The following is a 55,643-nucleotide window of genomic DNA, read 5'->3' as shown; positions in this document are numbered from 1 at the left end:
TCGCGTCGAAGGACGGCTCGATCGCGGCGCTACTGGGCGCGTCGCCGGGTGCTTCGACCGCGCCGTCGATCATGCTCAACCTGATCAAGAAGGTCTTCCCCGATCGCCTTGCGACCCCGGCCTGGCAGGCCAAGATCCGTGAGATCGTGCCCAGCTATGGCACCGCGCTGAACGAGGATCGTGATCTGCTGGCGCATGAATGGGCCGCGACCGCCGAGACGCTGCAACTCGCACTCGCCCCGCCGCCGGTCAGCGCACCCTCGACCACGGAAGCACCGCGCCCCGAAGCCACGCGGGTCAGCCCGAACCGCCATCCCGATCTGGCGCTCTGATCGGTCCTCTCCCCTCCCCTCGAAGGGGAGGGGAGAGGAGCTGTCTCACCCTGAATCGAAAGTGATCGCGCGGGGATGACGCGGAGGTCGGACCGTCCTACATCCCGCACCATGTACCAGTTCGACATCGCCGCCGGATCGAAGGCGGAGCTTTACCGGGACCTCCACGCCGCGCTCGACGCGTTGACCGCCGGGGAGGGGGATGCGGTCGCCAACATGGCCAATGCCGCTTCGCTCATCTGGCAATATCTGCCCGATCTCAACTGGGCCGGGTTCTACCGCATGGTCGGTGGCGAACTGGTGCTCGGGCCGTTTCAGGGCAAGGCGGCGTGCATCCGCATTCCGGTCGGCAAGGGCGTGTGCGGCACGGCCGTCGCGGAAGCGCGGACGCAGCGCGTGGCCGATGTCCATGCTTTCCCCGGCCATATCGCCTGTGACGCCGCCAGCCGGTCCGAGCTGGTCGTGCCGGTCCTGCTCGACGGCACGGTGATCGGCGTGCTCGACCTGGACAGCCCCGAGCCCGGCCGGTTCGACGAAGAGGATCAGGCAGGGTGCGAGGCGCTGATGGCGCTGCTCGCCCCGCGTCTCGCGGCGATGGCGGACTGACCCGTTTCGGGACTTTCGGCGCCGCTATCGATGGGGGCAGGGCGCTGATATCAAACCTTGTTTCGATTTCGGCGTTGAGGGGGGCGTCGCCGTATTGAACAGGGGAATATATTTGCCATGCGAAGCTCGTCGCGCCTGATCCTCCTGACCCTTTCCATGGTCGCCAGCGTGCCCGCCTTGGCGCAGGCGGGGGCAAGCTACCCGCGTCCCGGTTTCGCCCCCGAGCGGCCGCCCGCGCCGATGCGTGAGCCAGCGCCGGTCATTCGGACCGACTCGGTGGGCGTACCGCCCGCGCGGGGAAATCGCTGGGGCAGCCGGGTCGGCGGACGCTGGTGGGGCGGGGCCAACGCGCCCGGCGGCTGGCCCGCCTATCGCCGTCCGGTGCGTGGCATGACCGTGCCCTCCTATTGGACCGATCGACGTTTCGGGGTGGAGGATTGGGCGGTCTATACCCTGCCGCAGCCGCCGGTCGGCTATCGCTGGTCGCGCTATTATGACGATGCGGTCCTGATCGACCAGCGCGGGTCGGTCTATGACAGCGTGTATGGCGTGAACTGGGACGGGATGCCGGACTATGCGGGCGGACCCTATGCGCCCCCGCCGCCGCCCGTTCGGCGCGATAACGGGCTGGGTGGCGCCGCGATCGGTGCGGCCGCGGGCGGCGTGGCGGGCAATCTGATTGCCGGGCGCGGAAATCGCCTGGGCGGCACGCTGATCGGTGCGGGCGTCGGCGCGGCGGCGGGCTATGCCATCGACCGGGCCGAGGATCATGGGCGGCGCATGGAGCCGGGCTATGACGATTACAGCTATCAGGACCCGTATGCGCCGCCCCCGCCGCCGCCTGCCATGGGACGGCGCGTGGTGACGCAGGACGGCACGACCGTCACCACCACGACCACGGTGGGCACGACGGGTGCGCTGCCCTCTCCGCAAGCGGGTTATTATGCGGACGGTTATTATTATCCGGCTCCCACGGCTACCACAATTGTGGTACAGGGCGCTCCTGTCATTACCACGACGACCACCACCACGACCGAAGTGGTGCGTTCTGCCCCGCGACGCGCGCGCGTTCGCAGTACGCTGGTTCGTCGCTGACGCCTTCCCCCAGGGGGGATTTCAGCCCGAGAGACGCCGGGCTGGAAACCGGGATGCCGCTCCGACTCTCCCGCGGGGCGGCATCCTTTTCATATTTCGACCGATCGCCGTTCAGCGGCCGCCAAAGGTGACGAGGCTTTCCGCACCGTCCGCCGCGATCGCCGACACGCCGACGAAATGGTCGTCGACCGGCACTTGGGTCAGCACCGTCTTCGTCTCGGTCACGTCGCGCGACTCGCTCCACTGGGCGGTATCGTTGCGCCGCCAGTGGACGCGGTAACGCACCGCGCCGGGCACCGCCGCCCATTCGACCTGCGTATCGCGGGATAGCGCGCCGCTGATCGTCACCTTGTCCGGCGCGGCCGGGGCGGCGGCCAGACGACCCAGCGTGGCGATGTTGATGGCCGTCACCTTCGCCAGATAGGGGAAGTCCATCTTGTCGATGGTGTCGCCGAACGCGACCGCCCCTTCCTTGCGCAGGTCCTGGTGCTGCGCGTCCCAATCCTCGTTGGCGACCGAGAAGCGGACGGCGGGATAGCCGAGCTTCAGGAACGGTTCGTGATCGCCGCCGCGCCCGAAACGGTCGGGCCGCCGGTCGAGGAACACGTCGAGGCCTCCCAGCTTGTCGGCCACCCCGTCGATCGCCTTGGCCAGCGCGCGGCTGGGGCCGTCATCCTCACCGCCATTGCCGCGCCGCTGGATCTGCTGCGGCAGGTCTTCGGAGGCGCGGATACCCTCGGAAAAGACGCGGACCCAGCGCGCCTCGCGCACGCCGCCCTGGCCGAGCGTGTTGCCGACGATATCGTTGTTGAGCATCGCCGAGATGCGCCAATTCCGCGCCTTGGCCGTGTCGGCGAGCAGCGTTGCGCCCCACAGCCCCTGTTCCTCGCCCGAGAAGACGGCATAGACGATGGTCGCGTCGAACTGCTGTTTCGACAGATGGCGTGCCGCCTCCAGCACCAGCGCCACGCCCGAGGCATCGTCATTGGCACCCGGCGCGTCCGAGGTCGCGTCCATCACATCGGTCACGCGGCTGTCGATATGCGCGCCGACGATGACCACGCGGTTCGGGTCGCGCCCGCGCTGGATGCCCAGCACATCCTCGACCATCACGCCGTTCGGCGCGCGCGGGCCGGTAAAGCGGCGATTGATCCGCTCCACGGTGATGCAGCCGTTACAGCCCTGGCCGATCGTCTCGAACTGCCTGGCCGCCCAGTCGCGCGCCGCGCCGATGCCACGCTTGGGATCGGTGGTGGTGGAGGCGGTGTGGCGCGTGCCGAAGCCGACCAGGGCTTCGACATCGGCCTTCAGCCGGGCGGGGGAGGGAGCGGCGGCGGGCGTCGCGGCGGCGGCGAGCAGAAGCGGGAGGATCATCGCGCCAGACTGGCCGAGTGGCAATGCGCAGGCAAGTGCCGGATTTCGCGGGCAAAGCGGTTCCGCCTTGCTGTATCGGTTCCGGCAACTGATTGATCTGGATGGATTTATGGACCGCCACTGGCGTGTTCACGTTGGCCTTTGACGCATGACAGCGATGAAGGAACCATCATGAACGCCAAATCCGTCAGCCTAGGCCTTGGCCTGTTCTCGCTCGCCCTGGGAGCCGCCGAACTGCTTGCCTCCCGCCGCATCGCCGAGCGTTTGTCGGTGCCGGGAGGGGCGGGGGCCGTCAAAGCCTATGGCGTGCGCGAGATCGTCGCCGGGGTCGGGCTGGTCCAGGCGCCTGCCCATTCTGCGCGAGTGTGGAATCGGGTGATGGGCGATCTGCTCGATCTGGGGACGCTGGCGGTGTCCGCGCGTCGTTCGCCGCGCGAGAAGGCGGTCTGGGGTGCGATCGGGTTCGTGGCCTTTGCCACCGCGCTCGACGTGCTGACCGCACGGGCGCTGGATCGCACGACAGGCAAGACGATACCGGTCGGGGCCTGACGCGAAAACCGCCCCGGACCGAACGGTTCGGGGCGGTCCTTTATTCCTCCCCTGCAAGGGGGAGGAATGTACTGGCCTACGCGACCGGCCGCTCGCCGATCTGTTCGGCCTGGGCGCCGCTGTCGGGACGGGCGGGGCCGAGCACCGGCTCTTCGCCCATCGGTTCGTTGCGGAACACGGTGAACTCGCCCCTGCCGTCGACGCTCGGTCCCTGGGTCCAGCGGCCCTCGGGATAGGTGCCGTCGACCGAGGTGACGAAGAAGTCGTAATTGTGATCCTGGCTTTCCTTCGCTTGCGGGAAGGAGTTGGGGATGGGTAGCGACGCCTGTTCGCCCAGTTCCTCGATCACGGCCAGCCATTGCTCCTGGTGCATGGTGTCGCGCGCGATCATGAAGTGGAGCATGTCCTTCATGCCCTGATCATGCGCGGCATTGTAGAGGCGGGTCGCCAGCACGCGGCCGGTGCTTTCGGCGGCGACGTTGCAATACATGTCGGCGGCAATGTTCCCGCTGGCATAGATGTGGCTCATGTTGAACGGCACGCCGTCCGAGTCCGATGGATGCGCCGCCAGTCCGGTCGACAGGATATGCTTGTGCAGCGTTCCCTCGATCGCGTGGCGGGCATTGCCGCCGCCCATGACCGCGCCGACGATGCCGTCCGCCGCGCCCTCTTCCTGAAGCGAGGCGGGCGCCTTGTCGAGATTGAGCGCGACGGCGGTCGCCAGCATCTCGATATGCCCGATCTCCTCGGTGGCGGTATGGAGCAGCATGTCGCGGTACTTTGGCGTCGGGGCACGGTTGCCCCAGGCCTGGAAGAAATACTGCATGCAGACGCGGATCTCGCCCTCCACGCCGCCGATCGCCTGTTGCAGCATACGCGCGAACAAGGGGTCGGGGCTTTCACAGCGGACGGGATATTGCAGGCGTTTGTCGTGATAATACATGATCGGCCTCGCTTTGTCGGAGATGGGGCTGGGTCGGTGATGGGGGGAAATCAGTGGCTGGCGGTTTCACCCGCCGCGCGCCGTTCGAGATAGCGGCGGGTCAGCGCGGCGTTGTTCTCGTCGACCCAGGCCGCCATCGACAGTTCTTCGTTCAGCGACTGGGTGAGCAGCGGCGTGGCGCTGCCGAAGCCGCCGACATCGGCGATGGTGATGAGCGACTTGTAACTGGCCGCCTCGAAATTCTCGAAGGCGAAGTTGGCAAAGCTGTTCTTCAGAATTTCGTCGGGTGCGAATGTGTGGCCCAGCGCCGCCATATTGCCCGAGAAGCTGAGCGCCGCGTCCTTCAGCATCGAGCGGCTTTCGTTGAAGCCGTCGAGAATATCCTCCAGCCTGACGATCTGCTGTTCGGTTTCGCCCCGATGCATCCGCAGGTGATCGGCGACATCCGGATAGTTGGACAGGTGATCGAGTTGCCGGTCGATCAGCGCCAGCGCCTGATGCTCGACGGCATGGGCGTTCTTCAGCCCGGCGACAAACACTGCCGCGACGACGTCATTGGGTAGGGTAGCCATGGATCATCGCTCCTTGGGTTGAGGATCAGAGGAAGGGGGTGCCGCCGGTGACGGGGATGGTCGCGCCGCTGATGTAGCTGGCCTCGCCGCTCGCCAGCAGGACGTAAGGGGGCGCGAGTTCGGCGGGTTGCGCGGCGCGGCCCATCGGCGTCTGCTCGCCGAAGCTCTTCACCGCCTCGGGCGGCATGGTGGAGGGGATCAGCGGGGTCCAGACCGGGCCTGGCGCCACCGCATTGACCCGGATGTTGCGCTCGGCGAGCATCTGCGCCAGCCCGGCGGTAAAATTGTGGATCGCGCCCTTGGTCGTCGCATAGGCAAGCAACTGCTGGTTGGGCTTGTCGGCGTTGATCGAGGTCGTGTTGATGATCGACGCGCCTTCGCCCATGTGCGGCAGCGCGGACTTCACCAGATAGAACATCGCATGGATGTTGGTGGCGAAGGTGATTTCCCACTCCTCGTCGCTGATGTCCTCGACCGCCTGAAAGCTCGCCTGGTGCGCGGCATTGTTCACCAGGATGTCGACGCGGCCGAACGTCTGGACGGCACGCTCGACGATGGTGCGGCAATGCGCCGGATCGCTGACATCGCCGGGGATCAGCAGCGCCTTGCGGCCCGCCTGTTCGACCAGCCGCTGGGTCTCGGCGGCGTCTTCGTCTTCGGAAAGGTACGAGATCACGACGTCCGCGCCCTCGCGGGCAAAGGCGATGGCGACCGCGCGGCCGATGCCGCTGTCCGCACCGGTGATAATCGCCTTCTTGTCGGTCAGCTTGCCATGGCCGACATAGCTATGTTCGCCATGGTCGGGACGAGGATCCATCGCCTCGGTCTGGCCGGGCATGTCCTGCTGTTGTTCGGGCTGGGGTGGGGTAGGGCGTTCGTTCATGGACCGTCTCTCCTTGCCCCATCCAATGGGCGGGGCAGGGAGGCGTTCCGGAAAAAATCCTGATCTTAAAACGCGTTAATCTGTATTTTCGAGTTCCGTGTCCCCGTCGTGCAAAGGCGTCGCTCCGTCCGATCCGGCCCGTGCCAGATGGGCGAGGATCACCTTTTCCAGCGCGTCCATCGCATCGGCATAGCTGTGCGAGTCCGTTGCCAGCGTCTCGATGGCAAAGCCGTGCCCGCGTGCGGCGGCGCGGAAAGCGACCCCAGTCGCATCGCCCTGCGCCACGATGATCGCCGCATCCTCGGCCCAGCCATGGATCGCGCGGATCAGCGGCGCGGCCGTTGCGTCGAGGGGCGACGGGGCGGCGGCGATCTTGGTCAGCCCCTGGCGCAGCTTGCCCAGATCGACCGCGCCGCGCGCCAGCCGCAGCCATTCGGCGGGGTTGACCAGCTTCTTCGCATAATGGCGGCGGATCGCGGCGGCGGGGGGCAGCGCGTCGGGTTCCTCCGACAACCACGGGTTGGAGAGCAGGACCTTGGCGAACCCGGCCTCCGCGCCGAACATCGCCAGCGCGGCGGCGGCATCGCAATTGCCGAAGCCGACGATCCGGCTCAGGTTCGCGGCATCGGCAAAGGCGTCGACGGCGGCGGCGATATCGGGGCCGCTCGATGTCCAGCCGCCATTGGCACCCTCGCTGTCGCCGACACCGCGCCGGTCGAAGCGGAATACCGGATAGCCATGGGCCGCGATCCGTGCCGCCAGCATCGCCTGGCCCCGGTGTGCGCCCATGCGCGGCTCGTTGCCGCCGGAGACGATCATCAGGCCGGTGTCTCGGTCCGCTTCATCCAGCGTGCCGATCAGCGTCGCGCCCTCGCAGGGGAAGGATATCAGCCTTCGCATGACGCGATCCACTGCGCGATATCCTCGGCCAGCAGGGCGGCGAGTGCGGGATCTTCCTGCGGCTCGGCCCGACGCCAGGGCGGCACCGCATCGATCACGCGGTCCGCAGGGGCACGGTCATGGCCCAGCCGCACGACGCGGCGCGGCACGCCCGGCTGGTCGTGGAGTTCGGCCCCCGCCAGCCCGGCGAGGAAATGCGGGGAAACCCGGTTGCCCGCGACCCGGACCGGCGACTCCGCGCCGAACACGCCATGTTCGTCGCCACGCAGCCCCGCCGCCGCGCGTACCCGGATCACGTCGCGCAGCACCGCTTCGCCCGTCATCGGCGTCAGGTGCCAACGTCCGCCCAGCAGCGCGAACCCGTCGACCAGCGCGCCGCCCCGGATCGACACGGCGTAACAGGGCCGGTCGCCCAGCGATTCCGCCGCGGCCTGATGCGCGTCGCGCCATTGCAGGATGCTGGCATTCTCGGTGGGGATCAGGCTCTCGCCCGTGCCCGGCCAGTCGGGCAGCGCGCCGCCGATGCCGTGATCGGCCAGCCGCCGCAGCATCGCGACCGCCACGCTACGCGTCCGGTTCGCTTCCTCCCAGAAGGGCAATGCAACCAGCACAACCGGTCCCTGCGCCGGGCCGAAGCGCACCATCGCCTCACGCCCGCCGGGCCAGTCATAATAGTCGATCAAGCGCCCGCCTTGGATTGCGCAAAGGCGATGAGCTGGCCGAACGTCTCCAGCATCTCGCCGTCGACCTCGTCATCCTCGATCAGGATGCCCAGGCGATCCTCCAACTCGGTCAGCACGCCCGCGACCGCCATCGAGTCCAGCTCGGGCAACGCACCGAACAGCGGCGTGTCCGCGTCGAAACCGTCCACGCGCTCGGCCGACAGACCCAGCACATCGGCCAGCACGCCGCGCACTGCCACTTCCACTTGCCCGTTTGTCTGGAGTTCCAAACCCTGTCGCCCTGCTCTTTGTAATGTTTGCGACAGCGTTAGTGCGGTGGGGGGCGTTGGGCAACGGGTGTTGGCGTGACGTTTGGTGTCCGAGCAAGCGTCGGACGCCCAAGCCCTCCCCCGACCCCTCCCGCCTGCGGGAGGGGAGAGGTGGGGAGCAAGCGCACGGCCAGGCAAAGCCCCTCCCGCAGGCGGGAGGGGGTTGGGGGAGGGCTGGCGCTCGGTTTCCTTGTCCTGACGCTGGTAGGTTGCGGCCGGTTCGGGTGTGGGATTTGGGGAAAGAGCATGAGACCCATGCCCTCCCCCGGCCCCTCCCSCCTGCGGGAGGGGAGAGGTGGGGGCCAAGCGCACGGCCAGGCGAAGCCCCCTCCCGCAGGSGGGAGGGGGTTGGGGGGAGGGCTGGCGCTCGGTTTCCGCTCTCGACTCTGATTGCATCTTCTACTGCGGGGCGCCCGCTCGACTTTGCCTTGTCCGCACTGATAGATGGCGCGATGACCATCGATCCGTCCGCGTATCCGATCGACCATGCCTTGCGCGGGGCGGGCGATGCCCCGGCGTTGCTCGGCCGTGAGGGCGGACTGAGCTTTGCCGAGGCGGAGGAGGCGGTCGCGCGTCTGGCCGGATGGCTGGCGGCACAGGGCTTCGCCCCCGGCGCACGGGTGGCGACGTGGCTGCCCAAGACGTGGCAATCCGCGCTGATGCCGCTGGCCGCACCGCGCGCTGGGCTGGTGCATGTGCCGATCAACCCGCTGCTGAAACGCGCACAGGTTGCGCATATCCTGTCCGATAGCGGGGCGGCGATGCTGCTGACCCATGCGCCCCGCGCCGCGACGCTGGAGGATGGCGACGTGCCCGGCGGCGTGGCGGTGATGACCGAGGCCGGACAGGGCGATGCGCTGCCCCGTTCGACGGCGGAGACGGATTCGCTGGCGGCGATCCTCTATACCTCCGGCTCGACCGGGCGGCCCAAGGGGGTGATGCTGAGCCATGCCAATCTCTGGTATGGCGCGATATCGGTCGCGCAGTATCTGAAGCTGACGCCCGACGATCGGGTGCTCGGTGTCCTGCCCTTCAGCTTCGACTATGGCCAGAACCAGCTTTTCTCGACCTGGGTCGCGGGAGGCGCTGTTGCGCCGCTCGACTATCTGACCCCGCGTGACGTGGTGAAGGCGGTCGTGCGTTACGGCGCGACGACGTTGGCGGGGGTGCCGCCGCTCTGGTCGCAGTTGCTGGGCATCGACTGGCCCGAACAGGCGGTCGCCTCGATCCGGCGGCTGACCAATTCGGGCGGGGCACTGACGCCGCGACTGGTGCGGGGGCTGCGGGCCTTGTTCCCGGCGGCGGACCTTTATGCGATGTACGGCCTGACCGAGGCGTTTCGCTCGACCTATCTCGATCCCGCATTGATCGATGCGCACCCCGATGCGATCGGCCGCGCCATTCCCTTTGCAGAGGTGATGGTGCTGCGCCCCGATGGCCGCCGGGCCGAACCGGGCGAGCCGGGGGAATTGGTCCATGCCGGGCCGCTGGTCGCACAGGGCTATTGGCGTGATGCCGAGCGGACGGCGCAGCGTTTCCGCCCGACGCCGGATCGTGCGCGCGCGGTCTGGTCGGGCGATACGGTGGTCGAGGGCGCGGACGGCCTGCTCCGCTTCGTCGGGCGCGATGACGAGATGATCAAGGTTTCCGGCAATCGGATCAGCCCGCAGGAGGTGGAGGAAGCCGCGCTGGCCGGTGGCGAGGCGCGCGAGGCGGTGGCGTTCGGCATTGCCGACGAAGCGCAGGGGCAGGCGATCGTCCTGATCCTCGCCGGTGATCCGGCGCACGAGCCAAGCTTGCGCGCGCGACTGAAGCGCGACCTTCCCAATTTCATGCAGCCGTCGCACATCGCCTGGGCCGACGCGCTGCCCCGCAACGCCAATGGCAAGCTCGACCGCGCCGCGCTGCGCCGGGACTGGGCCGAGAAGGATAGAGCGTCATGAAGCCGATGGGGCCGATCCCCCCCGAATTCGCCGCCCAGACCGGCGCGCTGACCATCGTCGGGCGGAGCGCCGAGACGTGGATGGAGGGCAGGGAAGGGCCGGTCTTCGTCTATGACCCGGCTATCGTCGCCAGCCGCGTCGCGCGGTTTCGCGCGGCTTTCCCGTCGATCGACCTTCACTACGCGATCAAGGCCAATCCCTTCGTGCCGTTGCTGGCGGCGATGGCGGCGATGGTCGACGGCTTCGACGTCGCTTCGGCGGGCGAGCTGGCCAAGGTCGCGCCGCTCGGTAAGCCGGTCAGTTTTGCAGGCCCCGGCAAGCGTGATGCCGAACTGACCGCCGCGATCCGCGCGGGCGTGACGATCAACCTGGAGTCGGAGGGCGAGGCGCGGCGTGCGCTTGCCATCTCGGAGGGGCTGGGCGTGCGTCCGCGTCTGGCGGTCCGGGTCAACCCGGATGTCGAACTGCGTGGCTCGGGCATGAAGATGGGCGGGCGACCGTCGCCCTTCGGTATCGATGCCGAGCGGGTGCCGCCGCTGGTCCGCGACCTGATCGTGGCGGGGGCCGACTGGCGCGGTTTCCACATCTATGCGGGCAGCCAGGCGCTCGATCCGCAGGCGATCATCGACACGCAAGGGGCGACCATCGCGCTCGCCGCGCGGCTGGCGGATGCAGCGGGGGCGACGCCGCCACTGGTCAACCTGGGCGGCGGGTTCGGCGTGCCCTATTTCGCAGGGGACAAGCCGCTGCCGGTGGAGACGGTAGGGTCGGCGCTGGAGCAGGCGCTGGCGGAACGGCCCGCCATTCTGGGCGACAGCCGTTTCGCGATCGAACTCGGCCGCTGGCTGGTCGCCGAGTCCGGCGTCTATCTGGCGCGGGTGATCGATCGCAAGGACAGCGGGGGAGAGACCTTCCTGATCCTCGACGGCGGGCTGCACCACCAGCTGGCGGCCAGCGGCAATTTCGGCACCGTGGTCCGGCGCAACTATCCGCTGGCGGTCGCCCATGCGATGGGGGCCGAGCCGGTGGAGACGGTGTCCGTCGTGGGGCCGCTCTGCACCCCGCTCGACCGGTTGGGCGACCGGGTCGCGCTGCCGGTGGCGCAGGTCGGCGATATCGTCGCGGTGTTTCTGGCCGGGGCCTATGGAGCCACCGCCAGCCCTTCGGCGTTTCTGGGCCATCCCCCCGCTGCTGAGACGCTCGGCGCACCGGCATAACGCTCTGTTCACCTCTTGGGTGGCATAGCGACATTGCGCAATTTGCCTTTCGTCTCCGTATCCTGGGAGAGGAGGGGTTCAGGAGTACCATTCGCATGGCATCGTTCGCCCGCCCCCTCTTGATCGCAGGCCTTTGCGCCTCGACGCTGACCGCCTGTTCGACGGCCGGGACCAAGACCGAGCTGCCCTCGGCCGGTTATGTCGCGCGCAAGGAACAGCCGGGCGAGGAATATGTCATCGGCCCGCTCGATACCCTGAACATCTTCGTGTGGCGCAACCCGGACCTGTCAACCAAGGTGCAGGTACGCCCCGACGGCCGCATCACCACGCCGCTGGTCAACGACATGCCCGCCGTCGGCAAGACGCCCGCCATGTTGCAGGACGACCTGAAAAAGGCGCTGTCCGAATATGTCTCCAACCCGATCGTGTCGGTGATCGTCGAGAATTTCTCGGGCACCTACAGCCAGCAGGTGCGGATCGTCGGCGCGACCGAGCGGCCCGCCTCCATCCCCTACCGCGCCAATATGACGCTGCTCGATGCGATGATCGCGGTGGGCGGGCTGAACCAGTTCGCGGCGGGCAACAAGGCCAAGCTGGTGCGCACAGACCGCGAGACCGGCAAGCAGCGCGAATATGCGCTTCAGATCAACGATCTGCTCCGCAAGGGGGATTCGACGGCGAATGTCCGGCTGGAGCCGGGCGACGTCATCATCATCCCCGAATCGATGTTCTGAGGCAGCGCGCGCGTGTCGAGTATTCAGGATGAGATCCGGATCGCCCTCCATGCGATATGGATACGCCGCTGGCTGGCGCTGGCGGTGGCATGGGCGGTGTGCATATTGGGGTGGCTGTTCGTCGCCCAGATTCCCAGCAAATATGAATCCCGCGCGCGCATCGCGGTCCAGAATTCGCAGATCCTGCCCGACGGCATGTCGACCGGGCCGAACAGCCAGATGGATTCGGTCGACCGGGTTCGCCAGACGCTGATCTCGGCGATCAACCTGCAAAAGGTCGTGCGCGGCACCGATCTGGCCAGCACGGTGTCGAGCGACGCCGATGTCGCCGCGCGGGTCGCCCAGCTAGCACAGTCGATCAAGATCGAGAACCAGCAGGACACCATTTTCCAGCTGACCGTCACCCAGTCCAGCCCCAAGCTGGCCCAGCAGGTCGCACAGAAGCTGATCGACATCTTCGTCGAATCGAACCTGCTCGGCGATCGCAACACCACCAATCAGAGCCTGACCTTCCTCGACAAGCAGTTGAGCGAACGCCAGAAACAGCTTCAGATCGCCGAGGCCAAGCGCGCCCAGTATCTGAACCAGTTCGCGGGCGGCCTGCCGGGCAGCGGATCGGTCGCCGATCGGATCGGCCTGGCCCGTTCGCAAATGGCGCAGGTCGACAGCGATCTGGCGGCGGCGCAGTCCAGCTTCGCGGCGGTACAGGGCCAGCTGGCCGGCACCCCGCGCACGGTCAGCGAAGGCGGCGGCGCGGCGGTCGGCCCGGCGCGGGCGCGGCTGGCGACGCTCCAGGGCCAGCTCGCCGATGCCCGCGCGCGCGGCTATACCGAAAACCATCCGGACGTGATCGCGCTGCGCAACCAGCTGGCGGCCGCACAGGCTGCGGCCAAGGCCGAGCCCGCCGGGGGCGTGGCGGGGGGACAGCCCAATCCGCTCTACATGTCGCTCCAGTCGATGGCGGCGGAGAAACAGTCGCAGCTCGCCAGCTTGAAGATCCGCAAGAGCCAGTTGCAGAACGACCTCGACCGGCTGAACGCCAGCCTGGCGACCGATCCCGAGGCGGCCGCTGCGCAAGGTGCGATTGATCGTGATTATCAAGTTCTGAAAGACAGTTACGACCAGTTGCTGCGGCAGCGTGAGCAGGTGGCGCTGCGCGGTCAGGCGCAGAACCAGACCGACTCGATGCGGTTCAGCGTGATCGATCCGCCGACCTATCCGCGCGCACCGAGCGCACCCAATCGCCTGCTGCTCCTGACCGGGGTCTTCGCCGCCGGGCTGGGTCTGGGCGTGGGGTCGGCCTTTGCCCTGTCGAAGCTGCGCCAGACCTTCACCACCCCGCAATCGCTTCAGCGGACGATGGGCATGCCGGTGATCGGCGCGATCGGCGAGGTCGTTACGCGTGGCCAGGCGACGGCGCGGGCGCAGCGGTTGAAACTGTTCCTCGGCGGGACGGCGGCGCTGGGCGCGGCCTATGGGCTGGTCCTGGTTATCGAGCTATTGCAGCGGGGAATGGCCGCGTGAACGAAAACGTGAAACCCACCAGACCCCGCCGGGAACCGTCGCTGCTCGAACGCGCGGCGAACGTCTATGATTTCCAGTCCTATGTGCGTGTGCCCGAGGTGCGTGACGTGCCCGGCGCGCCCGCGCCCGCGCCCACACCGCTGGCCGAGGAACCGGAACGGACGCCGCCCGCCCCGCCGGTCGAGGCCGCGCCGAACGACGCCCTGCCAGTCGACGCCTCTCCAATCGACGCCTCTCCAATCGACGCTGCGCCGCCCGGCCCGGTGGAATATGACGATCCCGAGCCGCCCTTCGTCGATCATGCCCCGTTCGATCCCTCGCTGAGCGGCATTCCGGCGGAGTTTCTGGCGCAGCCGGGTGACGACGAGTTTCTGGCGACCGAATATAGTCCGGGCTTTTCCGACGTCGCGATGGTCGACCGCGCGATGCTGGCGGAAAACGGCATGATCGTGCCCGGCGCACCGATCGGCCCGCTGGCCGAGGAGTTCCGGCTGGTCAAGCGGCAGTTGATCATTACCAGCCAGCGGCTGGTCGAGGGCGGCGACGAGGACAAGGCGCGGGTCGTGCTGGTCTGTTCGGCCCGGCCGCAGGACGGCAAGACCTTCTGCTCGGTGAACCTCGCCCTGTCGCTGGCGGCGGAGCGCGACACCGAGGTGTTGCTGATCGACGCCGATGTCGCCAAGCCCGACGTGCTGGGGCGGCTGGGCCTGAACGAGGGGCCGGGGCTGCTCGATGCGCTGGTCGATGGCAGCATCGATGTCGAATCGCTGGTGATGCGCACCGATGTGCCGCATCTGGCGGTGCTGCCCTGCGGCACCCGGACCGCCAATGATACCGAGTTGCTCGCCTCGGCCCGCACCCGCGCGGTCGTGCAGCGGCTGTTGTCGGCCAATCCCCGCCGTCTGGTGATCTTCGACTCGCCGCCCGTGCTGGCGGCGTCCCCCGCCTCGGTGTTGGCGATGCTGGCCGGGCAGGTGATGATGGTCGTCCGCGCGGACCGTACGCCCGAAAGCGAAGTCGGAGCCGCCATCGCGCTGCTCGATGCGTGCGACCATATCCAGCTGGTGTTGAACAGCGTCGCTTTCGTGCCGGGCAGCCGCCGGTTCGGCTATTACGGCAAATATGGCAAGGACGGCGCGCCGTGACGGTGACGCGGCCCGCCCTTGTCGGTCTGGTCTGGGTGCTGGCCGCCTGGCCGGGCGCGCTTTCCGCACAGGTTCAGGGTGTGCCGGTCGCGGGCGGTGCCGCCTCCACCGCGCCACGCGATGGCTCGACCGAGCCGTCCGCCGCCGATCGGGGCGACAATGGGCGCGGGGCGCGTGGCAATGTGCCGCAGCGTCGCCACGCACGGCTGGCCCCCTATGTCGAGGTCGGGCAGGGCCTGGTTGCCGACCTGACACGCGGCGATGCCGTCACCTATACGACGCTGGCGGCGGGTGTGAATGCCGAGGTGCAGACCCCGCGGGCGCAGGGGCAGGTCAGCTATCGCTACGAACACCGCATCGGCTGGGGCGACCGGGCCGTGGGCGGGGATATCCATAGCGGGCTGGCGAGGGGCTCCTACGCCGTCACGCCCGAGCTGCGGCTGGAGGCGGGGGCGCTGGCGACACGGACGCGCGCCGACATTCGCGGCGAGGCGCCCGGCGTGCTGGTCGGCAATATCGCCAACATCTCGCAAATCTATTCGGTCTTTGCCGGGCCTTCGCTGACCACGCGGGCGGGGCCGGTGCAGATCGGTGCGAATTACCGGCTGGGCTATACCCGTGCCGAGACGCCGGGTCTGGGCAGCGTGGCGGCCGATCAGCCCCGGCTCGACTATTTCCGCGACAGCTGGAACCACGTCGCCACCGTCAGCGCCACGGCGCGGCCCGGATCGATCGCGCCAGTCGGCCTGTCCGCCAACGCCGCCTATGAGCGTGACGATGCCGGGCAACTTTCGCAGCGTTACGAGGGCTGGTTCGTGCGCGGCGACGTGCTGAAGCCGATTTCGCCCTATGTCGCGCTGACCGCCGGTGTCGGTTACGAGCGGATCGAGTCGAGCCAGCGCGATCCCGAGGTGGATGCCGCCGGACGCCCGCTGGTCGACAGCCAGGGTCGCTTCATCACCAACCCCACGGGGCCGCGCCGGATCGCCTATCGCACGGACGGCGTCTATTACGACGCGGGCGTGATCTGGCGACCCGATCGCCGTACCTCGGTGGAGGCGCATGTCGGCGAGCGTTACGGCTCGCTCAGCGTCACCGGCATGGCGCGCTATCAGGCGGCACGCGATATCGTGTTCCAGGCGGCGGTGTATGACGGCATCCAGACCTTCGGCCGCCAGCTGCGCAACGGGCTGTCCAACCTGCCGACCAATTTCGTCGAGACGCGCGACGTCTTTGCGCAGCAGTTCAACGGTTGCACCTTTTCGGCCGGGGGGTCGTCGCCGGGCGGGTGCCTGAACGACGCGCTGCAATCGGTGCAGACCGCCGTCTATCGCGCGCGCGGGCTGGACATGGCGGTGTCCTATCAGCGGGGACGTTCCACGCTGGGGGCGGGGATCGGTTATACCAGCCGCCGCCTGTTCGCGCCGGACGGGGCGCCGGGCCTGATCGTCTCGGGCGTGCAGGACGACAGCTATTACGGCCAGATTTTCCTTGGCCGCGCCTTCGGTCCCAATTCGGGGCTTAACGTGAATGGCTTCGTTAACTATTACGTCTCTAGGTTGGCGGGGGCCGAGGACGTGGTATCGCTGGGGTCGACCGCCAGCTATTACCGCAACTTCGGTCGGCTCGGAACAACCGCGTCGGTTGGATTGTACCACTTCCAGGTCGGCGACCTGTCCAGTGCCCTGTCGGCACAGGCCCTGATCGCCGCACGGTATCAATTCTGACCGGCCGAAAGGCACGATGATGTACGAGACCCATTTCGGTCTGGGCGAACGCCCGTTTCAACTGACGCCGGACCCGCGTTTCTGGTTCCAGACGGCGACCCATGGCAAGGCGATGGCCTATCTGGGCTATGGGCTGGCGCAGGGTGAGGGCTTTATCGTCATCACCGGCGATGTCGGGGCGGGCAAGACCACGCTGGTCGGCCATCTGGTCGAAACGCTGGATACCAAGCGTCTGCGCGTCCTGCACATCGTGTCCACCGCCGTCGAGCCGCAGGACCTGTTGCGCGTCGTGGCCGGGCAACTGGGCGTCGATGCGCAGGGGCTGACCAAGGCCGCGCTGCTCGCCGCGATCGAACGCGCGCTGAACGGTGTCGCGCGTGAGGGCCGCCGCATCCTGCTGATCGTCGACGAGGCGCAGGCGCTGCCGCTCGCCTCGCTCGAAGAACTCCGCATGCTGTCCAACTTCCAGGCGGGCGGTCATGCGCTGCTTCAGATCCTGTTGGTCGGGCAGCCCGAATTTCGCGAGCGCCTGCTGGGCTCGGCCGCCGTCGAGCAGCTGCGCCAGCGCGTCATCGCCATCCATCACCTCGACCCGATGGAGCCCGAGGAAGTCCCCGATTACATCGCGCATCGCCTGGCGGTCGCGGGCTGGACGGGCCGTCCCGATTTCGCCGCCGACGCCTTCGACGCGCTGTACGATGCCTCGGGCGGGGTACCGCGCCGGTTGAACGTGCTGGCGGGTCGTGTCCTGCTGCAGGCCGCGATCGAGGGTGTCGAGCTGATCGGCCGCCAGACGGTCGAGAGCGTCGCCGCCGATATGGCCGCCGATATGGGCGCAGGGCGCGAGGCCCCGATGCCGATCGCGCCGGAGCCCGAGCCGGTGGCCCCGATGTTCGACAGCGCGGCGCGGTTGGGCGATCCGTTATTCTCGGCGGGCACGCTGCGCACCGGGCTGGGCCTGAACGGTCATGCGACGGTCGCCCCGACGCGGGCCGATCCGATCACCCGCGTGATGCCCGAAAGCCAGCCGGCCCCGCGCAGTACGCACCGCGTCGTCGCCCCGCCGCCCGCACCCGAGCCGGTTTCGCTGCGGCCGATGCCCACCCCCGCCGCGCCGCCGCCCGTTGCGGCGGAGGAGCCGGTGCCCGCGGCCAAACCCTCGACCGATGCCGCGCTGGAAAGCCGCATCGCGCAACTCGAAGCGCGGCTGGAGCAGCAGGAGGCGGCGCTGCGCCGCGTCCTGACCTTGCTGGTCGACTGGTCCGAGATCGACAATCGCGGCGAGGACCGTCGCGAAGCCGGAGCCACGATCCGACCGGGAGCCTGGGGCCATGCCGCCTGAGCTTGGGGCAAAATCCATGCCGCTCAACGGCATGTCGGTCGATGTCGAGGAATGGTTTCAGGTCGGCGCGTTCGAGCGTACGATTGACAAGGGCGACTGGGACCGGCTGGACAGCCGGGTCGAGGCCAATACCGACGCCGTCCTGTCGCTGTTCGCCGAGACGGGCACGCGCGCGACCTTCTTTACGCTCGGCTGGGTGGCGCATCGCCATCCCGGGCTGATCCGCCGCATCGTGGCGGCGGGACATGAGATGGCCAGCCACGGCTGGGACCATCAGCGCGTCTTCACCATGACCGCCGACCAGTTCCGCGCCGATCTGGCCCGCGCCAAGGCGGCGATCGAGGATGCGGGCGGGCAGGCCGTCACCGGATACCGCGCCCCGAGCTTCTCGATCGATACGCGTACCCCCTGGGCGCATCCCGTGCTGGCCGAGGCGGGGTATCTATATTCCTCCAGCGTCGCGCCGCTGCGCCACGACCATTATGGCTGGGCGGAATCGCCGCGCTATGCCTGGCGGCCGCTGGCGGACTCCGGGCTGATCGAACTGCCCGTGACGGTGGCGCAGTGGGGCAGCAAACGGCTGGCGACCGGCGGCGGCTTCTTCCGGATGCTGCCCGCCAAGCTGACCGATATCGCGGTCGGGCAGGTCAATCGCAACCGCCACGGGGCGATCTTCTATTTCCACCCCTGGGAGGTCGATCCCGACCAGCCACGCGTCGCCCATGCGCCGCTGCGCTCGCGTGTGCGTCACTATAGCCGTTTGGGCGCGATGGCGGGCAAGCTGCGCGGGTTGCTTGGTCGTCACGACTGGGGGCGCGTCGATCAGGTCGCGGCCGAGGAAGCGGCGCGGCTGGCATGACCGCGCTTCCGCCGACGATCCGCGTCGCCGATCTGGCGAGCGAGGCGGAGTGCGCGCGGATCGATGCCTATGTCGGCGCACAGGCGGAGGGGACGCCCTTTCACCTGACCGGCTGGCTGAAGGCGGGGGCGAAGGGCTGCGGCCAGACGGCGCATTATCTGGTGGCCGAAGGGGCTGACGGTGCGATTGTCGGCGTTTTGCCGCTCAGCGAAATTCGTTCGCCCCTGTTCGGGGCTGCGATGGTGTCCACCGGCTTCGGCGTCGATGGCGGCGTGCTGGGCGAGGGTGTCGAGGCGCTGGCCGATGCGGCCTGGGCCTTGGCGGCAGATAAGGGCATCGAGTCGGTCGAGCTGCGCGGCGGTCCGGTGCCGGACGGCTGGACGGAGGATGCGGACAGCTATCTGGGCTTCGTCCGTACAATCGCCGCGGATGACGAGGCCGAGATGAAGGCCATCCCCCGCAAGCAGCGCGCCGAGCTTCGCAAGGCGCTGGCGCAGGATCTGGAGGTCGTCACCGGCCGTGATCCGCGGATGCTCGCCGAGCATTACCGCGTTTATGCCGAGTCGGTCCGCAATCTCGGCACGCCCGTCTTCCCGGCGAAGCTGTTCCGTGAGGCGGTGGCGCGGCTCGACGCCGATGTGCTGACCGTGCGCCATGGCGGGCGGGCGGTGGCGAGCGTGCTCAACCTCTATCATGGCGGCACCGTCTATCCCTATTGGGGCGGGGGAACGCAGGCGGCACGGGGGCTGCGCGCCAACGACCTGATGTATTTCGCGCTGATGCGCCACGCCCGGCAGCGCGGCTGCCACAGCTTCGACTTCGGCCGGTCGAAGGTCGGGACGGGGGCGGCGGCGTTCAAGAAGAATTGGGGGTTTGAGGGGCAACCGCTGGTCTATGCCAGCCGCAGCGTCCACGGCCCGCGCGCGATCAACCCGCTTAACCCCAAATATGCGCTGATGATCGCGGTGTGGAAGCGCCTGCCGGTCCGTGTCGCGCAGATCGTCGGGCCGCCCATCGCGCGGGGCCTGGGTTGAAGGACCTGCTGTTCCTCGCGCACCGCGCGCCCTTTCCGCCCGATCGCGGCGACAAGATCCGCAGCTATCATGTGCTGCGCCATCTGGCGCGCGACTGGCGCGTCCATCTCTGCGCCTTTGCCGAGCAGGCGGGGGAAGAGGAACTGCCGCCCGAACTGCGCGCCGAACTCGCCAGCCATCATATCCTGCGCCGGACCAAGCCGATGCCGGTGGCGGCGGTGCAGGCGCTGGCGACGGGCAAGCCCATCTCGCTGACCGCCTTCACCCATTCCGGCATGATGCGCGCGGTGGCGGACGTACGGGCGCGCCGCCCCATCGGCGCGACTTATATCTTCTCCGGCCAGATGGCCCAGTATCGCGGGGACGAGCCCACGATCATGGACATGGTCGATGTCGACTCCGCAAAGTTCGCGAGCCTGGCCGACAAGGCCAAGCCTGGGATGAAATCCGTTCTGAAGCGCGAGGGCCGTCTGCTCGGCCGCTACGAACGCCAAGTCGCGCAATCCGTCGCCGCGACCCTGTTCGTCAGCGAGGCGGAAGCCGCGCTGTTCCGTTCCGGCGGGGGGCAGGGGAATGTCCTTGCGGTCGAGAACGGCATCGACGCCACCCATTATGACCCCGCCGCTATCGATGCCGGGGCGTCCGACGGCTCGCTGATCGTCTTCACCGGGCAGATGGACTATCGCCCCAATATCGACGCGGTGACACGCTTTGCCGAGCATATCCTGCCGCTGGTTCGTGCGGCCTGCCCGGCGGCGCGTTTCGCCATTGTCGGCCGCGCGCCGACCCCAGCAGTGCGGCGGCTGGCGAGCGAAGCGGTGATCGTGACCGGCGAAGTGCCCGACACCCGTATCTGGCTGGCCCGCGCTACCGTGTGCGTCGCCCCGCTCGATCTGGCGCGCGGCATCCAGAACAAGCTGCTGGAGGCGATGGCCATGGCCCGGCCGATCGTCGCGTCCGTGGCAGCGGCGGAGGGGATCGACCATGGCGGCACGATCGCGGTGGCAAGCGACGACCGCGACTTTGCCGAGCGGGTCATCGCCGCGCTGAACGGCCCCGCCGACAATCCGGCGGCGCGCGCGCAGGTGCTGGCGCGCTATGACTGGACGGCGCGGCTGGCGCCGCTCGACCGATTGCTGGGGGCCATGGCCGCGTGACCGCCGGGGACATGGCCAAAGCAGGGGAAGGGGCGAGGCCGGGGCGCTGGACCTATGCCCTCGCGCTGCTGGCCGGGACGGCGCTGGCCCTGTTGCTGCTGTTCCGCGCCGATGTCGCGCATCTGGTCGATATCTGGTGGACCAGCACGACCTATGGCCATTGCCTGTTCATCGGGCCGGTCGTCGGCTGGCTGATCTGGCAGCGGCGCGCCGAACTGGCGCAACTGACCCCGGCCGCCTGGTGGCCGGGGCTGTTCGTGGTGGCGGGCGGCGGGCTGTTATGGCTGCTGGGCGAGTCCGCGACCGTCGCGCTGGTCCGCCAATTGGGGCTGGTCGCGATGCTGGAGGGCGCGGTCCTGACCCTGTTCGGCCCGATGGTCGCGCGGGGCATGCTGTTCCCGCTCGCCTATGCCTGGTTCCTGGTGCCGTTCGGCGCGGAACTGGAAAAGCCGCTCCAGCAGATCACGGTCTCGATCGTGATGCCGCTGCTCGACTGGAGCGGCATTCCCGCCTCGGCCGACGGGGTGCTGATCCATGCGGGGCGCTATTGGTTCGAGGTGGCGGAGGCCTGTTCGGGGTCGAAGTTCGTCCTGGCCATGGTGGCCTTTGCCGCTTTGGTCGCCAATCTGTGTTTTCGCTCGCCTTGGCGGCGGGCGGTCTTCATGATCGTGTCGCTGATCGTGCCGGTCCTCGCCAATGGCGTGCGCGCCTGGGGGACGATCTTCGCGGCCGATAAGACCTCGATCGAGGTGGCGGGCGGGGTTGATCATATCATTTTCGGCTGGGTGTTCTTTGCGATCGTCATGGCGGCGGTGCTGGCGATCGGGTGGCAATTCTTCGATCGTTCGCCCGATGATCCCGCCTTCGATCCGGCGCGGCTGTCGGCCATGCCCCGCCACCGTATCGACCCGCTGCTCGCCGCGCTCCTGGCGGTGGCGATCGCGGCGGTCTTTCCCAGCTGGAGCGGTTTTGCCGGATCGCGCGCGGCGGTGCTGCCCGCCAGCATGACCTTGCCCGACGTGCCCGGCTGGACCCCTACGCAGCAGGGGACACCATGGAACCCCCATTATCCGGGCGCCGATGCGGTGCTGTTGCGCAGCTATCGCGACGGGCAGGGGCATCAGGTCGATCTGGCGGTCGGCGTCTTTTCCCGCCAGCGCGAGGGCGGCAAGCTGGGCGCGTTCGGGACGGGCGTTCTGCACGAGGATGATCGCTGGATTCGCGTCGCCGATCTGGGCCGGATCGCGGGCGGCGACGCCATGCGCCTGACCACGACGGGGCCGACCGGCCATTCGGTCGAGCGCGACGTTGCGACATGGTACCGGATCGGCGATAGGCTGACCCCGGATATGCGGCGCGTGAAACTGGAAACGATGAAGGCCCGGCTGTTGGGTCAACGCCAGACGGCGGTGGCGGTGCATGTGTCGAGCGAGGGCGACGACCCGCACGCGATCGAGGCGTTCGTCCGCGCGCTGGGCCCGGTCGATGGCTTTGCCGACCGCCTGACGGGGCGGCGCTGAACCCCCATGTGCGGTATCGCCGGTCTCTTTCATCCCGCCACGCCCAAGCCGGTCGATCCCGCCCGGCTGCGGGCGATGATCGGCGCGCAGGCGCATCGCGGGCCGGATGGGCAGGGGATCTGGACCGCGCCCGGCGTCGGCTTTGCCCATGCCCGGTTGTCGATCATCGACGTGGCGGGATCGCCCCAGCCGATGGTGGATGGCGAGGTCGCGGTCTGCTTCAACGGCGAAATCTATAATTACCGCGAGTTGCGCGAGGAATTGCGCGCCAAGGGCGCAGTGTTCCACACCGATGGCGATACCGAGGTGCTGCTTCACGGCTGGCGACACTGGGGTCCGTCGATGCTCGACCGGCTGGTCGGCATGTTCGCCTTTGCCGTGCACGACGCAAAGGCGGGGGCGCTGTTCCTGGCGCGCGACCGGCTGGGGGTGAAGCCGCTCCACTGGGCCGAACTGCCCGATGGCGCGGTCGCCTTCGCCTCGGAGATGAAGGGGGTGCTGGCGCATCCGCTGTTCCGCCGCCGCCCCGATATCCGCGCGGTCGAGGATTATCTGGCCTTTGGCTATGTGCCAGACGATGCCAGCATCGTGGCAGGTGTCCACAAGCTGCCCGCCGGGCATTTCCTGCTGATCGAGCGTGGCCGCGCCATTCCCCGGCCGCGCCAATGGTGGGACGTCGATTTCTCGAACCGCGAAAGCGGATCGGCGGCGCAACTGGGCGAGGGGCTGCTGGCCCGGATGCGCGAGGGGGTGGTCAGCCGCATGGTCGCCGATGTGCCGCTGGGCGCGTTCCTGTCGGGCGGCGTCGACAGCTCGGGCGTGGTCGCGCTGATGGCGGAGGCGTCCCCGCGCGCCGTGCGCACCTGCACCATCGGCTTCGACGAGGCGGGCCTGGACGAACGCAGCCATGCCCGCATCATCGCCCAGCGCTTCGCCACAGACCATGCCGAGCGGGTCGTTCAGCCGGACGATTTCGCGCTGATCGACACGCTGGTCGCGCAGTTCGACGAGCCCTTTGCCGATGCCTCGGCACTGGCCACCTATCGGCTGTGCGAGATGGCGCGGCAGCATGTCACGGTGGCGCTGGCGGGAGACGGCGCGGACGAGATGCTGATGGGTTATCGCCGCCACATCTTCCACGCGGGCGAGGAGCGGGTGCGCGGCCTGTTCCCAGCGGAGTTTCGCCGCAACGTGTTCGGGACGCTGGGCCGCCTCTACCCCAAGGCCGATTGGGCCCCGCGTCCCCTGCGCGCGAAGACGACGTTGCAGGCGCTCGGGATGGACGGCGCGGAGGCCTATGCCCGCGCGGTCGGCGTGACGGGGCCGGAGGCGCGCGCGCGGCTGTTCTCCGCCGAGGCGAAGGCGGCGCTCGGGGGGCACCGGGCGGAGGATCGCTATATCGCCGCGATGCGCGACGCGCCCGCACGCGATGCGATGGACCGGGTGCAATATGCCGATATGAAGATCTGGCTGCCCGGCGATATCCTGACCAAGACGGATCGCATGTCGATGGCGGTCGGGCTGGAAGCGCGTGAGCCGCTGCTCGATCACCGGCTGGTCGAATATGCCGCGCGCCTGCCAGTCTCGATGCGGTTGCGGGGCGGGCAGGGCAAATGGCTGATGAAGAAGGTGCTGGAGCCTTATCTGCCGCGCGACATCCTCTATCGGCCGAAAATGGGCTTCGTGACGCCGATCAGTGCATGGTTCCGCGGCGCGCTGGCGGACGAGGCGGCGCGGTTGGAGAAATCGGGGTTGCTGCGCGAGACCGGCTGGTTCGACCTGACCGAACTGGGGCGGCTGGCGGCAGATCACCGCGCGGGGCGTGCGGAACATGGCCGGACGCTGTGGCAGATGCTGATGCTTGAGCGCAGCCTTGCGCGGCTGTTCGCTTAAAGGTTTCACCCCTCCCCTTCAGGGGGGGGCAGGGGGTGGGGCGCTTCCGCAAATGCCGCGCTTGTGGAGAAGCCCCACCCCAACCCCTCCCCTGAAGGGGAGGGGCTTTTCTCTGCCGCCCTTCACATCGTCCAGATCAGCACATTCCCAACCAGCACCACCGCCATCACCAGCATCAGCACACCCTTGCGCCGATCCCCGCGCCGGATGGTGACGACACCCCCCGCCACACAGGCGAAAGCGGTGATCATCGCCAGCCCCGGCGCGGCATTCGCGATACCCTCCATCAGCCCGCCAGCACCCGCGCATAGGCCGCGCGGTCGACATTGCCGCCCGACAGCAGGATCAGCATCCCGTCCGCCGGCGTGACCTTGCCCGCCAGCAGCGCGGCCAGCGCCACCGCGCCGCCCGGCTCGACCACCAGCCGTAGCCGCTCGGCCGCGAAACGTTGTGCCGCCGCGACCTCGGCCTCGCTGACCGCGACCCCCTCCGCGCCCCGCCGGGCCAGCACTTCGAAGGTCAGCGGCGAGACGCGCGTCGTCTGGAGAGAGTCGCACGCGGTCGGCGGCGGGTTGTCGCCGACCGGCTCGATCCACCCGGCCTCCAGTGAGCGCCGCATATCGTCCCAGCCCTCGGGCTCGACCACCGTGATCCGCGCCTCGGGCAGGGCCAGGGTCAGTCCCGCCGCCAGCCCGCCGCCGCCACAGGGCGATACGACATGGACGGGCGAGGGCAGGCCCAGCGCGGCCATCTGCGCCGCCGCCTCGATGCCCGCCGAGCCCTGTCCCTCGATCACCCAGGGATCGTCGAAGCTGGGCACCAGCGTCGCGCCCCGCGCCTCGGCCAGCCTCCGGGCGATCTTCTCGCGGCTTTCGGTCGCCCGGTCGTAATCGACGATCTCCGCGCCCAGCGCCAACGTGCCTTCGCGCTTCGACGCGGGTGCATCGGCGGGCATCACGATCGTCGCCGCGATCCCCAGCCGCCGCGCGGCCCAGGCGATTCCCTGCGCATGGTTGCCGGACGAGAAGGCGACGACGCCTCGCGCCCGCGAATCCGCGTCCAACGCGGTTAACCGGTGCCATGCGCCGCGCAGCTTGAACGCGCCGACAGGTTGCAAGTTTTCCGCCTTGAAAGCCACCGTCTTCCCTTTGATCAAAAAGGGAAATATTGGTGAAGGGGGCAGGATGCGGGCGATCTTCTCTGCGGCGTCGCGCACCCCTGCTTTTGTCGGTTGTCTTAAGATTGTCACTTTTTATCTCCGACGGGCTTTCTACCGCTTTACATTCGAAAACGCCGACCCTATTTCGCGCCTCCGCTGCCCCATGGGACTTCCAACCGCAAGGCAGCTTTTTGTCACCGTATGCCGTCCGGCAATTGGAGGTCCCTTGAGTTGCACCAGAATCATCGCGCGCTGGGGCTAGCTGCCCACTCGACCGCCGTCCCCTCCAATCTGGAGCGCGGCATCGACATCGCCAAGCGTCGTCCGGCTGATCCGGTCACGCTGCTTCGCCCGCACGCTGCTGCGCGCGCCGCCCGATTCTTCGTCGAGAAGTTTCCGGGCCGCTCGATGTACGCGGTGAAGGCGAATCCGTCTGCGGATCTGATCCAGATCCTGTGGGACAATGGCATCACCCATTTCGACACCGCCTCGATCGCGGAAGTTCGTCTGGTGAAGTCGGTCGCCCCGCAGGCCGTCTGCTGCTTCATGCATCCGGTGAAGTCGGAAGAGGCGATTGCCGAGGCCTATTTCACCCACGGCGTCCGCACCTATTCGCTCGACAGCATGGAAGAGCTGGAGAAGATCGTCCGTGCCACGAACGGCGCGACCGACCTGACCCTGTGCGTCCGGATGCGCGTGTCGTCCGAATACGCCAAGCTCAGCCTGGGGTCGAAGTTCGGCGTCAGCCTGGAGGAGTCGAAGGACCTGCTGATCGCGACCCGTCAGGTCGCCGACGCGCTGGGCATCTGCTTCCATGTCGGCAGCCAGACCATGACCCCCGACGCCTATTCGGCGGCGATGGAGCGGGTGCGCGCGGCGATCGTCGCGGCGGCCGTCACGGTCGACGTGATCGACGTGGGCGGCGGCTTCCCCTCGGCCTATCCGGGCATGACCCCGCCGCCGCTGGAGCGTTTCTTCGAGACGATCCATCGCGCGTTCGAGAGCCTGCCGGTGTCCTACTCGGCCGAACTCTGGGCTGAGCCGGGCCGAGCGCTGTGCGCGGAATACTCGTCGGTCGTGGTGCGCGTCGAGCGTCGCCGGGGCAACGAGCTGTACATCAACGACGGCGCGTACGGCGCGCTGTTCGATGCGGCGCATATCGGGTGGAAATATCCGGTCCAGCTGCTGCGCGAGCCGGATTCCGACGCGCGCGACATGGACTTCAGCTTCTGGGGCCCAACCTGCGACGACCTGGACTTCATGCAGGGTCCGTTCCCGCTGCCTGCGGACACGAACACCGGCGATTATTTTGAGATCGGGATGCTGGGCGCTTACGGCCAGGCCATGCGGACCCAGTTCAACGGCTTCACCTGTCACGAGTTCGTCGTGACCGACGACGAGCCGATGTTCTCGGTCTATCGCGACGAGGTCGAGCAGGCCCGTCCGGCGAACGTCGTCAAGCTGTAACCCGGCGACTTTAGCACCTCCTTTATCCCCTTCCGCTTCGGCGGGAGGGGAATGGGGTGGCATTGCGGTTTCGACCGCGATAAGGCCCCTTCGCATACCGGCACTGCCCCCGCGCAGAGCCGGGCCAGCCGGGTTACCGCGTCCCCAATAACGACGACGGCTTCTCGATGATGATGGAACCATCATGACCGACACGATCAACGACAACCGTAAGGCCGAGCTGCTCTCCAGCGTGGTCGAGCATATCGACATCACTTCGTTCGACGCCCGCCCGATCATCGATTCGATGGGCAAGATGAGCTTCACCAGCCGCGACCTGGCGCGCGCGACCGGCATCTACAACCAGATGCTGGCCGACAAGGACTGCTCGATCTTCCTGGTGATCGCCGGTTCGACCTCGGCGGGCGGCTGCATGGACCTCTATGCCGAGCTGCTGCGCTCGAACATGATCGACGGCATCGTCGCCACCGGCGCGTCGATCGTCGACATGGATTTCTTCGAGGGCCTGGGCCACAAGCATTATCAGGCGCTGGAAATCCCCGACGATAACACGCTGCGTTCGCTGTACATCGACCGCATCTACGACACCTATATCGACGAAGAGCAGCTGCAGGACTGCGACCACACGATCGGCAAGATCGCGGACTCGCTGGAGCCCAAGCCCTATTCGAGCCGCGCCTTCATTCGCGAGATGGGCAAGTATCTGGTCGAGCACGGCAAGAAGGAAAACAGCCTCGTCAAGCTCGCCTATGAGCATGACGTGCCGATCTTCTGCCCGGCGTTCGTTGATTCGTCGGCCGGTTTCGGTCTGGTGAAGCATCAGGTCGAGCGTGCCAAGGAAGGCAAGCCTTACATGGTGCTCGACGCCATTGCCGACTTCCGCGAACTGACCGACATCAAGATCAAGGCGGGCACCACCGGCCTGCTGATGATCGGCGGCGGCGTTCCGAAGAATTTCATTCAGGACACGGTTGTTTGCGCCGAGATCCTGGGCCATGAAGACGTCGAAATGCACAAGTACGCCGTGCAGATCACGGTGGCCGATGTTCGTGACGGTGCCTGCTCGTCCTCGACGCTCAAGGAAGCGGCGAGCTGGGGCAAGGTCGATACCGCGCTCGAACAGATGGTGTTCGCGGAAGCGGGTTCGGTCATGCCGCTGCTCGCGTCGGACGCCTATCATCGCGGTCACTGGCGGGAGCGTGTTAAGCGTCGTTGGGGGGCGATTTTCGACTAATGCTGGAATTTCTTGAACGCGAACAGCTGGCCTATGTGATCATCGGCATCGTTCTGGTTGCCGGGTTGGCGTTCGCGATCCCGTACAGCCGTCGGCGCAAGCGCGAAAAGCTGCGCAGGCGGGGGATCAAGAAATACGGTCATTGAGACGAGATTGAGACAGGGGGGCGGAGGCGAAAGCTTTCCGCCCCTTTTCTTTGCGCCCTTTTCACTTGATCGGCGCGTGTGGCCCCGGCACCCTGACGCCCATATAGCGCTATCAGGCGCGGAGGATGAGGGGATGCCAATGATCGACCGACGCTCTCTGATCGGGGCCATGGCCACCGTGCCGCTGGCCAGCCGCGTGGCGGCCCAGGCGGCTCCCGCCGCACCGGCCATGACGCCCTGGCCCCCCGCCGAGCATTTCCCGCTCTGGCCCGGTCGCCCGCCCGGCGCGCGCGCGACCCTGCCCAAGCCCAATCCGTCGATGAACGGCCCGGCGGGGCGGCAGGAATTGTGGCTGCGCGGTACCGCCAATCCGATCGTCGCCGTCTTCCGCCCCGAACGCCCCGATGGCCGTGCGGTGTTGACCATCCCGGGCGGCGGCTATGGTTTCGTGTCGATCCAGAATGAGGGAATCGACGTCGCCAAGACGCTGAACCCGCACGGCATCACCGTCTTTGCGCTTTCCTATCGCCTGCCTTCGGAAGGGTGGGACGATCAGGCGAATGTGCCGCTTCAGGATGCGCAGCGCGCGATGCGGCTGATCCGCGCCAGTGCCGCGCGCTATGGCATCGACGCGGCCAAGCTGGGCATTGTCGGCTTTTCGGCGGGCGGGCATCTCGCCGCATCGCTGACCGTCGGATATGACGATAAGGTCTATACGCCGGTCGATGCCGCCGATCGACAGTCGGCCAAACCACGCTTTTCGGGCCTCGTCTATCCGGTGGCGAGCCTGTCGACACCGAACACCCATCCGGGGTCGCGCGACAATCTGCTTGGCCCCAATCCCGATCCCGCGACCAAGGCGCGCTACGACACACCGCGCCGGATCAATGCGAGCACGCCGCCGCTGTTCCTGGTCCACGCCGTCGATGACGGCCTGGTTCCGCTCGACCAGTCGATCGACGTGCTGACCCAGGCGCGGGCGGCCAAGGTGCCGGTCGAGGCGCATTTCTTCGAGAAGGGCGGCCATGGCTTCGGCGCGATGAGCGCTCCGGAAGGCGCGCCTGCCCGGCTCTGGCCCAACCTGTTCGACCGCTGGATCGCGCAGACCCTGAAATCCTGAACCGGCGCGGGGTGCGGAGCGAGTGACGCGTGCGCCAAACCCCGCTAAGGACCCCGCCCATGTTGCGCATCGCTCGCTGGGCCCTGAAGGCCGTGCTCGCCTTTGTGATCGTCAGTGTCGTCTGGGTCGGCATCTACCGCTTCGTGCCGCCGCCAATCACCTTCACCATGTTGGGGGACGTGATCGGCGGGCATGGCGTGACCAAGGACTGGATGCCGCTGTCCGAGATGGACCCGGACATGCCGCGCGCCGCGATCGCGGGCGAGGATGCGCGCTTCTGTTCGCATAACGGCTTCGACTTCAAGGCGATGGCGAGCGCGGCCTATCGCAACGCCAAGGGCGGTCGCATCCGCGGCGGCTCGACGATCAGCCAGCAGACCGCGAAGAACGCCTTCCTGTTCCAGAATGGCGGGTACATTCGCAAGGCGTTCGAGGCGTGGTTCACCTTCCTGATCGAGACGCTGTGGGGCAAGCGGCGGATCATGGAAGTGTATCTCAACATCGCCGAGACGGGCATCGGGACGTACGGCGCCAATGCCGGGGCGATGCGCTATTTCGGGCATGACGCCTCGCATCTCTCACCGACCGAGGCCGCACGGATCGCCGCCGTCCTGCCGCTGCCGAAGAAGCGCGCGGCGGTGGCGCCGACTGGGTTCGTGCGCAAGCATGGCAATGTGATCGCGCGCTATGTGGGGGTGGTGCGGCGGCAGGGGCTGGATAGCTGTATTTCATGAGGGTGGGAGTCTCGGTGAGACACCTTTCCCTCCCGCCTGCGGGAGGGGCGTGCTTTAGTCGGATCGGAGACTCAAAAACGCATGCGGTCGTGCGTATCAGATTCCCGGAATACGCCCCTCCCGCAGGCGGGAGGGGATGGGGGAGGGCCGGTCGCCCCACGCCATGACCTGACGGCAAACCGCCCCGCAAAAGCCACGATCCCAAAGCACCCTGGGTCCACCTCTGGGGAAACATATGAATGATCGCAGCGATCGGCCTCCTGATGCTCCTGCAAGCTGCGCCATCGACCCTGTCCTTGCCGCGTATCACTCCGCGAACGGACTGCCTGCCCGATCAGACTGAGGTCGTCGTCTGCGGGCGTCGCAACGCCGAGGAACATTATCGCATACCCGCTTCCGTCCGGGAAAAGGGATTGCAGACGGACGGTGCCGGAGCGGGCCTCAGCGGTACGCAGATCCTGGGAGGCGCGGGCCCTTGCGGGATGTTCGCGGGCCAGAGGCGCTGTTCGCATAGGGAGGCGCGTGAAGCCGGTTATGGCGGCGGACGCGACCCCCTGACCTTTGGGACCAGGATTTTCAAGCGGCTGACCGATCCGGATGCTGAGATCGATCCACCCGCAATGCTACCGGTCGAGCCAAAGCGGCCCGGCCGGTAGCGGATCGCCTTACTTGGCGTCGCCGGAAATCGCGTCGCCCGCCTTCTGGGCGGTGTCGCCGACGCTCTTGGCGGCCGAGGTCACGGCCGCGTCGCGACGGTTTTCCGCGCCACCTCGGCTGAAGAGATAGAAGCCGCCGACCAGCACAGCGATCAGCAGGACGATGGCGATCGCTATGCCGCCGCCGCCACCACTGCGGCGCTCAATCACCGTGGTGTGCGGCTGCTGATTGCCATAAGTCTCGGTAACGCGTTCGTCGGCCATGACATTCCCTCCTATTTTGATGGAGGAAGCAACGCCAAAGCCGACATACCGTTCCCGAAACAAACGAGACCGGATCAGAAGGGCAGCTTGAAGCCCGGCGGCAGCGGCAGGCCGCTGGTCATCTTGGACATTTCGCTGCCCGAGGCGGCATCGGCCTTGGTCCGCGCGTCGTTGATCGCGGCGGCCAGCAGGTCCTCCAGCATGCCCTTTTCCGACGGCTGCATCAGCGAATCGTCGATGGTGATGCCGATGATCCGGCCCTTGGCCGACGCCTTCACCTTGACCAGGCCGCCGCCCGAGACGCCTTCGACCTCGATAGTGTCGAGATTGGCCTGCGCCTTTTCCAGTTCGTTCTGGACGTTCTGGGCCATCGCCAGGATTTCGTCGAGATTCTTCACATCATGCTCCGTTCACACTGCGTTTGCCGGGCCATTCCATCAATTCGGCCTCGGGGAAAGCCTCTCGCGCGGCGCGGACCATGTCCGATTCCCACGCGGCGGTCTTGATCGCTTCCTCGGCGGCGACCTGCTGCTCGTGCAGGGTCGGCTGGCCGGGGACGTCTTCCAGCGTGACGCGCCAGTTCTGGCCCGTCGCCGTCTTCAGCGCTGCGATCAGCTCGCTCAACGTATCGGCCGCGATCGGGCGCGATCCGCTGAACACCATCTCCGGTGGGGCATAACGCACGAGACGCGCGCCGTGGCGCATTCGGGCCGCCAAGGCGAGTTGCCCCATATCGTCCAGCCGGTCGATCATCGCGACGAAGCTGTCGGGCAGCTTGGGCGGTTCGGGCTCGGCGGGCGGAGGGGGCGGGGCGATGGCGACCGGGGCGGCCATGGGGGCCGCCTGATGCGTCACCGCCGGAGCGCTGGGTGCCGACACGCCGCCGTCGCGGATCTGCCGTGCCAGCTCTCCCGGATCGGGCAGGCTAGAGGCATGGATCGCGCGGAGCAGCGCCATTTCCGCCGCCTCGATGGGCAAGGCGGCGCGGGCCACCTCGTCATGGCCTTTCAGGAACAGCTGCCACAACCGGTGCAACGCCGGGAAGCTGAGCGAACCCGCCCATTCCTCGCGCGCGGCGCGCTCCTCCAGCGGCTGGGCCGCGTCGGGCGGCGTGCCGACCTTGGTCAGGGTGATGCCATGCACCGTTTCCAGGAGCGAGCGGAGCACCGATTGCGGATCGACGCCATAATCATATTGCCGCCGCAGCGAGGCCAGCGCCCCCGCGCCATCGCCGTTCAGGATCAGGCCGAGCAGGTCACGCACCGCGCCGCGATCCGACAGGCCCAGCATTTCTCGCACCGCGCCTGCGGTGACGCCACCGCCCTCCAGATCGGCATGGGCGATCGCCTGGTCCAGGATCGACAGGCCGTCGCGTGCCGAACCTTCCGCCGCGCGGGCGACCAGCATCAGCGCCTCGTCCTCGGCGGTGACGCCCTCCTTGACGCAGATATCGGCGAAATGGGCGGCCAGCTTGTCCGCCGTGATCCGCCGCAGGTCGAAACGCTGGCAGCGCGACAGGACGGTGATCGGAACCTTGTTCACTTCCGTGGTGGCGAACAGGAATTTCACATGCGCAGGCGGCTCTTCCAGCGTCTTCAACAGCGCGTTGAAGGCGTTCTTGGAGAGCATGTGCACTTCGTCGACGATGTAGATCTTAAAGCGCGCCGAGACGGCGGCATAGCGCGACGCCTCGATGATCTCACGCACGTCGTCGACGCCGGTATGGCTGGCGGCGTCCATCTCGATCACGTCGATATGGCGGCCTTCCGCGATGGCGCGGCAGGGTTCGCATTGCCCGCACGGACTGATGGTCGGGCCGCCATTGCCGTCGGGACCGACACAGTTCAGCGCCTTGGCGATCAGCCGCGCGGTCGACGTCTTGCCGACCCCGCGCACGCCGGTCATCAGGAACGCATGGGCCAGCCGGTCGCGCTTGATCGCATTGCCCAGCGTCTGGACCATGGCGTCCTGCCCGATCAGCGCCTCGAAGGTCTGCGGCCGGTATTTGCGTGCGAGGACGCGGTAGGCCTCGGCTTTTGCAGGCGTCTGGGAAGGTTGGGGCGGTTCGCCCAGATCGAACGAATCAGCCATGACGGGTCTGGATGGTCGGGGTGAGGGAAATCATCGCCGAGCAACATAGGCGCTCGGGCGCGCGCCGTCAGGTATAATCGTGTGATAGACGACACACATGCGGGCCATGCCAGCTGTGCCTTGGATAGCCGAAAATGTGCGGATGGTGGGAGCCGGAACGACCCGCAGCGAAATCGTTACGGCTGCTTCCGTCAGGACCTGACCGGGTTGGCGACGACTACGTCCGCCCGACTCCCGCCGCGCATATGGCGAAACGGGGCCGGGGGATCAAGTCCTTATCCCACCGGCCCCATCCGTGACGAACTTTTCGTTCAGCGATAGGTGTTGAAGCACTGGCGCTGCGGCCCGTTCCAAGTGCGCACCCAGCGGCAGGTCACACGCGGACGGTCATAGCCATAGGCGTAACGGGGACCGCGCGGACCGCGCCAGCCGGGACCACGATCCCAGCGGGGACCGCCGCGATGCCAGCCGGGACCACGGTCCCAACCCGGACCGCGATGATGCCAACCCGGCCCGCGATCCCAACCCGGACCCCGGCCCCAGCGATCGTGCGGAGCGGCTTCGGCGGGGGCGGCAGCGGCGACACCCGATACAGCGATCAGACCGGCGCCCAAGACAGCAAGAAGTTTCATAACGCTTTACTCCCGGTAATCCCGCCTGTCGGCGAGCATGGGAGAAGAATGGCGAATCGCCGATGATTGATCCCTGAACCCCTTTGTTATCAACGGTTCAGGGAAGCCGGACTGCCATATCGGCCAGCTGTTCGGTCACGACGATCTGGCAGGCGAGGCGGCTGGAGCGGGTGGCGTCGGGAACCAGATCGAGCATGTCTTCCTCTTCCGCCGATGGCGCGGGGAGATGAGCGAGATATTCCGGGGGGATCAGGACATGGCAGGTCGCACAGGCCATCTGCCCGCCGCACGTGCCTTCCATCGGTTGCCCGGCACGCTGCCCGACGCGGAGCAGCGTCTCGCCCGGCTGGGCGTCGGCCAAGCTCGTGCTACCGTCGGGGGCTTGAAAGGTCAGCGTCATCATAGGCCCTGCGCCTTGGTGGCGGCATTGATCCGGTCGATCGCCTGCATCAGTTCCGCCTCGGTGGTGTAGCGGCCGAAGCCGATGCGGATCGAGGATTTGGCTTCACGGTCGCTCAGCCCGAGCGCGGTCAGAACATGGCTGGGCCGCCCCGATCCGCTGGCGCAGGCGCTTCCCGCCGAGAAGGCGATGTCGCGGCAGTCGGACATCAGCCGCGCGACGTCCAGCCCCTCGCGGCGGACATTGAGGTTGCCGTGATAGCGCTGCTCCACCGATCCGTTGATCGACCATCCGCTACCCAGTCTTTCGACGGCGAGCGACCAGAGCCGTTCGACATGCGCGCTATCCTCTTCGGCCCGCACCGCCATCAGTCGCGCCGCCGCCCCGAACCCGGCGCATAGCGCGGGGCTGAGCGTACCCGAACGCCCGCCCTCCTGATCGCCGCCATGCAGCAGCGGGGGCAGGGTGATGCCGTCGCGGATCCACAGCGCGCCCACGCCCTTGGGGCCGTGGATTTTGTGGGCCGAGATGGCGACCAGATCGACCGTATCGGGAATGCCGACCCGGCCATAACCCTGCACGGCATCGCACAGCATCACGGCGCCCGCCCGGTGCGCGGCATCGGCCAGCGCGGCGATGGGCTGGATCGTGCCCACCTCATTGTTGACCAGCATCGCGGCAACCAGGCCCGTGCCTTCTGCGAGAGAATCCGTAGCGGGATGACCTGAGCGGGACTCACCCCTCCCCTTCAAAGGTGGGGCGCTTCCACAAGCGTGCAGCCCGTGGCGAGGCCCCACCCCAACCCCTCCCCTGAAGGGGAGGGGCTTGTCGATGTCGTCAGGGCCTGCCGCGACCAGACCTTCGCCGTCGACCGGCAATAGGGTCAGCGGTCGCCCCGTTGCGGCGGCGGTGTCGAGCACGGCGGCATGTTCGATCGCGGTCGTGACGATCCCGCCGCCGGTGCCCTTGATAGCCCAGTTCAGCGCCTCGGTCGCGCCGCTGGTGAACACCACTCGCCCGCCGGAGGGGAGCAGCGCAGCAATCTGATCGCGGGCCACTTCGACGGCCGCGCGCGCCTGTCGCCCGGCGCGGTGGGGGGAATGGGGGTTGGCGTGGCCCTGCTCCAGCCAGGGGAGCATCGCTTTCAACGCCTCGGGCGCGAGCGGGGTCGTCGCCTGATAATCCAGATAGATCATGCGACCCGCCGCCCCCGCGCGATCGCCCGCCAGGCGGTGACGAAGCGGTCGACATCCTCGCGCGTCGTCGTCCGGCCGAAACTGACCCGCACCACCTCGCGGCCCGCTTCCACGTCCCAGCCAAGCGCGGCCAGCACATGGCTGGGCTTCAGGCTGCCGCTGGCGCAGGCACTGCCCGCCGACACCGAAATCTGCGCAAGGTCGAACTGGATCAACTGCGCGGCGGAGGGCTTGCCGGGCATGCGATAGCTGGCGATGGCCGGGTGGCGGCGGCTTTCATCCGCCACCACCGTCCCGCCCGAGCGGCGGATCGCATCGTCCAGATGCGCGCGAAGCTCTTCATGGTCCGGCTCCGGTTCCGCCAGCGCGGCGGCATAGGCGAGCACGCCCGGCATATTCTCGGTGCCGGGGCGATAGCCGCGCTCCTGCCCGCCGGTGGGCTCCAGCAGTGTGAGATCCCGGACGAGCAGCGCACCGACCCCCGGCGGCCCGCCGCGCTTATGCGCCGACAGGGCGACCAGATCGGCATGCTCGATCACCTCCGGATCGGCGCCCGCGGGCATCTGCGCGGCATCGACCAGCAGGATATGCCCGGCGGCATGGATCGCCTCGGCCAGTTGCGCGATCGGCTGGCGCACGCCCGTTTCGCTGTTCGCCCATTGCACCGTGACGATCGCGCGACCGCCGCTCAGGTCGGGCAGGCGCAACACGCCATCCGGCCCTACCGGCATCACGATGGCGTCGGGTGCCGCGCGCAGCACCGCGTCATGGTCGATGGCCCCGACCAAGCGTCGCTCGGCCATGGCGCGGGACAGTGCGATCGCCAGCGATTCGCTGGCCCCACTGGTGAACAGGATCTCATGGTCCCAGCCGAGCGACCGGGCGACGGCGGCGCGGGCATCCTCCAGCGCGCGCCTGGCGGCGCGTCCCTCGGCATGCGGGGAGGAGGGGTTGGCCCAGATCGCGCAACCCTGGGTCAGTGCCGCGCGTGCCGCCTCGGTCATCGGGGTCGTGGCGGCGTGGTCCAGATAGAGGCGTTGCATAAGCGGGGGCAGGGCTTGTTCCGTCGCTGAAATGATCGAACAATTGCGAAAATGGCGTGTCGGCCTATATAGCGCAACGTTCCCGGCGCTCCACCAGCGCGATCCAGATCGGCGAGTTTTGATGCCTGAAGTCATTTTTCCTGGCCCCGAAGGCCGCCTCGAAGGCCGTTTCGCTCCCGCTCCGCGTCCGCGCGCGCCCGTCGCCATGATCCTGCACCCGCACCCGAATGCGGGCGGCACGATGAACAACCGGATCGTGCAGGAACTCTACAAGACCTTCCAGCGGCGGGGCTTTGCCACGTTGCGCTTCAACTTCCGCGGCGTGGGCAAGAGCCAGGGCGTGTTCGACAACGGCATCGGTGAGCTGTCCGACGCCGCCTCGGCGCTGGACTGGGTGCAGAGCTTCCACCCCGAAGCCTCGACCACCTGGATCGCGGGCGTCAGCTTCGGCGCGTGGATCGGGATGCAGCTGCTGATGCGCCGCCCGGAAATTCGCGGCTTCATCTCGGTTGCGCCGCCCGCCAACATGTACGACTTCACCTTCCTGGCGCCGTGCCCCTCCTCGGGCATCATCATCCAGGGCGAGGCCGACGAGGTCGCGACCCCGGCGGCGACCCAGAAGCTGGTCGACAAGCTGCGCACCCAGAAGCACATCACCATCCATCACGACACCATCCCCAAGGCCAACCACTTCTTCGAGCACGAAATGCCCGAGCTGATGGGATCGGTGGACCGGTATCTGGATATGCGCCTGGACCCGAATTCGCCGATCCGGTGAGTATGCGGGAATACGGAATGGAAAAGGGCCTCGGCGAAAGCCGGGGCCTTTTTTGTATAGGGCGTTCAGTCGGCCAGTGCCATATCGATAGCCGCCTGGGCATGTAGGGCGGTCGTATCAAAAATCGGCACCGAGCTGTCGTCGGGACCGATGAGCAGCATGATCTCGGTGCATCCCAGGATGATTGCTTCGGCACCCTCTTCGACCAGGCGCCGAATGATAGCGCGATAGGCGTCGCGGGATGACGCCAGCACCTGGCCCGCGACCAACTCGTCATAGATCACCTGATGCACCGTCGCACGGTCGACGGCATCGGGAATCACGACGTTCAGCCCATGGCGATCCGCCAGTCGCCCCTTGTAGAAATCCTGTTCCATCGTGAAGGCCGTGCCCAGCAGCCCCACCGTGCGCAGGCCCGCAGCCTTTATCCGTTCTGCCGTCGGATCGGCGATGTGCAGCAATGGGATGCCTGTCGCTGCCTCGACGGCAGGGGCCGTTCGATGCATGGTATTGGTGCAGATCACCAAGAAATCCGCGCCCGCAGCCTCCAGTCTTTGCGCAGCGTCGGTCATGCGAGCGGTCAGGCTGGCCCAGTCGCCCTTGTGCTGAAGCGCTTCGATGTCGGCGAAGTTGAAGGACCAGAGCAGGCACGAGGCCGATGCCGTGGGACCCAGCCGTTCGCGAACCCCCTGATTGATGAGGCGATAATATTCGGCTGAGCTTTCCCAGCTCATCCCGCCTATCAGTCCTATCGTCCGCATCTGTTGACCCCATGGCTGTCATGGGCAGGATAGGGGGATGGACCGAACTCACAAGGCGGAACGGACGATCAGGTTCGCCGCCGCCACGCCCGTCGCATAAGCCCCATGCGCAGTTGAGAAATCCTCGCGCGAGCAGGCCTCGCCCGCGAAGAGGATTCGATTTTCGACGGGCTCGGTCAGCGTCTGCCGCGCTCCGGCATGACCGACCCTCGCGTGACTGTAGCTGCCGCCGATCAGCGGCACATGCCGCCAGCGCGTCGCGTCCAGTGGCGTGAAGCGTCGCCGCCAGTCGCTGCCCAACAGCGCCACCAGTTCGTCGATGGCGAAGGCCGCCGCCGCGCCGTCTTCCTCCAGCGCCTCGGCGCAGGGGCCGCCGAAGAAACTCTCGACGATTGGCCAGCCAAAGGGGGAGAGGCGGTGGCTGGCAGTGCAGCTGTCGTGCGGGTTGCCGGTCATATGCTGATGGGCGGGCCAGGGCACCGGTCCCTCGACCAATAGGAAGACCTTGTCGGCGATACCAAGCGGTAGCGCGGCGGCGGCATCCGTTTTGGCGGGGAGCGGGGGATCGAAGATCAGCTTGCCCGCCGCCAACACACTCGTAGGTACGGCGATGACGACATGGTCGCACTCGATCGTGCCGTCCGACGTGTCGATGCGAAGGACGCCCCCGCGATGATCGATCCGGTTCGCCGTTATGCCGGTGCGCACGACCAGTCCGGCGGCATGATTCACGATGACCGTGCCATAACCCTCGACCACGGCCCAATTGTCGTCGGTCGCGGTCTGTTCGTAAGCGGCCCAGTCATGCAGCGACACTTGGTCGAGCGCTGCACCGTTTACATAGCCGGAAACCGCCTCGATCATCGGTCGCCAGTGATTGTTCGCCTCCACGAAATCGGAGAGCGGCCGGTCGGGGCCGTCAACTGCCGCCAGTGCCGCCGTCTCGAACCCGGCGAAGGCGGCATCGGCGGCTTCTTGATCTTCCGGTGGAAAGCCGAGATCGCGCCATTGGCCGTCCCAATTGGGTCGGCGGCGATCGATGGTAAAGCCCGCTTGCTCGCCGATGCGGGTCCAGGGGTTGCGCTTTGCCGAGTGGAGCCACCCGCAGCCATGGTCGACGACATGGCCAGTCGGCAAACGCACACTATGCGCCCGTCCACCCAGCCGGTCCGCCGCTTCGATCAGCAGGACCTCTCGCCCCGCGTCATGCAGCGTGCGCGCCGCCGCGATCCCGGCCGCGCCGCCGCCGATGACGACGGTGCGGCCGGTCATGCTCAGGCGGCCGCCAACAGCCGCTTTTCACCGGCGATGCGCATCATCGCCTTTTGCAGCTTCTCGAACGCGCGCACCTCGATCTGGCGGACGCGCTCGCGGCTCACGCCGTAGACCTGGCTCAGCTCTTCCAGCGTCTTGGGATCGTCGGTCAGGCGACGCTCGGTCAGGATGTGCTTTTCGCGGTCGTTCAGGTCGTCCATCGCGCTGACCAGCATGTCGTGGCGGACATCCGCCTCCTGCTGCTCGGCGACGACCGAGTCCTGGAGCGGCGCATCGTCGGCCAGCCAGTCCTGCCACTGGCCCTCGCCATCCTCACGCATCGAGACGTTGAGCGACGTGTCGCCCCCCATCGCCATGCGGCGGTTCATGCTGATGACCTCGTCCTCGTTGACACCCAGATCGGTGGCGATCTTGGTCACGTCCTCGGGCCGCAGGTCGCCGTCCTCGAACGCGTCGAGCTTCGACTTCATCCGGCGCAGGTTGAAGAACAGCTTCTTCTGGGCCGCGGTGGTGCCCATCTTCACGAGGCTCCACGAGCGCAGGATATATTCCTGGATCGAGGCGCGGATCCACCACATCGCATAGGTCGCCAGGCGGAAACCACGATCCGGCTCGAATTTCTTCACGCCCTGCATCAGGCCGATATTGCCCTCCGAGATCAGCTCGGAGGTGGGCAGGCCATAGCCGCGATAACCCATCGCGATCTTCGCCACGAGACGCAGGTGCGAGGTGACGAGCTGGGCCGCCGCCTCGGGGTCGCCATGCTCCTGAAAGCGCTTGGCGAGCATATATTCCTGCTCCGGGGCAAGGATCGGGAATTTCTTGATCTCGGCGAGATAGCGGTTGAGCGACTGCTCCCCGCCCAGTGCAGGAATCGTCGCCGGGACGTTGCTGCCTTTTGCCATGATCCTTATCTCCCTTTCTGGAGCGTCATTCCGTCCGGCCCATCAGGGGCACGAGGCGGTCTTCTGCTATACGTGAAGCCGACTGAACAGTTCCTGCATGTCGGGCGGCATAGGGCTCTCAAACGCCAAAGCGTTGCCGCTTATGGGATGAATAAAGCCCAGATGCGCCGCGTGCAGGGCTTGGCGCCGGAATTCGAGTTCATCGAGCAGGGCTTTTTGAGCACCCTTTGTTCTACCATAAACTGGGTCGCCCAGCAAGGCGTGACCCAGCGATTGCATATGCACGCGCACCTGATGCGTGCGCCCCGTCTCCAGACGGCATTCGACCAGGGCGGCGTTGTTCAGCTTTTCGATGGTGCGGTAGTGCGTCACGGCACGCTTACCGCCCTGCACGATCGCCACCTTCTTGCGGTTCTGCGGGCTGCGCGCGAGGGGCGCGTCGACCGTGCCGTCGGCGGGGCGGGGGATGCCGCCCGTGATCGCGCGGTAGCGGCGGTCGATCGAATGCGCCGCGAACTGCTTGGCCAGCCCCTCATGCGTGCGGTCGGTCTTCGCCGCGACCATCAGGCCCGACGTGTCCTTGTCGATCCGGTGGACGATGCCCGGCCGCGCGACGCCGCCGATGCCCGACAGCGATCCGCCGCAATGATGGAGCAGCGCGTTGACCAGCGTGCCGTCGAAATTCCCGGCCGCCGGATGCACGACCAGCCCGGCGGGCTTGTCGAGCACGATCAGATGCTCGTCCTCATAGGCGATGACGAGCGGGATATCCTGCGGCTCGTTATGCGCGGGCAGGGGGGCAGGCACGGCCACCTGGAACAGATCGCCGCCAGCCGCCCGCTTGGCGGGGTCGCGGGCCATCACGCCGTCGCGCGTCACCGCGCCGCTGGCGATCAACACCTTCAGCCGTTCGCGCGACAGAGTCGGCACCGCATCGGCCAGCGCGCGGTCCAACCGCCAGCCATCCGCTGTGGGCGCGATCCGCGCATCGATGATGGAAACCCCCCGGTCCATAGCTTAGGTAATTGGGCATGACCGTAACGATTTCAAGCGATGCGCTGGACCTGATTTGCAAAAGCGCGGCCGCTTCACCCGATTATGAGGTGTGCGGATTGTTGCTGGGCAAGGGCGATCACGTTGCGAAAGCGGTCCCCTGCGCCAATGTCGCAACCGAACTGAGCCATCGTTTCGAGATCGATCCCGCCGCGCTGATCGCCGCGCACCGCGCCGCGCGGAATGGCGGTCCGGCGGTGATCGGCCATTATCATTCGCACCCCACGGGGCTTGCCGAGCCCTCGCCGCGCGACGCCGCCGACGCCGCGCCCGACGGCAATATCTGGCTGATCGCCGGGGGTGGAGCGGTCACCGCCTGGCGCGCGGTGGCGGCGGGTGAGCGTCATGGGCGCTTCGATCCGCTTAGCCTTGCTTGCACAGAAGGCACGCCCGCGTCAGAAAGGGCTAGTTTGTCGAGGGATTTTTCATGACCATCAGCCCGGTGGATTTCGCGAGCCTGTTGTGTTCGCGATTGTGCCACGATCTCCTGTCGCCGGTGGGGGCGCTTAATAACGGGCTGGAGCTGCTGGCCGACGAAACCGACCCGGCGATGCGTGAGCGGTGCATGGAATTGCTGGCGGACAGCGCGCGCGCCTCGGCCAACAAGCTGAAATTCTTCCGCCTGGCGTTCGGGGCTGGCGGCGGCTTTGCCGACCGGGTGGACATGAGCGAGGCGAAGGCCGCGATCGAGGGGCTGCTCGTCGACAATCGCCGCACCACGCTGGGCTGGCTGGTCGAATCGCCTGCGCTGCCCAAGCCCGCGGTGCGCATCCTGATGAACGTGGCGCTGATAGCGACCGAGGCGTTGGCGCGCGGCGGCACGATCGACATCGGTGCCGAGGCGGGCCGGGAGGCGATCGAGATCGCGATCCGGATCGAGGGGCCGCGCATCCTGCTCGATCCCGAAATCCGCCGCACCCTGATGGAGGGGCAAGGCACCGAGCCGCTGGCGTCGCGGACCGCGCCCGCCTTCCTGATCCACACCCTGACCACCGAGCTGGGCGGCATGACGCTGGTGACGGAGCCCGCGCCCAACACCATGATCCTGGGCGCGGCGATCCGCGCGGGGTAAACACCCTTTTAATCTTGTGGCGGCAAGAGGGAGCGGACTTCAGCGGGGAAGCTGGGGGCTCCCTCGGGGATTTATGGACGACCTGCTACAGGAATTCATTGCCGAGACACGCGAAACGCTGGAGGCTTTGTCCAGCGAGATCGTCGCGTGGGAAGCGGCGCCCGGCGACCGTGCGCGGCTGGATGCGATTTTTCGCTTCGTTCACACCGTCAAGGGAAGCTGCGGCTTTTTGGACCTGCCGCGCCTCGCCAAGCTGAGCCACGCGGCCGAGGATGTGCTGGCTGCCGCGCGCGACGGCAAGCGGATGCCCGACACCGCGCTCGTCGATGCGGTGCTGGCCATCGTCGACCGGATCGGCGCGGTGGTCGAGGGGATTGCGGCCGACGTCGTGGTCGATGATTCGGATGACGACGCGCTGATCGCCGCGCTGACCCGTGTGGAAGAGGTGGCCGTCCCCGCTCCGGCGGCCCGCGTCGCGGTCGCCCCTCGCGCCGCGCCGCGCAGTATCCGGCTGAACGTCGATCTGCTCGACCGGATGATGAGCGGCATGTCCGACATGGTGCTGGCCCGCAACGAGCTGGCCCGGCGGCTGCGCGACGATGTGCTCGACCCGCGTGTCGAGGCCGCGCTCGACCAGCTGTCGCTGACGGTTGCCGATATGCGCGACACGGTGACGCGGACGCGGATGCAGAAGATCGACGGGCTGTTCTCCGCGCTGCCCCGCATGGTTCGCGACACGGCGGCCGAACTGGGCAAGGCGGTCAGCCTGCGTATCGAGGGATCGGACGTCGACCTCGACCGCGAGATGATCGAGATGATGCGCGACCCGCTGGTCCACATCATCCGCAACGCGATCGACCATGGCATCGAATCACCCGCCCGGCGCCGCAGCCTGGGCAAGCCGCCGACCGGGCAGATCTGCGTCACCGCGCGCCAGTCGGGCAACCAGATCCTGATCGAGATCGAGGATGACGGCGCGGGCATCGATGTCGCACGCATCGCCGCCAAGGCGATCGAGAACGACGTCCGCTCCGTCGCCGAAGTCGCCGGCATGAGCCCCGCCGAAAAGTTGAAGCTGGTGTTCGAGCCCGGCCTGTCGAGCCGTGACACGGTGTCGGCGGTGTCGGGACGCGGCGTCGGCATGGACGTGGTGCGCGCCAATATCGAGCATGTCGGTGGCCGCATCGCACTGGACAACCGGCCGGGCCGGGGCCTTGTCATTACCATCCAGGTTCCGCTGACCCTGTCGATCATGTCGACCTTGATCGTTGCGGTCGCCGATCAGCGTTTCGCCATCGCCCGCCAGGCGATCGAAGAGATCGTCAAGGTGCGCGGCGAACAGGTGCGCATCGATCCGGTCGGTGACATCCGGGTCGCGACCGTTCGCGGCCGTCGCTTGCCGATGCTGCCGCTCGGGTCGTTCCTGGAGATCGGGCAGGGCGATCCGTCGACGCTGGTGATCGTATCCACGCGGGACGGGGATTACGCTCTGGGGGTCGACGATGTACTCGACACCGAGGAAGTGGTGGTCAAGCCCGCCGCACCGGCGGTGATGGGTTCCGGCCTCTATGCCGGACAGACGCTGCCCGACAGCGGCCTGCCGATGCTGCTGCTTGACAGCGGCGGCCTGGCGCAGGCGGCCGGGCTTCGCTTCCAGCGTGATATCATCGCCGCCGATGAAACTGCCGCACAGGAAACCGCCAATCCCGCGCTGTTGTTCGACGATCTGGACGGCGCGCGCCGCGCCATCCCTCTGGGCGCGATCGACCGCGTCGAAAAGGCGACGGCCGAGGCCGTCCACCGCTCGGGCGGTCGCACGCGTCTGATCGTCGACGGCGCGACCATGCCGCTTCATCATGTCGAGTCGGCCGCGCTCGATGACGCGCTGGCGCATGGCGAGGTCGAGGTGCTGCGCCTGACCGATGGCGAGACCGAATGCGCCTATGCGATCGGCGGCGCGCTGGAGATCATCCATCTGCCCGCCGAGATCGCGCCCGCCACCAGCGGCCCGGTGCTGGGCATCGCCGTATGGGAAGGCCGCGCGCTGGAGATCCTCGACCCGCTGGTCTTCTTCCTCGACTCCGGCGTCGCGGATACCGGCCCGGTCGCGCCGCTCTGTCTGCTCGACGGTGCGGGCGCGGCGTGGATGGACCGGTTCCTGCGCCCCGTGCTGGAGGCGCACGGCTATCGCTGCACCCTCAGCCCGGATGGCGAGGAGGCCCCGTCCGTCCGCCTGATGATGGAGGAGGATGCCGTCGCCGCCGTGCCGTCGGGGGCGCCCGTGGTGCGCCTGCGCCGCGACCGGGAGGGGTTGGCCGATCCCGACAGCATCTATCGTTATGACCGCTCCGCCCTGATCGCGGCGCTGGCGGGTCATGCACGTCGGGGAGGCCGCTGATGCCGTTGTTCCTGATCGCCTGTATCGCCGGGCAGGGCGTGGTCTTCGACGCCGACCAGGTCGATTCGGTCGTCGATATCGGCGAGGTCGTGGCCGTGCCGCGCGCCGAGCCGTCGGTGCGCGGGCTGACCGCGCTGCGCAGCCGGGTCATCACCGTCGTCGATACCCGCCGGGCGCTGGGGCTGGAGCCGACCGCTTCGCATGTCCGCCGCGCCGTCATCACCCGGCAGGACGGGCATTATTATGCCATGCTGGTCGACGCGCTGGAGGATATCGAGACGTTCGACATGCGCCCGATGCCGCATGTCGCGCCCAAGGACGGGCGCTGGTCCCGCGCCGCCAACGGCATGGTGTTTCGCAACGGAGAGCCTCTGCTGGTCCTCGACCTGGCGAAGCTCGTGCCGCAGCCGGTCGCGCTGGTCGCCTGACCAGTTAACCCGGCCGTTACTTATCGGGGCTATTTCGGACGTCAGGTCCCGCTGGGATCCGGGTAGGAATAGGGCGTACCGAATGAAAACCTGTCTCGTCGTCGATGACTCCAAGGTGATCCGCAAGGTGGCGCGCCACATATTGGAAACGCTAGACCTGCAGGTTCGCGAGGCGGGGGACGGCCGCGAGGCGCTGGAGGCGTGTCTGGAGGAGGTTCCCGATGTCATCCTGCTCGACTGGAACATGCCGGTGATGAGCGGCATGGATTTCCTGCGGGCGCTGCGCGACGCCAATCTGGCGCGGCGGCCACGGATCGTCTTCTGCACCACCGAAAACGGCATGGCCCATATCCGCGCGGCGATCGATGCCGGGGCCGACGAATATATCATGAAGCCGTTCGACCGCGACACGCTGGAAAGCAAGCTCCAGCTCGTCGGCATGATCTGATCCGGCAGGACCTGCGCCTGGGACCGCGCCATGAGCTCCAATCCCTTGACTGCCCTTCAGGCCTCGCCGTCCACCCATGGGCAGGATGGGCCGACGCGGGTGCTGATCGTCGACGATTCGGCGGTCGCCCGGGCGTTGATCGCGCGCCAGATCGAGCCGCATGAGCGGTTTCGTGTGATCGGCGCCGTCACCCATGTCGAGGCGGCCCTTACCTTTCTGAACGACCATGCGGCCGATATCATCCTGCTCGACGTCGAGATGCCGGGGGTCGACGGTATCACCGCGCTGCCCCGACTGATCACGGCGGGGCGCGGCGCCCGCGTCATCATCGTCTCGGCGTCGACTCCGGCGGGGGGCGCGGCGGCGGTGCAGGCGCTGGCGCACGGCGCGGCCGATACGCTCGACAAGCCCCGGCCGCAGGGACTGGCCGAGTTCGGCGACATCCTGTTGCAGAAGCTCGACGGGCTTGCCCAATCGATGGACCGCCCCGTGCAAGCCGCCCCCGCGCCGGTTTCGCCGCTGGGCAGCCGGACGCGCCCGGCCGTCCAGCGTTCCTTGCCCGACATTATCGGCATCGGTGCCTCGACCGGCGGTATCCATGCGCTCGCCAAGCTGCTGGCGCCCATTCCGGCAACGATGACGGTGCCGATCGTGGTGACGCAGCATCTGCCCGCCACCTTCATCCCCTTTTTTGCGGCGCAGCTGACCGCCGTCGCGCACCGTCCGTGCATCATGGCGCAGGACCGGATGCGCGTGCGGCCCGGCGAAATCCTCGTCGCTCCCGGCGATGCACACGTCACCTTCGTCCGGCTGACCGATGGCAGCGCGGCGATTCGGCTGAAGCATGAGCGCGCACGCAGCGGCTGCCTGCCTTCGGTCGATCCGATGTTCGCCTCGATGGCCGAGCTATGGGGCGAGCGGGCCTGGGGTATCGTGCTGACGGGCATGGGGCGTGACGGACTGGAGGGAGCCAGGATGTTGAAGGCCGCAGGGGGGACTATCGTTGCACAGGATCGGGACAGCGCCGTCGTCTGGGGCATGCCCGGCGCGATCGTCACCGACGGTCTGGCCGATCTGGTGATGACCCCGGACGCGGTCGGCGCGATGATCGCGGCGGGAGGATCCTGCTGATGGTCCTGGCCTCAAGCTGGACGCCTGCGCCCCCCGTCCGACCCGGGAGCATGGCGATGGCGCAGTCCCCCATGTCGGGCCAGTCGCTCGCCGTCCTCAGTGCGCTGCTGGAGGCCCGGACCGGCCAGCAGATCGCCAGCCATCGGTCGACCCGTGTCGACACGGTACTCCTGCCCCTGATGCGCGAACGGCGCATGGAAACGCTGGACCAGCTGGTCTGTGCCGTCCTCGACGGGCGCGATCCCCAGCTGGCGGGCCGCGTGATCGACGCGCTGGTAAATGGCGAAACCTCGTTCTTCCGCGATCCGCATGTCTTCGAGCATATCCTCGAAACGGTCGCCGAGGTGGAGCGCGACGGGCGCCGCGCCCGCATCTGGAGCGCGGGCTGCTCGACCGGGCAGGAGCCCTTGTCGCTGGCGATGATGTTCGCCGAGCGGCAACAGGCGCACGGCACGCCGGTGCCCGAGATCATCGCGACCGACGTATCCGAAGCCGCCATCGCCCGCGCGCGCAGCGGCTGCTACACCCAGTTCGAGGTGCAGCGCGGCCTGCCCATCCGCCAGATGGTCCGCTGGTTCGACGGGCGTCCGAACAACGAATGGGTGGTACGGCCGGAGCTGCTGCGCCACATCTCGTTCCGCCAGATGAACCTGACGGTCGATCCGGCGCCCTGCGGATCGTTCGACCTGGTGCTGTGCCGCAACGTCATGCTCTATTTCGCGGCCGAGCCGAAGAAGCGCGCCTTTCGCACCATCGCATCGGCGATGCGGCCCACCGGCCTGCTGGTCCTGGGCGCTGGTGAAACGGTGATCGGCCAGACCGACCTGTTCCAGCTCGCCTCGGTCGGGCGCGGTGTCTACCAGAAAAGCGACGTAACGGATCCGCCGATCGGTGCATGAAGCCATATCCTTGAGCGAGGCTTGCCGCTAACAGGGGCGGACGAACCGGGGTCGTTCAGGAGGTTGCATGACGATCGTCGACACGCCGTCACCCAATTTCGACGCGCGTAGCCTGCCGATCAGCATGATCGTATTGCACTATACGGGGATGCAGGATGCGGAGTCGGCCATCGCCCGACTGCGCGATCCGGAGGCCAAGGTATCATGCCATTATCTCGTCGCTGAGGACGGCACCGTGCTGCGCATGGTCGACGAGGCGGAGCGGGCCTGGCATGCGGGCCGCTCGCACTGGCGGTCGATCGAGGATGTGAATTCCGCGAGCATCGGGATCGAGATCGTCAATCCCGGCCATGACTGGGGCTATCGCCCGTTCCCCGATGAACAGATCGCGGCGGTGATGGAACTGGTCGCCGATATCCAGAAGCGGCACGGCATCACGCGCGGCAACATCGTCGGCCATTCCGACATCGCGCCCGCCCGCAAGCGCGATCCGGGCGAGCTGTTCCCCTGGGGGACGCTGGCGCGGCGGCGTCTGGCGCTGCCGCGCCCGACCAAGAACCTGATGGACCCGATGTGGACCGAGGCGGGCTTCTGTCTGGCACTGGAGCGGTTCGGCTATGACGTGACCGACCGGATGGCGGCGATCATGGCGTTCCAGCGGCGGTTCCGGCCCGAGTTGATCGATGGCGAGATCGATGCGGAATGCCGGATGATCCTGCTGGCGCTGCTGCTGCCGCGTCCGCAGGGGGATGATTGAGGGGGGGCGTGGGCTTCGACTTCGCTCAGCCCGAACGGGGCGGGGAAATGGGGCTGATCCCCAACCTCCGTTCCGCCTGAGCGAAGTCGAAGGCCACGCCGCGACCTTAACCACAAACCCCTTGCCCTCCCGCCCATTCCCGCTACACGCACCCCCAGTCAGAGGGCCGGGCGGCCGCGGCCTCGGGTAACCGGGGGCGAGGAAAGTCCGGGCTCCACGGAATAACGGTGCCGGGTAACGCCCGGCGGGGGCGACCCCAGGGACAGTGCCACAGAGAGCAGACGGCCACGGCTTCGGCCAGGTCAGGGTGAAAGGGTGCGGTAAAAGCGCACCGCGGGTCCGGTAACGGAAACGGCATGGCAAACCCCACCGGGAGCAAGACCGAATAGGGATGGCATGGCGCCGCAAGGCGTCGGGGCGCGTTCCCGCCCGCTATCCGGGTTGGTTGCTTGAGGCGATGTGCAAGCATCGTCCTAGAAGAATGGTCGCCCATCCGGCTTCGGCCGGTGGACAGAACCCGGCTTACAGGCCCTCTGGCTTTCGCCCGCGAATTCGGGCAGCGTCCCGCGAAACTCGGCTTGGGAGGGCGCGGGGACATGAAGACTAGCACGAATTTCGTAACGGCCACGTTGGCGGGACTGATCGTCGCGACGGGCGCCGCGGCCATGGCGCAGCAGGCGGCTCCGGCTCCGGCCCAGACCATGCAACAGCAATATGACGCCGCGACCGCCCTGGACGCGGGTCAGGACCCGGCGGCGGCGCTGGCCGCCTGGAACCGCATCGTCGCGCAGGTCAAGCCGGGCAGCCGGACCTGGGCGATCGCGATGATCCGCAAGGGCGGCGCGCAATTCCGGCTGGGGCAGATCGACGACGCGGCGGCGGCGATTCGCGCCGGTCTGGCCGTGCTGCCCGCCAAGGACCCCTCGCTGGCCGAGGACCGGTTCGCCGCACACATGAAGCTGGGCGGCATCGCGACCGCATCGCTCGACTATGCCGATGCCACGGCCGAGTATCGCAAGGCGGCGGCGGAGTCCCCCGACGATATCGGGCGGATGGCCGCGCTGCTGGCGACCGTACGCACCCAGACCTTCACCGATCCGGGCGAGGCCCAGGCCACGCTTGCCCAGGCCGATGCGCTGGCGCCGAAGCTCACGCTCAGCAAGGGCGACCAGGCCGCGCTGGAGCAGGCACGTCTGCGTCTGGCGATGAATACCGGGCGGCTGGACGAAGCCAACAGGATGGCGCCCAGGATCGTGACGCTGCTGGGTGGCATGACGCTGAACAAGGTCGACCTCCGCGACGTCGCCGCCCGTTCGGATGCTGCCATCGCCGCGCTGCTGACCCATCACGAGGACAGCGCCCGCGAATATATGGCCTATACGGGCGCGGGTCGCTCGACCAAGGGCAGCTTCAGGGCCGCCAGCATGATGGCCCCGCCCGAATGCGGTGGCGAGACCGACCTGAAGCCCGAAGACGTCGCCGTGATCCAGTTCAGCGTCGGTGACGACGGAACGGTGTTCGGCGTCGAGCCCATCTATTCCTCCGGCGGCGGTGCCGAGGGGCTGGCCTTTGCCCGTGCGGTACGCGACTGGGTGTGGTCGCCCGAGGAGTTGAAGGAATTGCCGCCCTTCTTCCGGTACAATGTCCGGTTGGAAATGCGCTGTTCGACTGCCTATAGCCGTCCCGCGATCGGCGATGCGGTCAATGCCAGCTTTGCCGAATGGCTGGAGAAGAAGGGCGTGGCGGCCCCGGCAAAGTCCGGTGCGGTCGGTGCCGATGCGCTGACCCGACAGCGCGCCGTGCTCGCCGCGGCCGAGGCCAAGGGGCAGGCGCCCGCCATCCTGGCCGCCGCCGCGCAGATGCTCGAAAATCCGACCCTGGGCAGCGATGACCGCGCCGCCCTGATCGCGAAGGCCCAGCCGCTGGCCGCCGCATCGGACATGCCCGCCATCGCGCAACTGGTCTTTGCCATTCCGGCGCAGGAGGGGCGCAACCGCGACTGGCGCGGGGCAGGGCGTTATGCCGCCGTCATGAGCCCGCTGCTCGCGCAAAAGCCCTTTGCCGACGACCCGCAGGCACGCGCCGCGCTGCGTCTGTGGATCGCGGACCGGACCGGCGAGAAATATGCGGGGCCCTATCTGCAACAGGTCGCCGACGACAAGGGCCTGGACCCGCGCGATCCGCTGCGCGTGGGTGCGCTGATCCGGCTGGCCTCGGCGGCCAAGCGGCAGGGCGACCTGGCCCTGGCGCGCCAGACCTTCGAAAAGAGCGGGCTGGCCGCCTCGCAATGCGCGACGCTGGATGCGATGCCCAAGGTCGTGACCTACCCCGGCAGCAGCGCCTTCCCGCAAGAGGCGCAGCGCTGGGGGTTCGAGGGCTGGGTGCGCAACCAGTTCGATATCAGCGCCGATGGCCGGGTCGCCAATGCCCGGACGCTGGTCAGCTATCCGCCCTTCATCTTCTCGCAGGCGGCCGAGAAGGCCTTCACGACGATGCGTTATGAAAAGACCTATCGCCCCGATGGCGGACTGGGCTGCGGCGCCAGCGTGAGCGGCATCCGGTTCCAGGTGCCGAAGTGATTGGTTCAGCTAGGCTGTTATCGATCGTAATTTCTTCATCCCTCTCCCCTGGACAGGGGAGAGGGTTAGCGGAGCTTGCCAGCCCTGCTGGCTAGCGCAGCTTGGGTGAGGGGTCGAGCGAGCCTTCGGCTCGCGCGCTCTTCGAGCGCTCACCCCTCACCCAGCTCCGACTAAGCCTTTGCTCTCGCAAAGGCCAAGTCTGCGCAACCCTCTCCCCTCTGTGAGGGGCGAGGGGGCATCGAGATGAACATTGATTGGACCCTACACCAATACCTTGTCGGGCCGCGCCAGTGCGTCGAGATCGGTGTCCGCATCGATCTCCAGCAGGGTTTTGATATGCCCGTCGCGCATGTCATAGACCCAGCCGTGAAGCCATAGCTCGCGCTTCTCGGCAAACGCCTTCTGGATCGTGTCGAGCCGGGCGAGGTGGCGCAGCTGCTCCATCACGTTCACCTCGACCAACCGGTTGACCTTCGACGCCTGGTCCGGCTGGGCGTCGATCTCGTCCCGGTGGCGGTGCAGCACGTCGCGGGCATTGCCCAGCCACTGGTCGACCGGCCCCTGCGTGCCGCCCTCCAGCGTCGCCAGCACGCCGCCGCAGCCATGATGGCCGCACAGGATGACGTGGCGGACCTTCAGCACGTCGACCGCATATTGCACGACCGACAACAGGTTCAGGTCATCGTCATGGACGAGATTGGCGATGTTGCGGTGCAGAAACATGCCGCCCGGCGGCGTCATGGTCATCTGCTCGGGCGTCACTCGGCTGTCGGAACAGCCGATCCACAGAAAGTCGGGCTTCTGACCCACCGTCTGCCGCTGAAAGAAGTCGGTCTTCTCCTCGAGGAGTTCGGTGGCCCATGCCATATTGGCGAGCAGGAGCTGCTTATATTCCCTCATGCGTAGCGCACTCCCGTCGATGGGGCATTGATGAGCGGGGCGGTCCGCTCGGCGATGTCGCCGCGCACGATCACGCTGATGCCCCGGAAGTCGGCGCCCTTGATGAAGGCGTTGATGATGTCGACATTGTCCAGGTCGACATAGGAGGTCGAGGACAGGTCGATCAGCAGATTGGCACCGTCCGGCACCTTGGCGAGCGACTTCTGCAATTCGTACTTGTGGATGAAGTACAGGTTGCGCCGCGCCCGGATCAGGCAGTCGCCATCGTCATAGGCATAGGTCAGCGCGGGGCGGAAATTGCGCGCCACGACGAAGACGAAGCCGACGACCAGCCCGACCAGGATGCCGATCAGCAGGTCGGTGCGCAGGATCGCCAGGATGGTGACGATGAAGGGGATGAACTGGCTCCACCCCTGCTTGTACCGCTCGGTGAACAGCTTGGGCTTGCACAGCTTGTAGCCGGTGGCGATCAGCACGGCCGCCAGCGCGGCCAGCGGAATCTGGTTCAGCACGACCGGGATCAGCGCGACCGAGATCAGCAGCCAGGTGGCGTGCAGCATGGTCGACAGCTTGCTCTCCGCGCCCGCATCGACATTGGCCGAAGACCGCACGATCACCGAGGTGACGGGCAGGCCGCCGAGTAGGCCGGAGACGATATTGCCGCCGCCCTGCGCCATCAGCTCCCAATTCTTGTCGGTGGTGCGGCGGCGCGGATCGAGCTCGTCGACCGCCTTGACGCTCAGCAGCGATTCCAGGCTGGCGACGATGGCGAGCGTGATCGCGGTGGTCCATACCGCACCCATGCCGATCGCCGAGAAGTCGGGAAGCTGGAACTGGCCAAGGAACTGCGATGCGCTGCCAGCGACCGGCACGCGGACCAGATGCGCGCCCGCCAGCTGCCAGTCGGGCCGCGTCGCGCCCAGGATCATGTTGCCGACCACGCCGATGACGACGACGACCAGCGGCCCGGGCAGCAGCCGCAGCGGCCCCTGCTTGGGCTTGGCGTAATCCCACCAGAACAGGAAGGCCAGCGAAACAGCGCCGATCAGCACCGCGCCCGGCGCGATATCGTTGCTGACGCTGGTCCACAGGTCGGTAAAGGTGTTGCCGCCCGCCCGGCTGGCATATTCGAAGCTGCCCTCGAAATCGCCGTCATAGCCGATGGCATGGGGGATTTGCTTCAGGATCAGGATCAGGCCGATCGCCGCCAGCATGCCGGTGATGACCGAGGAGGGGACGAACTCGGCCAGCACGCCCGCGCGGGTGAAGGAGAAAGCCAGCTGGAGGATGCCCGCCAGCATCACGGCCAGCAGGAAGACCTGGAAACTGGGCAGCCGCTCGATCGCCTCGAACACGATGACGGTCAAACCGGCGGCGGGGCCCGCGACCGACAAGGGCGATTTGGAGAGGAAGCCGACGACCAGACCGCCCGCGATCCCGGCGATCATGCCCGCAAAGGGCGGGGCGCCCGACGCGACCGCGACACCGAGGCAGAGGGGCAGGGCGACCAGCGCCACCACGATGGAGGCCGGTATGTCCGCTCTTGCGGTGGCCAGGAAGGAACGACTTTGGGCCACGCTGGCTCCTGTCAAAACTGGGCGTCCGCATATGCCCGGTACGGACATGAATATATGATGACGGATAATTCATGACCGAGCGAACCATTGTCGGTCAAGCGATTCAGCGGGCATTTGAAGGCTCTGTCTCGCAAAGCGCGGCGCGGACGCTTGCACCGGCGCGCAAGTCGCTTAAATCGGCCGGCGTGGCGCGTTCTTCTACCCGATCCAACGACTGGGGCTTCCCCCGCTGGCGCAGCTATGGCGCGTCGCGGGAGGCCAAGCCGGTGCGTATCTGTGACCGGCATGGTTGCGACCAACCGGGCAATTGCCCGGCCCCCAAGTCCCCCAACAGCCCCGACCGCTGGTATTTCTGCGAGGCGCATGCGGCCGAGTATAATCGCGGCTGGGACTATTTTCAGGGCCTGAGTGCCGAGGAAGCCGCCGCGCGCGAAGCCTCGGAACGGCAGACGAGCGCAGGCTATGCCCAGTCCAAGCACCAGGCCTGGGCCGGGCCGGGCGACGGCAGCCGATCGCGCGACGAGATGCGCGCGCTGGATGCGCTGGGGCTGGAGCCGGATGCGGAGTTCGACCTGATTCGCGCGACCTGGCGTGGCCTTGCCAAGGCGAACCATCCCGATATCCGCCCCAACGATCCGGAAGCGGCGACCAAGTTCCAGCAGGTGCAGGCGGCCTATGAGGTCCTGCGCGCCGCCGAGGAGCGGCGCAGCTGGAAGCCCGAATGATCCGTCGCGCCAAGGCGGACTGGGAAGCGACGGTTCTGGTTTGCGGCAAATGCTCGAAAAAGGTCGGCGGCGGGTTCGGCCCGAAAGGCAAGACGTCGCTGGCGAAGGCCCTCAAGCGGATTTTCGGCAAGGGGCGCAAGGCGTCGGTCGGGGTGATCGAGACCAAGTGCCTTGGCCTGTGTCCGAAGAATGCGGTGACGCTGGTGGATGGGCGTCGGCCGGGGGAATGGCTGGTGGTGACGCCGGACGAGGATGTCGAGGCGATCGCGGCGCGGTTGGGGCGGGAATGACTTTTTTGGGGGGGGCGGTCTCAGTGAGACCCCTTGGCCCTCCCCCATCCCGGTTTCACGTAAACGATGCCCCGCATCGTTTAGGTCATGCCGGGGGCATGACCGACCTGAAACTCGCCTGCGGGAGGGGAGCGGCTAGAGGCGCGGGCAATTCTCTTTGTCGACCGTCAGGGATGGGGCAGACGTTTTTGAAGTAGGTTCGGGCCAGCCAAGAAGCACGCCCCTCCCGCAAGCGGGAGGGGATGGGGGAGGGCAACGGGGTCTCACCGAGCCCGCACCCAGAAACCTCAATACCGCCCCGCCGTCTCCCGGATCAGCGCGATCATGTTCGGAATCCCCTGCGTCCGGTTCGAACTCAACTGGTTCCGCAAATCGAACGGCGCCAACTCGCCCTCGATATCGGTCGCCAGGATTTCCGCAGGCGTCTTGTCCTGCACCGTCTTCAACACCAAGGCGATGATCCCCTTGGTAATCGCCGCGTTCGAATCCGCCAGAAAGTGCAGCCCTTCCGCATCACCCTTGGTCGGATAGACCCAGACCGAGGCCGAACATCCCCGCACCAGCGTCGCATCGGTCTTCAACGCCTCGGGCATGGGCTCCAGCGTGCGGCCGAGATCGATCAGCAGGCGATAGCGATCGTCGGCGTCGAGAAACTCATATTCGTCGCGGATTTCGGCAAGATCGGACATGGCGCTCGCGCTACCGCGAACGGCGCTTCACGACAACTGTTCAGTCCCTGCGTGCTCAGTCCCGGAGCAGGGCGTTCACCGATCCGCCGTTGCGCGCCAGTTCGGCCGCCACGCGGCGACGCCCCTCATAATAGGCCAGCACCCGCGCATGCGGATCGCGCGCGCGGATCAGCGCCTCGTCCTGCGGGTGGATGCTGGTTTCCCGCGCGACATAATCCGGATAGCCCTCACGCTTCCAGGCGGGAAGGCGAAGGGCTGCCCATTCGCCGATATGGTCGGCGATCAACCGGTGAGTCATTTCGTGCGCGATGGTGCCCGACAGGGTGCGCATGCCGCCCAGCGGTGCGCCGTTCGTCACCCGGTCCGCCGCCACCGAATGGCGGTTGAAGATCAGCGCATGGGCGAAGGGCCGCCGGAACGCGATCGCCCCCCGTGCTCCGATCGACAATATGTCCCAGCGCCAGCCCCCATCGGTCAGCACTAGCTGGCGTGACAG

Annotated in this window: 58 protein-coding genes and 2 other RNA genes (2 of these 60 running past the window's edge); 35 read left to right on the top strand and 25 right to left on the bottom strand. The window is 67.4% G+C overall.

Annotated features, from left to right (window positions below):
- The 3 genes from mqo to ASF14_RS08345 form a co-directional block, all read left to right on the top strand.
- Positions 1-332 carry the final stretch of a malate dehydrogenase (quinone) gene (gene mqo, locus ASF14_RS08355; protein WP_236696991.1) on the top strand. 1,393 nt of this gene lie to the left of the window's left edge, so the window shows 332 of its 1,725 coding nt (coding positions 1,394-1,725); the start codon falls outside the window, past its left edge; its stop codon occupies positions 330-332.
- Positions 333-443: 111 nt separating this feature from the next.
- Positions 444-938 carry a GAF domain-containing protein gene (locus tag ASF14_RS08350; RefSeq protein WP_056434070.1) on the top strand — a complete coding sequence of 165 codons (495 nt, stop codon included), beginning with the start codon at positions 444-446 and terminating at the stop codon, positions 936-938.
- Between the two features lie 117 nt (positions 939-1,055).
- Complete coding sequence (locus ASF14_RS08345; RefSeq protein WP_056434068.1) at positions 1,056-2,033, top strand: RcnB family protein; 978 nt, start codon at positions 1,056-1,058, stop codon at positions 2,031-2,033.
- A gap of 111 nt (positions 2,034-2,144) precedes the next feature.
- On the opposite strand, the gene ASF14_RS08340 is transcribed toward ASF14_RS08345, so the two are convergent.
- Positions 2,145-3,407, bottom strand: coding sequence for a M20/M25/M40 family metallo-hydrolase (locus ASF14_RS08340; protein ID WP_056434066.1), 1,263 nt, complete (start codon positions 3,405-3,407; stop codon positions 2,145-2,147).
- A 171-nt stretch (positions 3,408-3,578) separates the two neighbouring features.
- On the opposite strand from ASF14_RS08340, the gene ASF14_RS08335 reads away from it, so the two are divergent.
- A complete protein-coding gene (locus ASF14_RS08335) occupies positions 3,579-3,956 on the top strand; it encodes a hypothetical protein (protein ID WP_056434545.1) in 378 nt (125 codons plus the stop codon).
- Between the two features lie 76 nt (positions 3,957-4,032).
- On the opposite strand, the gene ASF14_RS08330 is transcribed toward ASF14_RS08335, so the two are convergent.
- From ASF14_RS08330 to ASF14_RS08305, 6 genes are all read right to left on the bottom strand, one after another.
- Positions 4,033-4,899 carry a manganese catalase family protein gene (locus tag ASF14_RS08330; RefSeq protein WP_056434064.1) on the bottom strand — a complete coding sequence of 289 codons (867 nt, stop codon included), beginning with the start codon at positions 4,897-4,899 and terminating at the stop codon, positions 4,033-4,035.
- Positions 4,900-4,949: 50 nt separating this feature from the next.
- Positions 4,950-5,471, bottom strand: coding sequence for a ferritin-like domain-containing protein (locus ASF14_RS08325; RefSeq protein ID WP_056434062.1), 522 nt, complete (start codon positions 5,469-5,471; stop codon positions 4,950-4,952).
- 25 nt (positions 5,472-5,496) lie between these two features.
- Entirely contained in the window at positions 5,497-6,354 is an 858-nt protein-coding gene (locus ASF14_RS08320; RefSeq protein ID WP_056434059.1) for a glucose 1-dehydrogenase, read from the bottom strand.
- Positions 6,355-6,429: 75 nt separating this feature from the next.
- The gene (locus ASF14_RS08315) at positions 6,430-7,254 is read right to left on the bottom strand and encodes a hydrolase 1, exosortase A system-associated (RefSeq protein WP_056434056.1); all 825 of its coding nucleotides are present in this window, start codon (positions 7,252-7,254) and stop codon (positions 6,430-6,432) included.
- Positions 7,242-7,937, bottom strand: a complete 696-nt coding sequence (locus tag ASF14_RS08310; protein ID WP_201780560.1) for a hypothetical protein — start codon at positions 7,935-7,937, stop codon at positions 7,242-7,244. The genes ASF14_RS08315 and ASF14_RS08310 overlap by 13 nt, the downstream gene beginning before the upstream one ends.
- Entirely contained in the window at positions 7,934-8,206 is a 273-nt protein-coding gene (locus ASF14_RS08305) for an acyl carrier protein (RefSeq protein WP_056434054.1), read from the bottom strand. The genes ASF14_RS08310 and ASF14_RS08305 overlap by 4 nt, the downstream gene beginning before the upstream one ends.
- A gap of 491 nt (positions 8,207-8,697) precedes the next feature.
- On the opposite strand from ASF14_RS08305, the gene ASF14_RS08300 reads away from it, so the two are divergent.
- The 12 genes from ASF14_RS08300 (at position 8,698) to ASF14_RS08245 (ending at position 24,340) form a co-directional block, all read left to right on the top strand.
- A complete protein-coding gene (locus ASF14_RS08300) occupies positions 8,698-10,188 on the top strand; it encodes an acyl-CoA ligase (AMP-forming), exosortase A system-associated (protein WP_056434051.1) in 1,491 nt (496 codons plus the stop codon).
- Entirely contained in the window at positions 10,185-11,405 is a 1,221-nt protein-coding gene (locus tag ASF14_RS08295; protein WP_056434048.1) for a pyridoxal-dependent decarboxylase, exosortase A system-associated, read from the top strand. The genes ASF14_RS08300 and ASF14_RS08295 overlap by 4 nt, the downstream gene beginning before the upstream one ends.
- Before the next feature lie 89 nt (positions 11,406-11,494).
- Positions 11,495-12,139, top strand: a complete 645-nt coding sequence (locus ASF14_RS08290; RefSeq protein ID WP_056434045.1) for an XrtA/PEP-CTERM system exopolysaccharide export protein — start codon at positions 11,495-11,497, stop codon at positions 12,137-12,139.
- Between the two features lie 12 nt (positions 12,140-12,151).
- Entirely contained in the window at positions 12,152-13,663 is a 1,512-nt protein-coding gene (locus ASF14_RS08285; protein WP_056434043.1) for an XrtA system polysaccharide chain length determinant, read from the top strand.
- A gap of 8 nt (positions 13,664-13,671) precedes the next feature.
- Complete coding sequence (locus ASF14_RS08280) at positions 13,672-14,808, top strand: AAA family ATPase (RefSeq protein ID WP_056434541.1); 1,137 nt, start codon at positions 13,672-13,674, stop codon at positions 14,806-14,808.
- Entirely contained in the window at positions 14,805-16,535 is a 1,731-nt protein-coding gene (locus ASF14_RS08275) for a hypothetical protein (protein WP_201780559.1), read from the top strand. Before ASF14_RS08280 ends, ASF14_RS08275 begins: the two co-directional genes overlap by 4 nt.
- A 19-nt stretch (positions 16,536-16,554) precedes the next feature.
- Positions 16,555-17,877, top strand: coding sequence for an ExeA family protein (locus ASF14_RS08270; protein ID WP_082442149.1), 1,323 nt, complete (start codon positions 16,555-16,557; stop codon positions 17,875-17,877).
- A 16-nt stretch (positions 17,878-17,893) separates the two neighbouring features.
- The gene (locus ASF14_RS08265) at positions 17,894-18,736 is read left to right on the top strand and encodes an XrtA system polysaccharide deacetylase (RefSeq protein WP_236696990.1); all 843 of its coding nucleotides are present in this window, start codon (positions 17,894-17,896) and stop codon (positions 18,734-18,736) included.
- A complete protein-coding gene (locus ASF14_RS08260) occupies positions 18,733-19,770 on the top strand; it encodes a FemAB family XrtA/PEP-CTERM system-associated protein (RefSeq protein WP_056434035.1) in 1,038 nt (345 codons plus the stop codon). The genes ASF14_RS08265 and ASF14_RS08260 overlap by 4 nt, the downstream gene beginning before the upstream one ends.
- Positions 19,767-20,927: a TIGR03087 family PEP-CTERM/XrtA system glycosyltransferase gene (locus ASF14_RS08255; RefSeq protein WP_056434032.1), complete on the top strand. Its 1,161-nt coding sequence runs from the start codon at positions 19,767-19,769 to the stop codon at positions 20,925-20,927. Before ASF14_RS08260 ends, ASF14_RS08255 begins: the two co-directional genes overlap by 4 nt.
- A complete protein-coding gene (xrtA, locus tag ASF14_RS08250) occupies positions 20,924-22,447 on the top strand; it encodes an exosortase A (RefSeq protein ID WP_236696989.1) in 1,524 nt (507 codons plus the stop codon). Before ASF14_RS08255 ends, xrtA begins: the two co-directional genes overlap by 4 nt.
- 6 nt (positions 22,448-22,453) lie before the next feature.
- Entirely contained in the window at positions 22,454-24,340 is a 1,887-nt protein-coding gene (locus tag ASF14_RS08245; RefSeq protein ID WP_056434027.1) for an XrtA/PEP-CTERM system amidotransferase, read from the top strand.
- Positions 24,341-24,462: 122 nt separating this feature from the next.
- On the opposite strand, the gene ASF14_RS21850 is transcribed toward ASF14_RS08245, so the two are convergent.
- Together ASF14_RS21850 and ASF14_RS08240 are read right to left on the bottom strand one after the other, a co-directional pair.
- Positions 24,463-24,627, bottom strand: coding sequence for a hypothetical protein (locus tag ASF14_RS21850; protein ID WP_168371511.1), 165 nt, complete (start codon positions 24,625-24,627; stop codon positions 24,463-24,465).
- Complete coding sequence (locus ASF14_RS08240) at positions 24,627-25,535, bottom strand: threonine ammonia-lyase (RefSeq protein ID WP_443025781.1); 909 nt, start codon at positions 25,533-25,535, stop codon at positions 24,627-24,629. The genes ASF14_RS21850 and ASF14_RS08240 overlap by 1 nt, the downstream gene beginning before the upstream one ends.
- Before the next feature lie 195 nt (positions 25,536-25,730).
- On the opposite strand from ASF14_RS08240, the gene ASF14_RS08235 reads away from it, so the two are divergent.
- The 6 genes from ASF14_RS08235 to ASF14_RS08215 all read left to right on the top strand — a co-directional run bounded on the left by ASF14_RS08235 (position 25,731) and on the right by ASF14_RS08215 (position 30,856).
- Positions 25,731-26,966 carry a decarboxylase gene (locus ASF14_RS08235; protein WP_082442148.1) on the top strand — a complete coding sequence of 412 codons (1,236 nt, stop codon included), beginning with the start codon at positions 25,731-25,733 and terminating at the stop codon, positions 26,964-26,966.
- A gap of 184 nt (positions 26,967-27,150) precedes the next feature.
- Complete coding sequence (locus ASF14_RS08230; protein WP_056434022.1) at positions 27,151-28,200, top strand: 1,9-bis(guanidino)-5-aza-nonane synthase; 1,050 nt, start codon at positions 27,151-27,153, stop codon at positions 28,198-28,200.
- Positions 28,200-28,346 carry a hypothetical protein gene (locus ASF14_RS21845; protein WP_167345458.1) on the top strand — a complete coding sequence of 49 codons (147 nt, stop codon included), beginning with the start codon at positions 28,200-28,202 and terminating at the stop codon, positions 28,344-28,346. The genes ASF14_RS08230 and ASF14_RS21845 overlap by 1 nt, the downstream gene beginning before the upstream one ends.
- Before the next feature lie 139 nt (positions 28,347-28,485).
- Complete coding sequence (locus ASF14_RS08225) at positions 28,486-29,466, top strand: alpha/beta hydrolase (protein WP_056434020.1); 981 nt, start codon at positions 28,486-28,488, stop codon at positions 29,464-29,466.
- Between the two features lie 59 nt (positions 29,467-29,525).
- Entirely contained in the window at positions 29,526-30,200 is a 675-nt protein-coding gene (gene mtgA, locus ASF14_RS08220) for a monofunctional biosynthetic peptidoglycan transglycosylase (protein ID WP_056434017.1), read from the top strand.
- A 239-nt stretch (positions 30,201-30,439) separates the two neighbouring features.
- Positions 30,440-30,856 (top strand): hypothetical protein, encoded by a 417-nt coding sequence (locus ASF14_RS08215; protein ID WP_056434014.1) that lies wholly within the window; start codon positions 30,440-30,442, stop codon positions 30,854-30,856.
- A gap of 9 nt (positions 30,857-30,865) precedes the next feature.
- Here the strand turns inward: ASF14_RS08215 and ASF14_RS08210 are convergent, their stop codons facing one another.
- From ASF14_RS08210 to ASF14_RS08180, 8 genes are all read right to left on the bottom strand, one after another.
- Positions 30,866-31,120 carry a hypothetical protein gene (locus tag ASF14_RS08210; RefSeq protein WP_056434012.1) on the bottom strand — a complete coding sequence of 85 codons (255 nt, stop codon included), beginning with the start codon at positions 31,118-31,120 and terminating at the stop codon, positions 30,866-30,868.
- A 74-nt stretch (positions 31,121-31,194) separates the two neighbouring features.
- A complete protein-coding gene (locus ASF14_RS08205) occupies positions 31,195-31,518 on the bottom strand; it encodes a YbaB/EbfC family nucleoid-associated protein (RefSeq protein WP_056434009.1) in 324 nt (107 codons plus the stop codon).
- Position 31,519: 1 nt separating this feature from the next.
- Positions 31,520-33,211 carry a DNA polymerase III subunit gamma/tau gene (locus ASF14_RS08200; protein WP_056434006.1) on the bottom strand — a complete coding sequence of 564 codons (1,692 nt, stop codon included), beginning with the start codon at positions 33,209-33,211 and terminating at the stop codon, positions 31,520-31,522.
- Between the two features lie 141 nt (positions 33,212-33,352).
- An RNA gene (gene ffs / locus ASF14_RS20750) (signal recognition particle sRNA small type) lies at positions 33,353-33,450 on the bottom strand.
- 72 nt (positions 33,451-33,522) lie between these two features.
- The gene (locus ASF14_RS08195; RefSeq protein WP_201780558.1) at positions 33,523-33,843 is read right to left on the bottom strand and encodes a hypothetical protein; all 321 of its coding nucleotides are present in this window, start codon (positions 33,841-33,843) and stop codon (positions 33,523-33,525) included.
- 97 nt (positions 33,844-33,940) lie between these two features.
- Positions 33,941-34,246 (bottom strand): 2Fe-2S iron-sulfur cluster-binding protein, encoded by a 306-nt coding sequence (locus ASF14_RS08190; RefSeq protein WP_056434000.1) that lies wholly within the window; start codon positions 34,244-34,246, stop codon positions 33,941-33,943.
- Complete coding sequence (locus ASF14_RS22210) at positions 34,243-35,439, bottom strand: cysteine desulfurase family protein (protein ID WP_056433996.1); 1,197 nt, start codon at positions 35,437-35,439, stop codon at positions 34,243-34,245. Before ASF14_RS22210 ends, ASF14_RS08190 begins: the two co-directional genes overlap by 4 nt.
- Complete coding sequence (locus tag ASF14_RS08180; protein WP_056433993.1) at positions 35,436-36,482, bottom strand: cysteine desulfurase family protein; 1,047 nt, start codon at positions 36,480-36,482, stop codon at positions 35,436-35,438. Before ASF14_RS08180 ends, ASF14_RS22210 begins: the two co-directional genes overlap by 4 nt.
- Before the next feature lie 121 nt (positions 36,483-36,603).
- On the opposite strand from ASF14_RS08180, the gene ASF14_RS08175 reads away from it, so the two are divergent.
- Entirely contained in the window at positions 36,604-37,260 is a 657-nt protein-coding gene (locus tag ASF14_RS08175) for an alpha/beta hydrolase (protein WP_042483786.1), read from the top strand.
- 65 nt (positions 37,261-37,325) lie between these two features.
- On the opposite strand, the gene ASF14_RS08170 is transcribed toward ASF14_RS08175, so the two are convergent.
- The 4 genes from ASF14_RS08170 to ASF14_RS08155 form a co-directional block, all read right to left on the bottom strand.
- Complete coding sequence (locus ASF14_RS08170; RefSeq protein WP_056433990.1) at positions 37,326-38,021, bottom strand: aspartate/glutamate racemase family protein; 696 nt, start codon at positions 38,019-38,021, stop codon at positions 37,326-37,328.
- Between the two features lie 48 nt (positions 38,022-38,069).
- Positions 38,070-39,293 (bottom strand): flavin monoamine oxidase family protein, encoded by a 1,224-nt coding sequence (locus ASF14_RS08165; RefSeq protein WP_056433988.1) that lies wholly within the window; start codon positions 39,291-39,293, stop codon positions 38,070-38,072.
- 2 nt (positions 39,294-39,295) lie between these two features.
- Positions 39,296-40,201 carry an RNA polymerase sigma factor RpoH gene (rpoH, locus tag ASF14_RS08160; RefSeq protein ID WP_007404166.1) on the bottom strand — a complete coding sequence of 302 codons (906 nt, stop codon included), beginning with the start codon at positions 40,199-40,201 and terminating at the stop codon, positions 39,296-39,298.
- A gap of 66 nt (positions 40,202-40,267) precedes the next feature.
- Positions 40,268-41,215 carry an RluA family pseudouridine synthase gene (locus ASF14_RS08155; protein ID WP_056433985.1) on the bottom strand — a complete coding sequence of 316 codons (948 nt, stop codon included), beginning with the start codon at positions 41,213-41,215 and terminating at the stop codon, positions 40,268-40,270.
- Between the two features lie 17 nt (positions 41,216-41,232).
- Between ASF14_RS08155 and ASF14_RS08150 the strand changes: the two genes are divergently transcribed.
- The 10 genes from ASF14_RS08150 (at position 41,233) to ASF14_RS08110 (ending at position 50,966) form a co-directional block, all read left to right on the top strand.
- On the top strand, positions 41,233-41,685 hold the full coding sequence (locus ASF14_RS08150) for a M67 family metallopeptidase (RefSeq protein ID WP_056433981.1): 453 nt from the start codon (positions 41,233-41,235) through the stop codon (positions 41,683-41,685).
- Positions 41,682-42,326, top strand: coding sequence for a histidine phosphotransferase family protein (locus ASF14_RS08145; protein ID WP_056433978.1), 645 nt, complete (start codon positions 41,682-41,684; stop codon positions 42,324-42,326). The genes ASF14_RS08150 and ASF14_RS08145 overlap by 4 nt, the downstream gene beginning before the upstream one ends.
- A 73-nt stretch (positions 42,327-42,399) precedes the next feature.
- Positions 42,400-44,724, top strand: coding sequence for a chemotaxis protein CheA (locus ASF14_RS08140; protein WP_056433975.1), 2,325 nt, complete (start codon positions 42,400-42,402; stop codon positions 44,722-44,724).
- On the top strand, positions 44,724-45,152 hold the full coding sequence (locus ASF14_RS08135; protein ID WP_056433972.1) for a chemotaxis protein CheW: 429 nt from the start codon (positions 44,724-44,726) through the stop codon (positions 45,150-45,152). Before ASF14_RS08140 ends, ASF14_RS08135 begins: the two co-directional genes overlap by 1 nt.
- An 82-nt stretch (positions 45,153-45,234) precedes the next feature.
- Positions 45,235-45,600: a response regulator gene (locus ASF14_RS08130; RefSeq protein WP_056433970.1), complete on the top strand. Its 366-nt coding sequence runs from the start codon at positions 45,235-45,237 to the stop codon at positions 45,598-45,600.
- A gap of 30 nt (positions 45,601-45,630) precedes the next feature.
- Positions 45,631-46,731, top strand: coding sequence for a chemotaxis-specific protein-glutamate methyltransferase CheB (gene cheB / locus ASF14_RS08125; protein ID WP_056433968.1), 1,101 nt, complete (start codon positions 45,631-45,633; stop codon positions 46,729-46,731).
- Positions 46,732-46,787: 56 nt separating this feature from the next.
- Positions 46,788-47,630 (top strand): CheR family methyltransferase, encoded by an 843-nt coding sequence (locus tag ASF14_RS08120; protein ID WP_330218781.1) that lies wholly within the window; start codon positions 46,788-46,790, stop codon positions 47,628-47,630.
- A 67-nt stretch (positions 47,631-47,697) separates the two neighbouring features.
- A complete protein-coding gene (locus ASF14_RS08115) occupies positions 47,698-48,387 on the top strand; it encodes an N-acetylmuramoyl-L-alanine amidase (protein WP_056433966.1) in 690 nt (229 codons plus the stop codon).
- A gap of 158 nt (positions 48,388-48,545) precedes the next feature.
- Positions 48,546-48,928, top strand: an RNA gene (gene rnpB, locus ASF14_RS09740) — RNase P RNA component class A.
- A gap of 55 nt (positions 48,929-48,983) precedes the next feature.
- The gene (locus tag ASF14_RS08110; RefSeq protein WP_082442147.1) at positions 48,984-50,966 is read left to right on the top strand and encodes an energy transducer TonB; all 1,983 of its coding nucleotides are present in this window, start codon (positions 48,984-48,986) and stop codon (positions 50,964-50,966) included.
- Between the two features lie 261 nt (positions 50,967-51,227).
- Here the strand turns inward: ASF14_RS08110 and ASF14_RS08105 are convergent, their stop codons facing one another.
- A complete protein-coding gene (locus tag ASF14_RS08105) occupies positions 51,228-51,866 on the bottom strand; it encodes a carbonic anhydrase (RefSeq protein ID WP_056433960.1) in 639 nt (212 codons plus the stop codon).
- Positions 51,863-53,443, bottom strand: a complete 1,581-nt coding sequence (locus tag ASF14_RS08100; RefSeq protein WP_082442146.1) for a SulP family inorganic anion transporter — start codon at positions 53,441-53,443, stop codon at positions 51,863-51,865. Before ASF14_RS08100 ends, ASF14_RS08105 begins: the two co-directional genes overlap by 4 nt.
- Before the next feature lie 185 nt (positions 53,444-53,628).
- Here ASF14_RS08100 and ASF14_RS08095 point away from each other — a divergent pair, with 185 nt between their 5' ends.
- Complete coding sequence (locus tag ASF14_RS08095; RefSeq protein WP_056434533.1) at positions 53,629-54,168, top strand: J domain-containing protein; 540 nt, start codon at positions 53,629-53,631, stop codon at positions 54,166-54,168.
- Positions 54,165-54,458 (top strand): hypothetical protein, encoded by a 294-nt coding sequence (locus ASF14_RS08090; RefSeq protein ID WP_056433954.1) that lies wholly within the window; start codon positions 54,165-54,167, stop codon positions 54,456-54,458. Before ASF14_RS08095 ends, ASF14_RS08090 begins: the two co-directional genes overlap by 4 nt.
- 287 nt (positions 54,459-54,745) lie before the next feature.
- Here the strand turns inward: ASF14_RS08090 and ASF14_RS08085 are convergent, their stop codons facing one another.
- Both ASF14_RS08085 and ASF14_RS08080 read right to left on the bottom strand, forming a co-directional pair.
- On the bottom strand, positions 54,746-55,147 hold the full coding sequence (locus ASF14_RS08085; protein ID WP_056433951.1) for a SufE family protein: 402 nt from the start codon (positions 55,145-55,147) through the stop codon (positions 54,746-54,748).
- A gap of 55 nt (positions 55,148-55,202) precedes the next feature.
- Positions 55,203-55,643 carry the 3' portion of a hypothetical protein gene (locus ASF14_RS08080; protein ID WP_056433948.1) on the bottom strand. Its footprint extends 228 nt past the window's final position, so 441 of the gene's 669 nt are visible here — the last part of the coding sequence; the start codon falls outside the window, past its right edge; it ends in the stop codon at positions 55,203-55,205.

The organism is Sphingomonas sp. Leaf257 (genome assembly GCF_001422185.1).
In the GTDB taxonomy this organism is placed as follows: Bacteria; Pseudomonadota; Alphaproteobacteria; order Sphingomonadales; family Sphingomonadaceae; genus Sphingomonas; species Sphingomonas yabuuchiae.
This window is presented reverse-complemented; position numbering and strand designations above follow the sequence as displayed.

What these genes read in the sequence shown, in the direction of transcription:
- ASF14_RS08350 (WP_056434070.1), top strand. Translation starts at nt 444, where the DNA reads ATGTACCAGTTCGACATCGCCGCCGGATCGAAGGCGGAGCTTTACCGG.
- ASF14_RS08345 (WP_056434068.1), top strand. Translation starts at nt 1,056, where the DNA reads ATGCGAAGCTCGTCGCGCCTGATCCTCCTGACCCTTTCCATGGTCGCC.
- ASF14_RS08340 (WP_056434066.1), bottom strand. Translation starts at nt 3,407, where the DNA reads ATGATCCTCCCGCTTCTGCTCGCCGCCGCCGCGACGCCCGCCGCCGCT.
- ASF14_RS08335 (WP_056434545.1), top strand. Translation starts at nt 3,579, where the DNA reads ATGAACGCCAAATCCGTCAGCCTAGGCCTTGGCCTGTTCTCGCTCGCC.
- ASF14_RS08330 (WP_056434064.1), bottom strand. Translation starts at nt 4,899, where the DNA reads ATGTATTATCACGACAAACGCCTGCAATATCCCGTCCGCTGTGAAAGC.
- ASF14_RS08325 (WP_056434062.1), bottom strand. Translation starts at nt 5,471, where the DNA reads ATGGCTACCCTACCCAATGACGTCGTCGCGGCAGTGTTTGTCGCCGGG.
- ASF14_RS08320 (WP_056434059.1), bottom strand. Translation starts at nt 6,354, where the DNA reads ATGAACGAACGCCCTACCCCACCCCAGCCCGAACAACAGCAGGACATG.
- ASF14_RS08315 (WP_056434056.1), bottom strand. Translation starts at nt 7,254, where the DNA reads ATGCGAAGGCTGATATCCTTCCCCTGCGAGGGCGCGACGCTGATCGGC.
- ASF14_RS08300 (WP_056434051.1), top strand. Translation starts at nt 8,698, where the DNA reads ATGACCATCGATCCGTCCGCGTATCCGATCGACCATGCCTTGCGCGGG.
- ASF14_RS08295 (WP_056434048.1), top strand. Translation starts at nt 10,185, where the DNA reads ATGAAGCCGATGGGGCCGATCCCCCCCGAATTCGCCGCCCAGACCGGC.
- ASF14_RS08270 (WP_082442149.1), top strand. Translation starts at nt 16,555, where the DNA reads ATGTACGAGACCCATTTCGGTCTGGGCGAACGCCCGTTTCAACTGACG.
- ASF14_RS08265 (WP_236696990.1), top strand. Translation starts at nt 17,894, where the DNA reads ATGCCGCTCAACGGCATGTCGGTCGATGTCGAGGAATGGTTTCAGGTC.
- ASF14_RS08260 (WP_056434035.1), top strand. Translation starts at nt 18,733, where the DNA reads ATGACCGCGCTTCCGCCGACGATCCGCGTCGCCGATCTGGCGAGCGAG.
- ASF14_RS08245 (WP_056434027.1), top strand. Translation starts at nt 22,454, where the DNA reads ATGTGCGGTATCGCCGGTCTCTTTCATCCCGCCACGCCCAAGCCGGTC.
- ASF14_RS21850 (WP_168371511.1), bottom strand. Translation starts at nt 24,627, where the DNA reads ATGGAGGGTATCGCGAATGCCGCGCCGGGGCTGGCGATGATCACCGCT.
- ASF14_RS08230 (WP_056434022.1), top strand. Translation starts at nt 27,151, where the DNA reads ATGACCGACACGATCAACGACAACCGTAAGGCCGAGCTGCTCTCCAGC.
- ASF14_RS21845 (WP_167345458.1), top strand. Translation starts at nt 28,200, where the DNA reads ATGCTGGAATTTCTTGAACGCGAACAGCTGGCCTATGTGATCATCGGC.
- ASF14_RS08225 (WP_056434020.1), top strand. Translation starts at nt 28,486, where the DNA reads ATGATCGACCGACGCTCTCTGATCGGGGCCATGGCCACCGTGCCGCTG.
- mtgA (WP_056434017.1), top strand. Translation starts at nt 29,526, where the DNA reads ATGTTGCGCATCGCTCGCTGGGCCCTGAAGGCCGTGCTCGCCTTTGTG.
- ASF14_RS08215 (WP_056434014.1), top strand. Translation starts at nt 30,440, where the DNA reads ATGATCGCAGCGATCGGCCTCCTGATGCTCCTGCAAGCTGCGCCATCG.
- ASF14_RS08210 (WP_056434012.1), bottom strand. Translation starts at nt 31,120, where the DNA reads ATGGCCGACGAACGCGTTACCGAGACTTATGGCAATCAGCAGCCGCAC.
- ASF14_RS08200 (WP_056434006.1), bottom strand. Translation starts at nt 33,211, where the DNA reads ATGGCTGATTCGTTCGATCTGGGCGAACCGCCCCAACCTTCCCAGACG.
- ASF14_RS08195 (WP_201780558.1), bottom strand. Translation starts at nt 33,843, where the DNA reads ATGAAACTTCTTGCTGTCTTGGGCGCCGGTCTGATCGCTGTATCGGGT.
- ASF14_RS08190 (WP_056434000.1), bottom strand. Translation starts at nt 34,246, where the DNA reads ATGATGACGCTGACCTTTCAAGCCCCCGACGGTAGCACGAGCTTGGCC.
- ASF14_RS22210 (WP_056433996.1), bottom strand. Translation starts at nt 35,439, where the DNA reads ATGATCTATCTGGATTATCAGGCGACGACCCCGCTCGCGCCCGAGGCG.
- ASF14_RS08180 (WP_056433993.1), bottom strand. Translation starts at nt 36,482, where the DNA reads ATGCAACGCCTCTATCTGGACCACGCCGCCACGACCCCGATGACCGAG.
- ASF14_RS08175 (WP_042483786.1), top strand. Translation starts at nt 36,604, where the DNA reads ATGCCTGAAGTCATTTTTCCTGGCCCCGAAGGCCGCCTCGAAGGCCGT.
- ASF14_RS08170 (WP_056433990.1), bottom strand. Translation starts at nt 38,021, where the DNA reads ATGCGGACGATAGGACTGATAGGCGGGATGAGCTGGGAAAGCTCAGCC.
- ASF14_RS08165 (WP_056433988.1), bottom strand. Translation starts at nt 39,293, where the DNA reads ATGACCGGCCGCACCGTCGTCATCGGCGGCGGCGCGGCCGGGATCGCG.
- rpoH (WP_007404166.1), bottom strand. Translation starts at nt 40,201, where the DNA reads ATGGCAAAAGGCAGCAACGTCCCGGCGACGATTCCTGCACTGGGCGGG.
- ASF14_RS08155 (WP_056433985.1), bottom strand. Translation starts at nt 41,215, where the DNA reads ATGGACCGGGGGGTTTCCATCATCGATGCGCGGATCGCGCCCACAGCG.
- ASF14_RS08150 (WP_056433981.1), top strand. Translation starts at nt 41,233, where the DNA reads ATGACCGTAACGATTTCAAGCGATGCGCTGGACCTGATTTGCAAAAGC.
- ASF14_RS08145 (WP_056433978.1), top strand. Translation starts at nt 41,682, where the DNA reads ATGACCATCAGCCCGGTGGATTTCGCGAGCCTGTTGTGTTCGCGATTG.
- ASF14_RS08140 (WP_056433975.1), top strand. Translation starts at nt 42,400, where the DNA reads ATGGACGACCTGCTACAGGAATTCATTGCCGAGACACGCGAAACGCTG.
- ASF14_RS08135 (WP_056433972.1), top strand. Translation starts at nt 44,724, where the DNA reads ATGCCGTTGTTCCTGATCGCCTGTATCGCCGGGCAGGGCGTGGTCTTC.
- ASF14_RS08130 (WP_056433970.1), top strand. Translation starts at nt 45,235, where the DNA reads ATGAAAACCTGTCTCGTCGTCGATGACTCCAAGGTGATCCGCAAGGTG.
- cheB (WP_056433968.1), top strand. Translation starts at nt 45,631, where the DNA reads ATGAGCTCCAATCCCTTGACTGCCCTTCAGGCCTCGCCGTCCACCCAT.
- ASF14_RS08120 (WP_330218781.1), top strand. Translation starts at nt 46,788, where the DNA reads ATGGCGCAGTCCCCCATGTCGGGCCAGTCGCTCGCCGTCCTCAGTGCG.
- ASF14_RS08115 (WP_056433966.1), top strand. Translation starts at nt 47,698, where the DNA reads ATGACGATCGTCGACACGCCGTCACCCAATTTCGACGCGCGTAGCCTG.
- ASF14_RS08110 (WP_082442147.1), top strand. Translation starts at nt 48,984, where the DNA reads ATGAAGACTAGCACGAATTTCGTAACGGCCACGTTGGCGGGACTGATC.
- ASF14_RS08105 (WP_056433960.1), bottom strand. Translation starts at nt 51,866, where the DNA reads ATGAGGGAATATAAGCAGCTCCTGCTCGCCAATATGGCATGGGCCACC.
- ASF14_RS08090 (WP_056433954.1), top strand. Translation starts at nt 54,165, where the DNA reads ATGATCCGTCGCGCCAAGGCGGACTGGGAAGCGACGGTTCTGGTTTGC.
- ASF14_RS08085 (WP_056433951.1), bottom strand. Translation starts at nt 55,147, where the DNA reads ATGTCCGATCTTGCCGAAATCCGCGACGAATATGAGTTTCTCGACGCC.